General features: G+C 69.7%; 53 protein-coding genes and 1 other RNA gene (1 of these 54 only partly in view). 24 read left to right on the top strand and 30 right to left on the bottom strand.

The window, feature by feature from the left end:
* The 4 genes from FKV25_RS11435 to FKV25_RS11420 all read right to left on the bottom strand — a co-directional run.
* Positions 1–716: the 5' portion of an HD domain-containing phosphohydrolase gene (locus FKV25_RS11435; RefSeq protein WP_281286228.1), read on the bottom strand. 382 nt of this gene lie to the left of the window's left edge; only the first 716 of its 1,098 coding nucleotides appear in the window; the start codon lies at positions 714–716; its stop codon lies off the left edge, out of view.
* A gap of 102 nt (positions 717–818) precedes the next feature.
* Positions 819–2,339, bottom strand: a complete 1,521-nt coding sequence (gene lysS, locus FKV25_RS11430; RefSeq protein ID WP_141518932.1) for a lysine--tRNA ligase — start codon at positions 2,337–2,339, stop codon at positions 819–821.
* Positions 2,340–2,412: 73 nt separating this feature from the next.
* Positions 2,413–3,541, bottom strand: a protein-coding gene (gene prfB, locus FKV25_RS11425; RefSeq protein ID WP_141518931.1) for a peptide chain release factor 2 whose coding sequence is annotated in 2 segments (ribosomal slippage) — positions 2,413–3,465 and positions 3,467–3,541 — 1,128 coding nt in all. Because the reading frame shifts where the segments join, the coding sequence is not laid out codon by codon here.
* Between the two features lie 74 nt (positions 3,542–3,615).
* Positions 3,616–4,494, bottom strand: a complete 879-nt coding sequence (locus FKV25_RS11420) for a LytTR family DNA-binding domain-containing protein (RefSeq protein WP_141518930.1) — start codon at positions 4,492–4,494, stop codon at positions 3,616–3,618.
* Positions 4,495–4,646: 152 nt separating this feature from the next.
* On the opposite strand from FKV25_RS11420, the gene FKV25_RS11415 reads away from it, so the two are divergent.
* Positions 4,647–5,849 carry an acyltransferase family protein gene (locus FKV25_RS11415; RefSeq protein ID WP_141518929.1) on the top strand — a complete coding sequence of 401 codons (1,203 nt, stop codon included), beginning with the start codon at positions 4,647–4,649 and terminating at the stop codon, positions 5,847–5,849.
* Position 5,850: 1 nt separating this feature from the next.
* Here the strand turns inward: FKV25_RS11415 and recJ are convergent, their stop codons facing one another.
* From recJ to hrcA, 10 genes are all read right to left on the bottom strand, one after another.
* Complete coding sequence (gene recJ, locus FKV25_RS11410; protein WP_141518928.1) at positions 5,851–7,563, bottom strand: single-stranded-DNA-specific exonuclease RecJ; 1,713 nt, start codon at positions 7,561–7,563, stop codon at positions 5,851–5,853.
* Positions 7,560–8,501, bottom strand: a complete 942-nt coding sequence (locus FKV25_RS11405) for a phosphoglycerate mutase (protein ID WP_141518927.1) — start codon at positions 8,499–8,501, stop codon at positions 7,560–7,562. The genes recJ and FKV25_RS11405 overlap by 4 nt, the downstream gene beginning before the upstream one ends.
* Positions 8,502–8,504: 3 nt before the next feature.
* Positions 8,505–8,981, bottom strand: a complete 477-nt coding sequence (gene greA / locus FKV25_RS11400; protein ID WP_141518926.1) for a transcription elongation factor GreA — start codon at positions 8,979–8,981, stop codon at positions 8,505–8,507.
* Between the two features lie 167 nt (positions 8,982–9,148).
* Positions 9,149–12,400 carry a carbamoyl-phosphate synthase large subunit gene (carB, locus tag FKV25_RS11395; protein ID WP_141518925.1) on the bottom strand — a complete coding sequence of 1,084 codons (3,252 nt, stop codon included), beginning with the start codon at positions 12,398–12,400 and terminating at the stop codon, positions 9,149–9,151.
* Between the two features lies 1 nt (position 12,401).
* Positions 12,402–13,541: a glutamine-hydrolyzing carbamoyl-phosphate synthase small subunit gene (gene carA / locus FKV25_RS11390; protein WP_141518924.1), complete on the bottom strand. Its 1,140-nt coding sequence runs from the start codon at positions 13,539–13,541 to the stop codon at positions 12,402–12,404.
* Positions 13,542–13,851: 310 nt separating this feature from the next.
* Complete coding sequence (dapB, locus tag FKV25_RS11385; RefSeq protein ID WP_141518923.1) at positions 13,852–14,574, bottom strand: 4-hydroxy-tetrahydrodipicolinate reductase; 723 nt, start codon at positions 14,572–14,574, stop codon at positions 13,852–13,854.
* Positions 14,575–14,623: 49 nt separating this feature from the next.
* Positions 14,624–15,754, bottom strand: coding sequence for a molecular chaperone DnaJ (dnaJ, locus tag FKV25_RS11380; protein WP_141518922.1), 1,131 nt, complete (start codon positions 15,752–15,754; stop codon positions 14,624–14,626).
* Between the two features lie 127 nt (positions 15,755–15,881).
* Positions 15,882–17,795: a molecular chaperone DnaK gene (gene dnaK / locus FKV25_RS11375; RefSeq protein ID WP_141518921.1), complete on the bottom strand. Its 1,914-nt coding sequence runs from the start codon at positions 17,793–17,795 to the stop codon at positions 15,882–15,884.
* 148 nt (positions 17,796–17,943) lie between these two features.
* A complete protein-coding gene (gene grpE / locus FKV25_RS11370; RefSeq protein WP_141518920.1) occupies positions 17,944–18,453 on the bottom strand; it encodes a nucleotide exchange factor GrpE in 510 nt (169 codons plus the stop codon).
* 148 nt (positions 18,454–18,601) lie between these two features.
* Positions 18,602–19,687, bottom strand: coding sequence for a heat-inducible transcriptional repressor HrcA (hrcA, locus tag FKV25_RS11365; protein WP_141518919.1), 1,086 nt, complete (start codon positions 19,685–19,687; stop codon positions 18,602–18,604).
* Between the two features lie 159 nt (positions 19,688–19,846).
* Between hrcA and recN the strand changes: the two genes are divergently transcribed.
* On the top strand, positions 19,847–21,514 hold the full coding sequence (recN, locus tag FKV25_RS11360) for a DNA repair protein RecN (RefSeq protein WP_141518918.1): 1,668 nt from the start codon (positions 19,847–19,849) through the stop codon (positions 21,512–21,514).
* A 26-nt stretch (positions 21,515–21,540) separates the two neighbouring features.
* Here the strand turns inward: recN and fur are convergent, their stop codons facing one another.
* Positions 21,541–21,942 (bottom strand): ferric iron uptake transcriptional regulator, encoded by a 402-nt coding sequence (gene fur, locus FKV25_RS11355; protein ID WP_141518917.1) that lies wholly within the window; start codon positions 21,940–21,942, stop codon positions 21,541–21,543.
* A gap of 190 nt (positions 21,943–22,132) precedes the next feature.
* Between fur and FKV25_RS11350 the strand changes: the two genes are divergently transcribed.
* Positions 22,133–22,528 carry an outer membrane protein assembly factor BamE gene (locus tag FKV25_RS11350; protein WP_141518916.1) on the top strand — a complete coding sequence of 132 codons (396 nt, stop codon included), beginning with the start codon at positions 22,133–22,135 and terminating at the stop codon, positions 22,526–22,528.
* Between the two features lie 13 nt (positions 22,529–22,541).
* Here FKV25_RS11350 and FKV25_RS11345 read toward each other — a convergent pair whose 3' ends face one another.
* Together FKV25_RS11345 and FKV25_RS11340 are read right to left on the bottom strand one after the other, a co-directional pair.
* Positions 22,542–22,820 (bottom strand): RnfH family protein, encoded by a 279-nt coding sequence (locus FKV25_RS11345; protein ID WP_141518915.1) that lies wholly within the window; start codon positions 22,818–22,820, stop codon positions 22,542–22,544.
* 10 nt (positions 22,821–22,830) lie between these two features.
* On the bottom strand, positions 22,831–23,265 hold the full coding sequence (locus FKV25_RS11340) for a type II toxin-antitoxin system RatA family toxin (RefSeq protein WP_141518914.1): 435 nt from the start codon (positions 23,263–23,265) through the stop codon (positions 22,831–22,833).
* 57 nt (positions 23,266–23,322) lie between these two features.
* Here FKV25_RS11340 and smpB point away from each other — a divergent pair, with 57 nt between their 5' ends.
* On the top strand, positions 23,323–23,835 hold the full coding sequence (gene smpB, locus FKV25_RS11335) for an SsrA-binding protein SmpB (RefSeq protein WP_141518913.1): 513 nt from the start codon (positions 23,323–23,325) through the stop codon (positions 23,833–23,835).
* 22 nt (positions 23,836–23,857) lie between these two features.
* On the opposite strand, the gene FKV25_RS11330 is transcribed toward smpB, so the two are convergent.
* Positions 23,858–26,020 (bottom strand): CHASE domain-containing protein, encoded by a 2,163-nt coding sequence (locus FKV25_RS11330; protein ID WP_170218621.1) that lies wholly within the window; start codon positions 26,018–26,020, stop codon positions 23,858–23,860.
* A gap of 157 nt (positions 26,021–26,177) precedes the next feature.
* Here FKV25_RS11330 and ssrA point away from each other — a divergent pair.
* Positions 26,178–26,532: a transfer-messenger RNA gene (ssrA, locus tag FKV25_RS11325) on the top strand.
* Between the two features lie 74 nt (positions 26,533–26,606).
* Here ssrA and FKV25_RS11320 read toward each other — a convergent pair.
* Positions 26,607–27,644: a glucokinase gene (locus FKV25_RS11320; RefSeq protein WP_246072062.1), complete on the bottom strand. Its 1,038-nt coding sequence runs from the start codon at positions 27,642–27,644 to the stop codon at positions 26,607–26,609.
* A gap of 254 nt (positions 27,645–27,898) precedes the next feature.
* On the opposite strand from FKV25_RS11320, the gene FKV25_RS11315 reads away from it, so the two are divergent.
* Positions 27,899–28,342 (top strand): MgtC/SapB family protein, encoded by a 444-nt coding sequence (locus FKV25_RS11315; protein WP_141518911.1) that lies wholly within the window; start codon positions 27,899–27,901, stop codon positions 28,340–28,342.
* Between the two features lie 241 nt (positions 28,343–28,583).
* Here the strand turns inward: FKV25_RS11315 and FKV25_RS11310 are convergent, their stop codons facing one another.
* The 9 genes from FKV25_RS11310 to FKV25_RS11270 form a co-directional block, all read right to left on the bottom strand.
* On the bottom strand, positions 28,584–29,297 hold the full coding sequence (locus FKV25_RS11310; RefSeq protein ID WP_141518910.1) for a YiaD family glycine zipper/OmpA-like lipoprotein: 714 nt from the start codon (positions 29,295–29,297) through the stop codon (positions 28,584–28,586).
* A gap of 109 nt (positions 29,298–29,406) precedes the next feature.
* Entirely contained in the window at positions 29,407–30,855 is a 1,449-nt protein-coding gene (locus FKV25_RS11305) for a cryptochrome/photolyase family protein (RefSeq protein WP_141518909.1), read from the bottom strand.
* Entirely contained in the window at positions 30,852–32,045 is a 1,194-nt protein-coding gene (gene alr, locus FKV25_RS11300) for an alanine racemase (protein WP_170218620.1), read from the bottom strand. Before alr ends, FKV25_RS11305 begins: the two co-directional genes overlap by 4 nt.
* 35 nt (positions 32,046–32,080) lie before the next feature.
* Positions 32,081–33,505, bottom strand: coding sequence for a replicative DNA helicase (locus tag FKV25_RS11295; protein WP_141518907.1), 1,425 nt, complete (start codon positions 33,503–33,505; stop codon positions 32,081–32,083).
* A gap of 284 nt (positions 33,506–33,789) precedes the next feature.
* Positions 33,790–34,242 (bottom strand): 50S ribosomal protein L9, encoded by a 453-nt coding sequence (rplI, locus tag FKV25_RS11290; protein WP_141518906.1) that lies wholly within the window; start codon positions 34,240–34,242, stop codon positions 33,790–33,792.
* Positions 34,243–34,345: 103 nt separating this feature from the next.
* A complete protein-coding gene (gene rpsR / locus FKV25_RS11285; RefSeq protein ID WP_031372470.1) occupies positions 34,346–34,576 on the bottom strand; it encodes a 30S ribosomal protein S18 in 231 nt (76 codons plus the stop codon).
* An 11-nt stretch (positions 34,577–34,587) separates the two neighbouring features.
* Complete coding sequence (gene rpsF, locus FKV25_RS11280; RefSeq protein ID WP_141518905.1) at positions 34,588–35,037, bottom strand: 30S ribosomal protein S6; 450 nt, start codon at positions 35,035–35,037, stop codon at positions 34,588–34,590.
* Positions 35,038–35,221: 184 nt separating this feature from the next.
* Positions 35,222–37,027, bottom strand: coding sequence for a DUF885 domain-containing protein (locus FKV25_RS11275; protein ID WP_211345422.1), 1,806 nt, complete (start codon positions 37,025–37,027; stop codon positions 35,222–35,224).
* Between the two features lie 70 nt (positions 37,028–37,097).
* Entirely contained in the window at positions 37,098–37,445 is a 348-nt protein-coding gene (locus FKV25_RS11270; protein WP_141518904.1) for a HesB/IscA family protein, read from the bottom strand.
* 194 nt (positions 37,446–37,639) lie between these two features.
* On the opposite strand from FKV25_RS11270, the gene asnS reads away from it, so the two are divergent.
* The 18 genes from asnS (at position 37,640) to FKV25_RS11180 (ending at position 53,405) form a co-directional block, all read left to right on the top strand.
* Positions 37,640–39,040 carry an asparagine--tRNA ligase gene (asnS, locus tag FKV25_RS11265; RefSeq protein WP_141518903.1) on the top strand — a complete coding sequence of 467 codons (1,401 nt, stop codon included), beginning with the start codon at positions 37,640–37,642 and terminating at the stop codon, positions 39,038–39,040.
* A 34-nt stretch (positions 39,041–39,074) separates the two neighbouring features.
* Positions 39,075–39,380 carry a hypothetical protein gene (locus FKV25_RS11260; RefSeq protein WP_141518902.1) on the top strand — a complete coding sequence of 102 codons (306 nt, stop codon included), beginning with the start codon at positions 39,075–39,077 and terminating at the stop codon, positions 39,378–39,380.
* Positions 39,377–39,700, top strand: coding sequence for a hypothetical protein (locus FKV25_RS11255; RefSeq protein ID WP_141518901.1), 324 nt, complete (start codon positions 39,377–39,379; stop codon positions 39,698–39,700). The genes FKV25_RS11260 and FKV25_RS11255 overlap by 4 nt, the downstream gene beginning before the upstream one ends.
* 7 nt (positions 39,701–39,707) lie before the next feature.
* The gene (locus FKV25_RS11250; protein ID WP_141518900.1) at positions 39,708–40,355 is read left to right on the top strand and encodes an FMN-binding negative transcriptional regulator; all 648 of its coding nucleotides are present in this window, start codon (positions 39,708–39,710) and stop codon (positions 40,353–40,355) included.
* 2 nt (positions 40,356–40,357) lie between these two features.
* A complete protein-coding gene (locus FKV25_RS11245) occupies positions 40,358–41,146 on the top strand; it encodes an SDR family oxidoreductase (RefSeq protein WP_141518899.1) in 789 nt (262 codons plus the stop codon).
* A gap of 15 nt (positions 41,147–41,161) precedes the next feature.
* Positions 41,162–41,470, top strand: coding sequence for a PilZ domain-containing protein (locus FKV25_RS11240; protein ID WP_141518898.1), 309 nt, complete (start codon positions 41,162–41,164; stop codon positions 41,468–41,470).
* A 37-nt stretch (positions 41,471–41,507) separates the two neighbouring features.
* Entirely contained in the window at positions 41,508–42,944 is a 1,437-nt protein-coding gene (locus FKV25_RS11235) for an aldehyde dehydrogenase (RefSeq protein WP_141518897.1), read from the top strand.
* Positions 42,941–43,606, top strand: coding sequence for a carbonate dehydratase (gene can / locus FKV25_RS11230; protein ID WP_141518896.1), 666 nt, complete (start codon positions 42,941–42,943; stop codon positions 43,604–43,606). Before FKV25_RS11235 ends, can begins: the two co-directional genes overlap by 4 nt.
* Positions 43,603–44,043: a RidA family protein gene (locus tag FKV25_RS11225; protein ID WP_141518895.1), complete on the top strand. Its 441-nt coding sequence runs from the start codon at positions 43,603–43,605 to the stop codon at positions 44,041–44,043. Before can ends, FKV25_RS11225 begins: the two co-directional genes overlap by 4 nt.
* The gene (locus tag FKV25_RS11220) at positions 44,043–44,588 is read left to right on the top strand and encodes a 3-hydroxyanthranilate 3,4-dioxygenase (protein ID WP_141518894.1); all 546 of its coding nucleotides are present in this window, start codon (positions 44,043–44,045) and stop codon (positions 44,586–44,588) included. The genes FKV25_RS11225 and FKV25_RS11220 overlap by 1 nt, the downstream gene beginning before the upstream one ends.
* A 7-nt stretch (positions 44,589–44,595) precedes the next feature.
* The gene (locus FKV25_RS11215; protein WP_141518893.1) at positions 44,596–45,606 is read left to right on the top strand and encodes an amidohydrolase family protein; all 1,011 of its coding nucleotides are present in this window, start codon (positions 44,596–44,598) and stop codon (positions 45,604–45,606) included.
* A gap of 48 nt (positions 45,607–45,654) precedes the next feature.
* Positions 45,655–46,929, top strand: coding sequence for a kynureninase (gene kynU, locus FKV25_RS11210; protein ID WP_141518892.1), 1,275 nt, complete (start codon positions 45,655–45,657; stop codon positions 46,927–46,929).
* The gene (locus tag FKV25_RS11205; RefSeq protein ID WP_141518891.1) at positions 46,919–48,340 is read left to right on the top strand and encodes an FAD-dependent oxidoreductase; all 1,422 of its coding nucleotides are present in this window, start codon (positions 46,919–46,921) and stop codon (positions 48,338–48,340) included. The genes kynU and FKV25_RS11205 overlap by 11 nt, the downstream gene beginning before the upstream one ends.
* On the top strand, positions 48,340–49,791 hold the full coding sequence (gene sbcB / locus FKV25_RS11200; protein WP_141518890.1) for an exodeoxyribonuclease I: 1,452 nt from the start codon (positions 48,340–48,342) through the stop codon (positions 49,789–49,791). Before FKV25_RS11205 ends, sbcB begins: the two co-directional genes overlap by 1 nt.
* Positions 49,788–50,474, top strand: a complete 687-nt coding sequence (locus FKV25_RS11195) for a DUF2461 domain-containing protein (protein WP_141518889.1) — start codon at positions 49,788–49,790, stop codon at positions 50,472–50,474. The genes sbcB and FKV25_RS11195 overlap by 4 nt, the downstream gene beginning before the upstream one ends.
* Before the next feature lie 216 nt (positions 50,475–50,690).
* Positions 50,691–51,542, top strand: coding sequence for a Fes1 domain-containing protein (locus tag FKV25_RS11190; RefSeq protein WP_141518951.1), 852 nt, complete (start codon positions 50,691–50,693; stop codon positions 51,540–51,542).
* Between the two features lie 17 nt (positions 51,543–51,559).
* Positions 51,560–52,738, top strand: a complete 1,179-nt coding sequence (locus FKV25_RS11185; protein WP_170218619.1) for a DUF4785 domain-containing protein — start codon at positions 51,560–51,562, stop codon at positions 52,736–52,738.
* 106 nt (positions 52,739–52,844) lie between these two features.
* Entirely contained in the window at positions 52,845–53,405 is a 561-nt protein-coding gene (locus tag FKV25_RS11180) for a DUF2939 domain-containing protein (protein WP_141518887.1), read from the top strand.
* A gap of 48 nt (positions 53,406–53,453) precedes the next feature.
* Here FKV25_RS11180 and FKV25_RS11175 read toward each other — a convergent pair whose 3' ends face one another.
* Both FKV25_RS11175 and FKV25_RS11170 read right to left on the bottom strand, forming a co-directional pair.
* On the bottom strand, positions 53,454–54,365 hold the full coding sequence (locus FKV25_RS11175) for a 5'-nucleotidase (protein ID WP_141518886.1): 912 nt from the start codon (positions 54,363–54,365) through the stop codon (positions 53,454–53,456).
* A gap of 63 nt (positions 54,366–54,428) precedes the next feature.
* A complete protein-coding gene (locus FKV25_RS11170; RefSeq protein WP_141518885.1) occupies positions 54,429–55,202 on the bottom strand; it encodes an NAD kinase in 774 nt (257 codons plus the stop codon).
* Positions 55,203–55,266 lie beyond the last annotated feature (64 nt).

The following is a 55,266-nucleotide window of genomic DNA, read 5'->3' as shown; positions in this document are numbered from 1 at the left end:
TCGTCGGGCGTCAGCGGACCGGGCTTGAGCAGGACCGAGTCGGGGATCGCGATCTTGCCGATGTCGTGCAGCGGCGCGGCCATCTCGATCATCCGCACCTCGTCCTCGAACATGCCCAGCTGCTCGGCCACCAGGCCGGCGATGTGCGACATGCGCTCGAGGTAGACGCTGGTGCCGGTGTCGCGGTACTCGATGGCCCGGGCCAGGCGCTGCAGCGTCTCGCGCTCGCGCTCCTCGACCTCGTGCATGCTCGCCAGCAGGCGCTGCTCCAGCGACAGTGCGCGTTGCTTGACGGTCTCCGACTGCTGCCGCAGCTGCAGCAGGTTGCGGCAGCGGGCGCGCAGCTCGCGGGGCCGTACCGGCTTGACCAGGAAGTCGATGACCCCGGCGTCGAGTGCCGCCTGGCGGATCGGCTCGTCACCGACCACGGTGACCAGGATGATGGGGATGTCGCGATGCAGCGGCTGCCGCCGGAACCGGCGCGCGAACTCCAGGCCGTCGATCCCGGGCATCCGGTAGTCGAGCAGCAGCAGGTCCGGGTGGTTGGACTCGCACCAGGCCAGCCCGCCCTCGGCCTCACCGAAGTCATGCACCGTCAATTCGGGCGCGATGTCCTCGATGATGTGGCGCAGCATCGTGCGCGCCGAAGTCTGGTCGTCGACGATTACTACATTCACGCACAGTCCCGTATGCGACGCCGCGCTTGGCACGGCAATGAGCTGAGGATACCCCGCTGGCGCCCTTACCGCAGCACCCCGGCACCCCCGCCCCTGAACGCCAGGCGCGGGCCATCGTGAAGGTGAACGCGCTTCGCCGGGTCAGGCGGACGGGGACTGCCGCATGTACGGGAACAGGAGGACGTCGCGGATCGAGGCCGAGCCGGTCATCAGCATGACCAGGCGGTCGATCCCGATCCCCAGTCCGCCGGTCGGCGGCAGGCCCACTTCCAGGGCGCGGATGTAGTCGGCGTCGAAATGCATGGCCTCGTCGTCGCCCCCCTCCTTCTGCTCGACCTGGGCCTTGAAGCGCGCGGCCTGGTCCTCGGGGTCGTTCAGCTCGGAGAAGCCGTTGGCCAGCTCCTTGCCGTTCACGAACAGCTCGAAGCGATCGGTGATGCCCGGCTCGCTGTCGCTCTCGCGGGCGAGCGGCGAGACCTCGACCGGGTAATGGGTGATGAAGGTCGGCTGTTCCAGCTGGCCCTCGACCGTCTTCTCGAAGATCTCAAGCAGCAGCTTGCCCCAGCCCTGCCCGGGCTTGACCGGGATCTGCAATCGCGCGCAATGGCGGGCCAGGGCCTCGCGGTCGCGGCAATCCGCGACGCTGATGCCCGGGTTCTTCTCGCGCACCGCTTCGTCCAGGCGCCAGCGGCGGAAGGCCGGCCCGACGTCGATCCGCGCGCCGTCCCATTCCATGACGGTGGTGCCGAGCACCCGGCCGGCGACGTCGCGGATCAGGTTTTCGGTCAGGTCCATGATCTCGTTGTAGGTCGCGTACGCCTCGTACAGCTCGAGCATGGTGAACTCGGGGTTGTGCCGGGTCGACACGCCCTCGTTGCGGAAGTTGCGGTTGATCTCGTAGACGCGTTCCAGCCCGCCCACGACCAGGCGCTTGAGGTACAGCTCCGGGGCCACCCGCAGGAACAGCTCCAGGTCGAGCGCGTTGTGGTGGGTCACGAAGGGCTTGGCCGTCGCGCCGCCGGGGATGTAATGCATCATCGGCGTCTCCACTTCCAGGAAGCGGCGCGTGTCGAGCCATTCGCGGATCGCGCGGATGATCTGCGAGCGCTTGATGAACACGTCCCGCGCCTCGGGCGAAACGATCAGGTCGACGTAACGCTGGCGGTAGCGCTGCTCGACGTCGGCCAGGCCGTGGAACTTGTCCGGCAGCGGGCGCAGCGACTTGGTGAGCAGGCGGAGCGCGGAGGCCTTGACCGAAAGCTCGCCGGTCCGGGTCCGGGTCAGGCCGCCCTCGACGGCGACGATGTCGCCCACGTCCCAGGCCTTGAAGGCGGCATAGGTGTCGCCCAGCGCGTTGGCCTGCAGGAACAGCTGGATGCGGCCCGACTCGTCCTGGATCTGGACGAAGCTCGCCTTGCCCATCACCCGCTTGAGCATGATCCGCCCGGCCATCGCGACCTGACGGCCGCTGGCCTCGAGCGTCTCCGCGTCGAAACGCTCCGCGTCGGCGTACTCGGCCTGCAGGTCGCCGGCGAAGTCGCTGCGACGGAAGTCGTTGGGGAATGCCCCGCCCTGCTCGCGGAGGGCGGCGAGTTTGCCGCGACGCTCGGCGATCAGGAAGTTCTCGTCGGCGGGCATGGGCGCGGGGGTGGCTTCGGTCATGGTCGGCTGGGTTCGGTTCTTGGGGGGAGTCCGCCGCGCCCGGTCAGGGCGCGGCGCGGTCGTGGCGACGGGATCAGACGGCGTCGGCCCGTTTGGCGCCGACCTCGAGGCCGGCCTTCAGGCTGGCCTCGACGAACTCGTCGAGGTCGCCGTCGAGCACCTTCTGGGTATCGCTGCGCTCGATCCCGGTGCGCAGGTCCTTGATGCGGCTCTGGTCGAGCACGTAGTTGCGGATCTGGCTGCCCCAGCCGATGTCGGACTTGGTCGCCTCCACGGCGTCGCGCTCGGCGTTTCGCTTCTGCAGTTCCAGCTCGTACAGCTTGGCGGCCAGCATCTTCATCGCGGTGTCGCGGTTCTGGTGCTGGCTGCGGCCGTTCTGGCAGGCCACGACGATGCCGCTCGGCACGTGCGTGATGCGCACCGCGGACTCGGTTTTGTTGACGTGCTGGCCACCGGCGCCGGACGAGCGGTACACGTCGGTCTTCAGGTCGGCCGGGTTGATCTCGATGTCGATGTTGTCATCGACTTCGGGCGAGACGAACACCGAGGTGAAACTGGTGTGGCGGCGGTTGTCCGAATCGAACGGCGACTTGCGCACGAGGCGGTGGACGCCGGTCTCGGTCTTCAGCCAGCCATAGGCGAAATCGCCCTCCACGCGGAACGTGGCGGACTTGATGCCGGCCACTTCGCCACCAGAGACTTCCATCAGCTCGGCCTTCCAGCCGCGCGACTCCGCCCAGCGCAGGTACATGCGCAGCAGCATCTCCGCCCAGTCCTGTGCCTCGGTGCCGCCGGCACCGGCCTGGATGTCGACGAAGGCCGCGGCGCCGTCCATCTGCCCGCCGAACATGCGCTGGAACTCAAGCTGTTCGACGTCGCGCGCGTATGCATCGACGTCGGCGACGACCGCGGTGGCGGTGTCCTCGTCGTCCTCCATCTCGGCCAGCTCGAGCAGTTCGAGCGCGCCGCCGAGGCCTTCGTCCAGGCGGCGGCTGCCGAGCACGACCTTCTCAAGCGATGCGCGTTCGCGGCCCAGCGACTGGGCGCGCTCGGCATCGTTCCAGACGTCCGGGCTCTCGAGTTCCCGGCTTACTTCCTCGAGACGTTCGACCTTGCTGTCGAAGTCAAAGATACCCCCTCAGCGCATCCAGCCGACCCTGCAGGTCGGCGATGCGCTGGCGGACGGGATTCAGTTCGATCATGAACTCACCACCACCTGATAAAGACCGCAGATTCTAGCAGGCAATCGCCCTGCCCGGCCCGTAAAGAGCCCCGCTCAGGCTGGGACCAGGCGGCTGCGCAGGGCGTCCCGGTAACTGCGGCTGCACGGGAGCCGCGTGCCGTCGCGCAGCTGCAGGCGTGCGTCACCCGATTCCAGGGGCTCGATCTGCTCGAGCCGGTCGAGGTTGATGATGTAGCTGCGGTGCACCCGGGCGAAACGGTCCGGGTCCAGCTGCGCTTCGATGCCCGCCATCGTGCTGCGCAGCGGGTACTCGCGGCCACGGACGTTCAGGTTGACGTAGTTCCCCGCGGCCTGCAGCCAGTCGATGTCGTCGGCCGCGACGAGGAATTCGCGCCCGAGCTTGCGGACCAGGAAGCGCTCGGGACGCTCGGCCTGCCCCGGTGCCGGCGCCGGCTCGTCGTCGGCCCGATCGAGCAGGCGGGCTTCGCCCTGCAGGCGGCGCCGTATGAAACGGTAGGCCTCGATGGTCGCCACCATGCTCACGTAACTGCGCCAGTCCTTCAGGTATTCGTATACGAACTCGCGCAGCCACGGACTGAACTCGTAGGTTTCGCCCTGGGTGGCATAGACCGCCTTGCGTATGGCCACCATGCCCACCACGTGCAGCACCGAGAACACGACGCTGGCGAGCGCGTGCCATGGCAATTGCCGGCGCCAGGTGTCGAGGTGGAACGGGAACCGCCGGGTGAACCACAGCAGCGCCGGGACGAGGGCCAGGAACACGAGGCCGCTGGAAAACTCCCACAGCACCGGCTTCCAGGCCGCGTAGTCCAGGCCGGCCCGGCGGACCTCGATCATCACCGTGAGACTGTTGGCGATGCCATTGAGCAGGGTCGCTACGATCCAGAACGCCACCTCGAAGGTGCGGCGCAGTACGGCCGGGGACCGTGGGGGGAAGGGTTGGGGATCCATGCGCGCATTCTAGGCGTTGGCACCCGCCGATCCGCCACGGCTTGCCCCCGCGGACCCGCGGTTCGTCCCGCGGGGCCCGCGCCCCGGCCCCTGGTGCTTTCGCCGAGGGGCACGCGAGGCGACCCTGCCGGCACCGCAGAACGGACATCGCCATGGAACGCCGCCACGACCTCGACTGGGTACGCACCCTCGCCTTCGGCCTGCTGGTGCTCTACCACGTGGGCATGTACTACGTGACCTGGGACTGGCATGTCAAAAGTCCGGCGGCTGGCCCGGCGCTCGAACCGCTGATGCTGCTCAGCTCGCCCTGGCGGCTTTCGCTGTTGTTCCTGGTCTCGGGCGTCGCCACCGCCTCGATCCTCGAACACCGTCGCAAGGGGTTCGTGCGCATGCGTTCCCACCGCCTGCTGTGGCCGTTGCTGTTCGGGATGCTGGTCGTGGTGCCGCCCCAGGCCTACTACGAAGTGGTCGAGAAGCTGCCGGGCGGCTACCACGATGGCTACCTGGCCTTCTGGGGACGCTACCTGGCCGGCGACGGCAGCTTTTGCCGCGATGGCGACTGCCTCGACCTGCCGACCTGGAACCACCTGTGGTTCCTGGCCTACCTGTGGGCCTACAGCATGCTCCTGTGGGCGGCGCTGACGTTCGCCGCCGGCACGATGCGCCGTACGGCAGAACACCTGGGACGCTGGTTCGCCGGGCCCGCCGTGCTGGTGGTCCCCGCGCTGGTCCTGGGCCTGGTGCGCATGCTCCTGGTCGGCCGGTTCGAGTCCACCCACGCCCTGGTGGACGACTGGTACAACCATGCGCAGTACCTGCCGGTCTTCCTGCTCGGCTTCTGGCTGGCCCGGGCCACGGAGGCCTGGAACGCGATCGAACGCTGGCGGGGGTGGTCGCTGGGCGTGGCCCTGTGCAGCTATCTCGCCCTGGTGGCCTATTTCGGCCATTACGACGACGCCAATCCGCCGCCGGACTGGCTGCGCATGGCCCAGCGCCTGACCTGGGGCGCCAACCAATGGCTGAGCATCGCGGCGATCCTCGGCTTCGCGAGGCACTGGATCAAGGGCGACAGTCCCGCCCTGCGCTACCTCGCCCCGGCGGTCTATCCGGTCTACATCCTCCACCAGACGGTGATCGTGGTCCTGGCCCACAATGCGCAGCGACTGGCATTGAATCCGTGGATCGAAGGTCCGCTGCTGGTGGCATGCACGTTCGCGCTTTGCCTGGCCGGGTACGAACTGATCCGCCGGGTCCCGGTGTTGCGGCCGCTCTTCGGCCTGAAGCGGCGCACGGATCCCCGCGGTACCCCTGGGGTCGGTGGCGCGCAGGCGCACGCGGCCGATGCGCGCGGCTGACTCAAGCCATTTCGCGATGGACCACGACCAGTTGGATGGCATCGCCACCGCGGTAGTCGTCGGGCTCCAGCCGGTAGGCGATCCGCATGCGGGACGGCGGTTGCACGCCGTCCCAGCCTCCGAAGTGGATGGCGTTGAGGCGCGCGCCGTCGGTCCCGAGCTCGAGCTTGAGGTGCCGCTCGCCCACCACGCGCCAGCCCAGCACGTCGAACTCGCCGTCGAACTGGGGTTCGGGGAAGCCCTGCCCCCAGGGCCCGCCATCGCGCAGCGCCTCGGCGTTGGCGCGGACGAAGTCGCCCGCCTCGAGCGGGCCATCGCTCAGGACCTCGGCCCCGAGCAGCTCCGGCGGCAGGGTCGCGGCGACCACGGCCTGGAAGGCGTCGCGGAACGCGTCGAAGCGATCGGCCCGCAGCGACAGCCCGGCTGCCATGGCATGGCCACCGAAGCGCTCGACCAGGCCCGGGTGGCGGGCCGCGACGTCGGCGAGCGCGTCGCGGATGTGGAAGCCCGGGATGGAGCGGGCCGAGCCCCTCAGGCTGTCGCTGCCCGGCTCTGACGGTGCGAAGGCGATCACCGGGCGGTGCAGGCGCTCCTTGAGCTTGGAGGCGACCAGGCCGACCACGCCGGGATGCCAGTCCGGGTCGTGCAGGCACAGCCCCACGGGCACCGCCTCGCCCAGCGCGACGCACGCGACGGCGGCCTCGGCCTCGTCGGTCATCTGTTGCTGGACGGCACGCCGCTCGCTGTTGATCTCGTCCAGGGTCGTAGCGATCTCGCGCGCCTGGCGGGCGTCGTCGGTCAACAGGCATTCGATGCCGAGTGCCATGTCCTCCAGGCGGCCCGCGGCGTTGAGGCGGGGAGCGATCGCGTAGCCGATGTCGGCGGCGGTCAGCCGTCCGAGCCCACGCCGCGATACCTCCGCCAACGCATTCAGGCCGGCGCAGCCCTGTCCGGTGCGCAGGCGACGCAGGCCAGCGGCGACCAGCGCCCGGTTGTTCGCGTCCAGTGGGACGAGGTCGGCCACGGTACCGACGGCGACGAGGTCGAGCAGCACGCCCAGGTCGGGGATGGCCTCGGCGAACGCACCCTGCGCGCGCAGGTGTCGGCGCAGCGCGAGCAGGACGTAGAACATCACCCCGACGCCGGCGAGCACTTTGCTTGGGAAGCGGTCGCCGGGCTGGTTCGGATCGACGATGACGTCCGCGTCCGGCAGAACCTCGCCGGGCAGGTGGTGGTCGGTGACCAGTACCTGCCAGCCGCGTGCGCGGGCGGCGGCGACGCCGGCATTGCAGGCGATGCCATGGTCGACGGTGACCAGGAGGTCGGGTTCCAGCGCGGCCAGTGCCTCCACCAGCGAGGGCGAGAGGCCGTAGCCGTGGGTGACGCGGTTGGGGACCGCGTGCGAAACGCGACGGGCCCCCAGCAGTCGGAGGCCGCGCACGCCCAGCGCGCATGCGGTCGCGCCATCGCAGTCGAAATCGCCGACCACGACGATGTGGCGATCCGCGGCGATGGCCTCGGCCAGCAGGGCCGCCGCCGCATCCAGTCCGAGCATCCCGTCGGGCGGCAGCAGCTGCGCCAGGCGCGGGCGCGCCTGGGCCTCGTCGAGCGCGTCGCGCGCGGCGTACACCCGGCGCAGCAGTGGGGGTGTCGCCGCCGACCATTCGCCCGCTCTCGCGGCGATGCGGCGGCGCACCGACACGCGTGGCGTCATGCGCCGAACCCGTGGCGCGGCTTGCGCCACACCCGCCAGCGTTGGCGGGCCAACAGGAGATAGCCCTCCCCGCTCTCGCAATCGAGCGCGAGCTCGCGGAGCGCGCCAGCGCGCAAGGCTTCGAACAGGGGGGCCAGCCAATCGGCCTGCAGCCGCGCCAGGTCGCGCGCGTCGCGCAGGTCCACCAGCATGTCCTCGCCGGGCTCGGGGTAGCGCGCCGGCAACGCGGCTGCGCCGGCCCCGGCCAGGCGCGCGAACGCAAGCAGGGTGTCGTCCTCGCTCAGGACCTGGCGGTAGTCGCAGCGGACCGCGGTCGGCAGGCGACCCGCGCCCCAGAACCACAGCGAATTGATCGCCGGGCGGCCAGCCGCGATGCGCTCCAGGTTGCGCGGGTGGTTGTGCAGGACCACCTGCACCTCGCTCAGGAGCGAGCGCCATCGACGCGCTTCCGGACTACGACTCTCGCCGCCAGGCAGGTGTTCGATGAGCTCGGCGCCCAGCGCGGCGTCCGGCGGGCTGAATGCCGGCAGGACGGCGCCCTCGGGCAGTTGCAGGTACCAGCGCTCCGGCACTGGCGCGTCGAGCAGGTAGCCGGCATCGCCGAACAGGGGTTTGAGAGCGGGCAGGATCGCCGCGGCATCGCCGGCATCGCCCTGCATCGCGCGACCATGGGCCAGCAACCGCGCGCCGGTGATGTCGGGACGGACGTGGACCGGATCCGCGCGAAGCCAGGCATGGCCAGCAGCATCGCCGCGATCCGCCTGGCGGCTCACCGCCGCCGCGGGCCACCCCGCGGGCAGCACGTCGAAGCAGCGGGCCTGCTGCGGCCCGACCAGGCGCAGGGCATCGCCGCGGCCAAGCACGCGTGCCAAGGGGGCTTGCAGGCGCTGGCCGCCGAAACGGGCGGCGGCCGGCAGCAGCAGCCTGGCGCGCGCCATCGTTCAGGCCTTGTAGCTGACGGCGACGATCTCGTACTCGCGGGTGCCGCCGGGCGCCTCGATGGTGACGCTGTCGCCCTCGTTCTTGCCGATCAGCGCGCGCGCCACCGGCGACGAGATCGCGATCAGGCCCTTCTTGATGTCCGCCTCCAGGTCGCCGACGATCTGGTAGGTGGTGCTGGCATCGGTGTCGACGTCGGCCAGCTCGACGGTGGCGCCGAACACCACGCGGTCGCCGGGGTTGAGGGACGCGACGTCGATCACCTGCGCGTGCGACAGCTCGGCTTCGAGCTGCTTGATGCGGCCTTCGATGAAGCCCTGCTGCTCGCGCGCGGCATGGTACTCGGCGTTCTCCTTGAGGTCGCCGTGGGCACGTGCCTCGGCGATGGCATGGATGACCGCCGGTCGCTGGACCGACTTCAGTTCTTCAAGCTCGGCGCGCAGGCGTTGCGCGCCCTTCACCGTGATCGGTGCTCTCATGGGTAGATCCTTCGTTTCGTGAGGGCCGCCAGAAACAAACGAAGGCGGCGGACGCCAGGGACCAGCCCGAACGTCCCACCACCTGCTGGCGACCGTGCCTCCAAAGGCTATCAGGAATCTGCGGGGGTCAGGAAGCATCGCTTCCCGACCCCGCGTTCAGCCGTGGATCAGGCGCCGGCGCCGATTTCGGCGTGCAGCTCCTGCAGCGACCAGACCGGGCCCGTGCCGCGGAACTCGAGGGAGTTCACCAGGGCACGCGCGCCGGCGATCGTCGTCGAATAGGTCACCCGCTGCTGCAGGGCCTCGCGACGGATCGAGAACGAGTCGTTGATCGCCTGGCGACCTTCGGTCGTGTTGATGATGTAGGCGATCTCGCCGTTCTTGATCAGGTCGACGATGTGCGGGCGGCCCTCGATCACCTTGTTGACCGGCTCGCAGGCCAGGCCGTGGCCGGTGAGGAAGGCGTGCGTGCCGGAGGTGGCGACGAGCGCGTAGCCCCGCTTGGCCAGGTCCTGCGCCACCGACAGCACGCGCTGTTTGTCCGGGTCGCGCACCGAGATGAACACCTTTCCTTCGGCCGGGAGCGCGCGGATGCCGCCGGCTTCCTGCGCGCGCGCCATCGCCGCGCCGAAGCTGCGGCCCACGCCCATCACCTCGCCGGTGGAGCGCATCTCCGGCCCGAGGATCGGGTCGACGCCCTGGAACTTGGCGAACGGGAAGATCGCTTCCTTGACCGAGTAATAGTCGGGGACGATCTCCTTCGTCGCGCCCTGCTCGGCCAGGGTCTGGCCGACCATGCAGCGTGCGGCGATCTTGGCCAGCGGAAGGCCGGTGGCCTTGGACACGAAGGGCACGGTACGCGAGGCGCGCGGGTTGACCTCGATCAGGTACACCGTATCGGCACCGTGCTCGTCGAAGGTCACCGCGAACTGCGTGTTCATCAGGCCGACCACGTTGAGCGCCCGCGCCAGCGCCTTGACCTGCTCGCGCAGCTTCGCCTGCACGGCCGGGGTCAGCGAGTACGGCGGCAGCGAGCAGGATGAATCGCCGGAGTGCACGCCGGCCTCCTCGATGTGCTCCATCACGCCGCCGATCAGGACGTTGCCGTCCTTGTCGGCGATGACGTCGACGTCGACCTCGACCGCGTTGTCGAGGAAACGGTCCAGCAGCACCGGGGAGTCGTTGGACACCTTGACCGCGTCGCGGATGTAGCGCGTCAGGTCGGCGTCGCCGTAGACGATTTCCATGGCGCGGCCACCGAGCACGTAGCTCGGGCGCACCACCAGCGGATAGCCGATCTGCGAGGCCAGCAGCAGGGCTTCGTCGGGGTTGCGCGCGGTACGGTTGAGCGGCTGTGCCAGCTCCAGGCGCTGGACCAGTTGCTGGAAGCGCTCGCGGTCCTCGGCCAGGTCGATGCTGTCGGGGCTGGTGCCGATGATCGGCACGCCGGCCGCTTCGAGCGCACGCGCCAGCTTGAGCGGGGTCTGCCCGCCGTACTGGACGATCACGCCCTTTGGCTTCTCCAGCTCGGCGATCTCGAGCACGTCCTCGAGCGTCAGCGGCTCGAAGTACAGGCGGTCGGAGGTGTCGTAGTCGGTCGAGACGGTCTCCGGGTTGCAGTTGACCATGATGGTCTCGTAGCCGTCCTCGCGCAGGGCCAGGGCGGCATGCACGCAGCAGTAGTCGAACTCGATGCCCTGCCCGATGCGGTTCGGGCCGCCGCCCAGGACGATGATCTTGTCGCGATCGCTCGGCGCGGCCTCGCACTCGTCCTCGTAGGTGGAGTACATGTAGGCGGTTGTCGTGGCGAACTCGGCCGCGCACGAATCCACGCGCTTGTAGACCGGGCGCACGCCGAAGGCGTGGCGCAGGGTGCGCACGGCGGCCTCGTCGGTCCCCGTCAGCTCGGCCAGGCGGGCGTCGGAGAAGCCCATGCGCTTGAGCGCGCGCATGCGGCCCACGTCCAGCGCGGACAGGCCCGCGGCAGCCACGTCGGCCTCGGTCGCGATGATCTCCTCGATCTGGTCGAGGAACCACGGATCGACGAAGGACAGGGCATGCACGTCCTCCACGCTCATGCCGGCGCGGAAGGCATCGCCGATGTAGAACATGCGCTCCGGGCCCGGCTCCTTCACCTCGCGGCGCAGGGTCGCCAGGTCGGTCTCGCTGGACAGGTCCAGGCCGGTCGGGTCGAGCCCGACCTTGCCGGTCTCCAGGCCGCGCAGGGCCTTCTGCAGCGATTCCTGGAAGGTCCGGCCCATGGCCATGACCTCGCCCACCGACTTCATCTGCGTGGTCAGCCGGGCTTCGGCCTGCGGGAACTTCTCGAAGGCGAAGCGCGGGATCTTGGTGACCACGTAGTCGATGGTCGGCTCGAACGAAGCCGGCGTCGCACCGCCGGTGATCTCGTTGCGCAACTCGTCCAGGGTGTAGCCCACGGCAAGCTTGGCCGCGACCTTCGCGATCGGGAAGCCGGTGGCCTTGGAGGCGAGCGCCGAGGAGCGCGAGACGCGGGGGTTCATCTCGATCACGACGACGCGGCCGTTCGAAGCGTTGATGCCGAACTGGACGTTCGAGCCGCCGGTGTCGACGCCGATCTTGCGCAGCACCGCGATCGAGGCATCGCGCAGGCGCTGGTACTCCTTGTCGGTCAGGGTCTGCGCCGGGGCGACGGTGATCGAATCGCCGGTGTGCACGCCCATCGCGTCGAAGTTCTCGATCGAACAGACGATGATGCAGTTGTCCGCCTTGTCGCGGACCACTTCCATCTCGAACTCCTTCCAGCCCAGCACCGATTCCTCGATCAGCACTTCGGTGGTCGGCGACAGCTCGAGGCCGCGCTTGACGATGTCCTCGAACTCTTCCTTGTTGTAGGCGATGCCGCCACCGCTGCCGCCGAGGGTGAAGCTGGGACGGATGATGGTCGGGTAGCCAACGGTCGTCTGGATCTCCACCGCCTGCTCGAAGGTCCGGGCGACCGCCGCACGCGGGCATTCCAGGCCGATCTCGGCCATCGCCACGCGGAACAGTTCGCGATCCTCGGCCATGCGGATGGCCTCGCGAGATGCGCCGATCAGCTCGACGCCGTGCTTCTCGAGCACGCCGTTGTCGGCCAGGTCCAGCGCGCAGTTCAGCGCGGTCTGCCCGCCCATGGTCGGCAGCAGCGCATCGGGCTTCTCCTTGGCGATGATCTTCTCGACCGTCTGCCAGTTGATCGGCTCGATGTAGACGGCGTCGGCCATCTCCGGGTCGGTCATGATCGTCGCCGGGTTGCTGTTGACCAGCACGACGCGGTAGCCCTCGTCACGGAGCGCCTTGCACGCCTGCGCGCCGGAGTAGTCGAACTCGCAGGCCTGGCCGATCACGATCGGACCGGCGCCGATGATCATGACGGTCTTGATGTCGGTGCGCTTGGGCATGTCAGTTGGCCTCTGCTTGCTCGTCTTGCATAAGCGCAACGAAACGGTCGAAAAGGGGTGAGACGTCGTGCGGGCCCGGGCTGGCTTCCGGGTGGCCCTGGAAGCTGAAGGCCGGCGCATCGGTCAGTTCGATGCCCTGGTTGGAGCCGTCGAACAGGGAACGGTGGGTCACGCGGACGTTCGCCGGCAGGCTGGCCTCGTCGATCGCGAAGCCGTGGTTCTGCGAGGTGATCATCACCCGCTGGCTGTCGAGGTCCTGGACCGGGTGGTTGGCACCATGGTGGCCGAACTTCATCTTCATCGTGCGCGCGCCGGCGGCGAGGCCGAGCAGCTGGTGGCCCAGGCAGATGCCGAAGGTCGGCACCCGCGCGGCGACGAATTCACGGATCGCGGCGATCGCGTAGTCGCAGGGCTCCGGGTCGCCGGGGCCGTTGGAGAGGAAGACGCCATCGGGCTTGAGCGCCATGACCTCGGCGGCCGGCGTCTGCGCGGGCACGACGGTCAGTTCGCAGCCGCGTTCGGCGAGCATGCGCAGGATGTTGTGCTTGACGCCGAAATCGTAGGCCACGACCTTGAAGCGCGGCGCGGCGGCGACGAAGGCGTTGCGGTCCAGGTCCAGCTGGCCGTCGGTCCAGGCGTAGCGTTCGGCGGTGCTGACTTCCTTCGCCAGGTCCATGCCCTTCAGCCCCGGGAACTTGCGCGCCGCCTCCAGCGCCTTGTCGGCATCGATGCCCTCGCCCGCCATCAGCGCCCCGCCCTGTGCGCCGGTGTCGCGCAGCAGGCGGGTCAACTTGCGGGTGTCGATGCCGGCGATGCCGACGATGCCGCGCGCAGCGAGCCATTCAGGCAGCGCCACTTGGCTGCGCCAGTTGCTCGGCCGGCGCGGGACGTCCCGCACGATCAGGCCCGATGCCCAGGTCTGGCGGGCTTCGTCGTCCTGGTCGGTGCAGCCGGTGTTGCCGACGTGCGGATAGGTCAGGGTCACCAGTTGTCGCGCGTACGACGGGTCGGTGAGGATTTCCTGGTAGCCGGTGATCGCGGTGTTGAACACCACTTCGCCGACCGAAAGGCCGGGCGCGCCTACGGAAACGCCCTCGAAGAGGGTGCCGTCTTCGAGCGCGAGGATTGCGGGTTGGGTCACGGGGGTCGCCTTGAATGCCGGGGAATACTGACCGCCCCGCCTTCGCGCAGGCCTGCGAACGCAGGTTGCAGCAAAGCGCGGACGCGGCACGGGCCGGTCCGGTTGGGGAGGTTCAGGCGAGCGAGAATTCTAGCGGTCCGGGGCCACCAGCGCCAGCCTCATCGACCATCGTCGGCATGTCCGGGGCTGCGTGCATTCATCTAGGGCATGACCGGGGCGAATTGCAGCGCCCCGTCGCGGGCATCGTCGGACCCTCCCGGGCCCCGCTGTTGGCAACTGGCGCCCTGTCGGCAAGCGCCCTTGGTGCGCCTCAGTCCAGCAGGTCGCGGACGCGGTAGGCCCCCGGGGGCCGTCCCACCAGGCGCTGGGCGCAATGCAGGGCGCCGCGGGCGAAGATGTCGCGGTTGGTGGCGCGGTGCACCAGTTCCACCCGCTCGCCCAGGCCGGTGAACTGGACGCTGTGCTCGCCGATGATGTCGCCGGCCCGCAGTGAGGCATAACGCGGGGTCGCCCCGCCCTGCTCCGCGCATTCACCCAGCGTCAGCGCGGTGCCCGAGGGTGCGTCGAGCTTGTGCACGTGGTGCGACTCGACGATGTCGCAGTCCCAGCCCGGCAAGGCCGCGGCGGCCCGCTCGACGAGTTCGTTGAGGACGGCCACGCCCAGGCTGAAGTTGGTTGCCCAGGCCACGGCGATCGTCCCGGCGGCGGCCTCCAGTGCCGAGCGCTGCGTCGCGTCGATGCCGGTCGTCCCCGACACCAGCGGTCGGCCCCGCCGCACGCACAGCGCGAGCACATGGTCCAGGCCCGCCGGCAGGCTGAAATCGATCGCGACGTCGAACTCGGGCGCGGCGTCGAGTTCAGCAGCCGAGAAGTGCGGCACGCCGTCGACCACGCGCTGGCCGGGGGCGTCCTTCCCGACCGCCGCGACCACCTGCAGGTCGTCGCGTTCGGCGGCCAGGCGCAGCAGGGCCTGGCCCATGCGCCCGGAGGCGCCGTGGATGAGGAGTCGGAGGGGCGAGGTCTTTGCGTTCATGGGGGAAGGCTACGGGCCCACCCCTGCTTCCACAAGGCATTCCTGCCGATCAGGACGTCATGCGGTCCCAGAAGCCCTTGACGCCGTCGATGAAGGTCGACGAACGCGGCGAATGCTTGCGCGCGCCGTCGCCGACGAAGGTGGCTTCGAACTGTTCGAGCAGGTCGCGCTGTTCGGCGGTCAGGTTGACCGGGGTTTCGACCACGGCACGGCAGTACAGGTCGCCCTTGCGACGGCTCCGCACCGACTTGACGCCCTGGTCGCGCAGCCGGAAGACCTTGCTGGTCTGGGTTTCGGCGGGGATGCGCAGTTCGACCTCGCCGCCGAGGGTGGGCACGCGGATGGTGTCGCCCAGGGCCGCCTGCGAGATCCGGATCGGCACGTCGCAGTGCAGGTCGTCGCCGTCGCGCTGGAAGATCTCGTGTTCCTTGACCCGCACCTCGACATACAGGTCGCCGGGCGGTACCCCGGGGGGACCGGCCTCGCCCTCGCCCGTCAGGCGGATACGGTCGCCGGTGTCGACGCCGGCCGGGATCTTGACCTGCAGGGTCTTGTTGCGCTCCACGCGACCCTGCCCGTGGCAGTCGCCGCAGGGATTGGAGATGGTCTGGCCACGGCCGCCGCAATGCGGGCAGCCCTGCTGCATCGAGAAGATGCCGCGCTGGAAGCGCACCTGGCCTCGCCCGCCGCATGTCTCGCAGGTCTCGACCTTGCCGTCGGCCGAGCCGCTGCCGTCGCAGCTGTCGCAGGTCTCCAGGGTCGGGATCTCGATCTGGCGGTCGATGCCGCCCACGGCCTCCTCGAGGCTGAGCTCCATCACGTAGCCGACATCGGCCCCGCGCCGGGGGCCGCGCGCTCCGCCCGCGCCTCCGCCGAAGATGTTGCCGAAGATGTCGCCGAAGATATCGCCCATGTCGGCGTAACCCGGCCCGCCGCCACCGCCCCCCATGCCGTGCTCGAACGCCGCATGGCCGTGCTGGTCGTAGGCGCGCCGCTTGTTGCCGTCGGACAGGACCTCGTAGGCCTCCTTGCATTCCTTGAACGCGACCTCGGCCTCGGCATTGCCGGGGTTGCGGTCCGGGTGGTGCTTCATCGCGCAGCGGCGATAGGCCTTCTTCAGCTCCTCGTCGGAGGCGTGGCGGGCCACGCCCAGGACTTCGTAGTAATCGCGTTTGCTCATGGGGCCGTGATTCGTGATTCGCTATGTGTGATTCGCAAGGGTCGAAGCGCAACGGAGAGGGATCCAGAGAAGCGGAGGAGCGGAGCCATGGCCCCGCTCCTCCGGATCACGAATCACCCATCCCGAATCACGGCTTTTCGTCGTCCTTCACCTCGGTGAACTCGGCATCGACGACGTCGTCGCCGGCCGGGTTGCCGCCGGCACCGGCCTCGGCGCCGCCCGGCTGGCCCTGGGCCGCGGCGAACAGCGACTGGGCGACGGTCTCGAGCGCCTTCGACTTGGCCTCGATCTGGCCCTTGTCGTCGCCCTTCATCGCGGTCTCGAGTTCGGCGATCGCCGCCTCGGCCTGGCCGATGGCCTCGCCCGGCAGCTTCTCGCCGTGCTCCTTGATGGTGCTGCGGGTCGCGTGGATCAGGCCGTCGGCCTGGTTGCGGGCCTGCACCAGTTCCTGGAACTTCTTGTCCTCCTCGCGGTTGGCCTCGGCGTCGGCCACCATCTTCGCGATCTCGTCCTCGGACAGGCCCGAACCGGCCTTGATCTCGACCTTCTGTTCCTTGCCGGTCTTCTTGTCCTTGGCGGTCACGTGCACGATGCCGTTGGCGTCGATGTCGAAGGACACCTCCACCTGCGGCATGCCGCGCGGCGCCGGCTCGATGCCGGTCAGGTCGAAGCGGGCCAGCGACTTGTTGAAGCGGGCCTGGTCGCGCTCGCCCTGGAGGACATGCACGGTCACCGCGGACTGATTGTCCTCGGCGGTGGAGAAGGTCTGCGAGGCCTTGGTCGGGACGGTGGTGTTCTTCTCGATGATCTTGGTGAACACGCCGCCCAGGGTCTCGATGCCCAGGCTCAGCGGGGTCACGTCGAGCAGGAGCACGTCCTTCACGTCACCGGCAAGCACGCCGCCCTGGATCGCCGCGCCCAGCGCGACGGCCTCGTCGGGATTGACGTCCTTGCGCGGCTCCTTGCCGAAGAAGTCGGCCACGGCCTGCTGGACCTTCGGCATGCGCGTCTGGCCACCGACCAGGATGACCTCGGAGACGTCGCTGGCACGCAGGCCGGCGTCGTTGAGGGCGGTGCGGCACGGCTCGATGGTCTTCTTGACCAGGTCCTCGACCAGCGACTCCAGCTTGGCGCGCGTCAGCTTGATGTTGAGGTGCTTCGGGCCGGAGGCATCGGCGGTCACGTACGGCAGGTTGACCTCGGTCTGCTGCGCGCTGGACAGCTCGATCTTGGCGCGCTCGGCAGCGTCCTTCAGGCGCTGCAGGGCCAGCGGGTCCTTGCGCAGGTCGATGCCCTGGTCCTTCTGGAACTCCTCGACCAGGTAGTCGATGACGCGCTTGTCGAAGTCCTCGCCGCCCAGGAACGTGTCGCCGTTGGTGGCCAGCACCTCGACCTGCATCTCGCCGTCGACCGAGGCGATCTCGATGATCGACACGTCGAACGTGCCGCCGCCCAGGTCGTAAACGGCCACCTTGCGGTCGCCGCCCTTCTTGTCCATGCCATAGGCCAGCGCGGCCGCGGTGGGCTCGTTGATGATGCGCTTGACCTCGAGGCCGGCGATCTTGCCCGCATCCTTGGTGGCCTGGCGCTGGCTGTCGTTGAAGTACGCCGGCACGGTGATGACGGCCTCGGTGACGGTCTCGCCCAGGTAGGCCTCGGCGGTCTTCTTCATCTTGGCCAGCACTTCGGCGGAGATCTGCTGCGGCGCCATCTTGTTGCCAGCGACGGTCTCGACCCAGGCATCGCCGTTCTCGTGCTTGACGATGCCGTAGGGGACCAGGTCGATGTCCTTCTGGACTTCGGCGTCCTGGAACTTGCGGCCGATCAGGCGCTTGACCGCGTAGAAGGTGTTCTTGGGATTGGTGACCGCCTGGCGCTTGGCCGAGGCGCCGACCAGCACTTCGTTGTCCTTGGTGTAGGCGACGATGGACGGCGTGGTGCGATCGCCTTCCACGTTCTCGATGACCTTGGCGCTGCCGCCTTCCATGATCGCCACGCACGAGTTGGTCGTGCCCAGGTCGATACCGATGATTTTACCCATGGTGGTGTGTCCTCTCTGATGCTTGGAGCCGTTGCTTGTCTGGTGCCGGAGCGCCGGGGCGCTTCCGGGGCGGCCATGCCGCCGATGTCTGCTATCTGGGGGTGGCCGGCGGCGGTTCAAGGCCCGCCGGCGGCTGTCAAGTACCGGGTCAGTCAGCCTGGCGGACCACGACCAGCGCCGGGCGCAGGAGGCGGTCGTTGAGCAGCCAGCCCTTCTGGTAGACCTGCACCACGTGGTTGGGCGCGTGATCGGTGCTGTCGACCATGCTCATGGCCTGGTGGTGTTCCGGGTTGAACGGTTGCCCGACTGGGTCGATCGCGACCAGGCCGTTGTCGGCGCAGACCTTGAGCAGCTGTCGCAGGGTGAGTTCCATGCCCTCGCGGAGCGCGCCGGCATCCCCGGACGCCGCGCCGAGCCCGGCTTCCAGGCTGTCGATCACCGGCAGCAGCTCGCCCAGCAGGCGTTCGTTGGCGAAGCGGCGCGCGGTCTCGACCTCGCGGGCGGCGCGCTTGCGCTGGTTGTCGAGGTCGGCGCGCTCGCGCAGCGACTCCTCGCGCAACGCGGCCAGTTCGGCCTTGGTGGCTTCCAGCTCGACTTCCAGCGAAGTGGTGTCGGCGGCGTCCTGGACGTGTTCGTCCTGCATCGGGTCGTTGGTCATGTGGCGTGTGCTCGGTCCGTGCGCACGGGGCGCGTTTCGATGATGGGGGCGTGCGGCGAATCCCCGCGACAGGCCCAGCAATGGGGTCGCGCCCGCGGGTTTCAAGCCGCCGGCCGGCCCTTCGGACGACCGGGTCGCCCGCGCCTGCTCAGCCGGCGTCGCCGGCGAACGCCTCGCCAAGCACGTCGGCGGCGGCCTGGACCACCGGGATCACCCGGTCGTAGGCCATGCGGCTGGGCCCGATCACCCCCAGCACGCCCAGCACCTGCCCACCCATGCCGTAGGGCGCCGACACCAGCGACATGCCCTCCAGTGGCGCGAGCCCGGTTTCCTCGCCGATGAAGATGCGAACGCCTGGCGCCTGGATGGTGCGCTCGAGCAGCTGCAGGATCTCGCGCTTGCGGGCGAAGGCCTCGAACAGCTCGCGCAGGCGGTCCAGGTCGGACAGCTCCTGCACCCCCATCAGGCGCGTCTGGCCGGCCAGGACCATGTCGTCATGCCCGGGGGCGAGCACCTGCTCGGCCAGCTCCATGGACCGCGCCAGCCGGCCCTCCATCTCGCTGCGGTCCGAACGCAGCTCCTCGAGCAGCAACAGCCGGATGTCGGCCATCGAGCGCCCGGCGAAGCGGCTGTTCAGGTAGTTGGCAAGGCGTTCGAGCTCGCCCGCCTCGTACGGCCGGCGGGTCTGGATGATGCGGTTCTGCACCTCGTTGTCGGCGAACACCAGGATCGCCATCACCCGCTGGGTGTCGAGCGGCACGAAGTCGATCCGGCGGAACGCGAACTGCTCGCGCTTGGGCAGGCTGACCACGCCGACGAAGTGGGTCATGGCCGAGAGCAGCTCCGAGGTGCTGCCCAGCAGGGCCTGGGTACCGCTGCCGGGTGGCAACTCCCCGCGCAGGCGCGCCAGTTCGCCCTGCGGCAGGGGCTTGACCTGCAGCAGGGAGTCCACGAACAGGCGATAGCCCTGCGCGGTGGGGATGCGGCCGGCGGAGGTGTGGGGCGCGCTGAGCAGGCCGGCGTCCTCGAGGTCGCCGAGGATGTTGCGGATCGTCGCCGCGCTGATGTCCAGGCCCGCGTGGCGCGCCAGGGTCTGCGAGCCGACCGGCTCGCCATCGCGGATGTAGCGACCGATCAGGGTCCGCAGCAACTGCCGCGCACGCGGATCCTCGGCCAAGGCCTCGGCCGTGCCGGGGTGGCGTCCGGTATTGCGTCCCGCCTGCCTGTTGGACATGCGCCCTCCTCGTTCGGCGGCCCGGCCGCGGCGGCTCATCCACTGCGACCGGCGTGCCCTACCCTGTGGATATGACCGACCCGCGCCGTGGACAAGGGCTGCCGATGCCCGTGTCCGCGTATTGGCGCGGCCCGACCCTCATGCTAGCTTCCCCGCGCCATGCTCACACACCTCTCCATCAAGCAGTTTGCCGTCGTGGCGTCCGCCGAACTGGAGTTCGGGCCCGGCATGACGGTGATTTCCGGCGAAACCGGCGCGGGCAAGTCCCTGCTGGTGGACGCGCTCGGGCTGATTTCGGGCATGCGCGCCGACAGCGGCGCGGTCCGCCATGGCGCCGAGCGCGCCGAACTGGTCGCCGACTTCCGCATCGATGGCGTCGCGCCGGCGAGGGAATGGCTGCGCCTGAACGAGCTCGACGAGGACGAGGCCTGCCAGATCCGCCGCGTCATCCGGGCCGATGGCGGCTCGCGGGCGTGGATCAACGGGCGACCTGCCACGGTCGGACAACTGGCCGAGCTCTCCGGCCGACTGGTCGAGATCCATGGCCAGCACGAACACCAGGCGCTGCTGTCGCGCCCCAGCCAGCTGGCCCTGCTCGATGCCTTCGGCCGCACCGACGACGAACGCCAGGCCGTGGCCGCGGCCGCGCGGGCCTGGAGCGCGCTGCTGGACGAGCGCGAGGCCCTGTCGGCCCGTGGCGACGTTTCCGACCGCATCCAGTGGCTGGAGCACCAGCACGCCGAGCTCGAGCGCGAAACCCTGGAGCCGGAGGCGCTCGCCCAGCTCGACGCCGACCACCGGCGGCAGGCCCATGCCAGCGCGCTGATCGATGCCTGCGAGTCGGCCCTGCTGCAACTCTCCGGCGACGAGCAACCCTCCCTTTCGGGCAGCCTGCAGCGCGTGCGTGGCGACCTGCAGCGGGTCAGCGAGCACGAGCCGCGCCTGAACGAGGTCGATGGCATGCTCGATGCCGCCGCGATCCAGCTCGACGAGGCCCTCAGCCTGCTTGATCGCATCCGTAGCGATCTCGACATCGACCCCGATGCGTTCGAAGCCATCGAGCGCCGCCTCGGGCGGCTGCACGAACTGGCCCGCAAGCACCGCGTCGCGCCCGACCAGTTGCTGGCCCAGCGCGAGGCCATCGCCACCGAGCTGGACGCGCTGCAAGGCGCGGGCGAACGCCTGAAGACCCTGGACGGAGAAATCGGGAAGGCCAGCGAGGCGTGGCGCCGGGCTGCCGACGTCCTGGGGAACAAGCGTCGCGAGGCCGCCACCACCCTCGCCGACGACACCACCGCGCTGATCGGCGAACTGGGCATGGGTGGCGGCCGGTTCGAGATCGCCTTCGAGTCGACCCCGGCCGACCGGCCGGATCCACAGGGCGCGGAGCGGGTGGAGTTCCTCGTCGCCGCCAACCCCGGCCAGCCGGCCCGGCCCCTGCGCAAGGTGGCGTCCGGCGGCGAACTGTCGCGTATTTCGCTGGCGATCGAGGTCGCCGCACTGGGCCTGGACGCGGTGCCCAGCATGGTCTTCGACGAGGTCGACTCGGGCATCGGCGGCGCGGTCGCCGACATCGTGGGGCGCAAGCTGCGCGCACTCGGCGAGCGCCGGCAGGTGCTGTGCGTCACCCACTTGCCGCAGGTCGCGGCCCAGGGCCATGCCCATTACCGGGTCAGCAAGGCCTCGGCCGAAGGCCTCACCCAGAGCGCCGTGCTGCGCCTGGACGCCGGCCAGCGCGAAGAAGAGCTCGCACGCATGCTGGGCGGCGTGGAACTGACGCGCGAGGCCCGCGCCGCGGCGCGGCGCCTGCTCACCGACGTGGGTTGAACGCGCGGGGCCGGATGCCCCGTCGATCAGCGCTTCTTGCGCACGTAGAGCACCAGTGAGTGCTCTTCGATCTCGTAGCCGTGCTCGGCGGCGATCTTGTGCTGCAGGGCCTCGATCTCGTCGCTTTCGAACTCGATGATCTTGCCGCTCTCGATGTCGACCATGTGGTCGTGGTGCTGGCCGCGATCGAGTTCGTACACCGACTGCCCGGACTCAAAGTTGTGCTTGAGCACCAGGCCGGCCGCCTCGAACTGGGTCAGGACCCGGTAGACCGTGGCCAGGCCGATGTCCTCGCCCTTGTCGAGCAGGTGCCGGTAGATGTCCTCGGCGGTCATGTGCCGGGGCTTGGCGTGCTCGAGCAACTCCAGGATACGCATCCGGGGGTGGGTCACTTTCAGGCCGGCGTTGCGCAGCTCTTGGGATTCCATCGTGGCTCCTGGTTCATGGTCGTTCGTCGCGCGGAGGGTGCGCGCTTCCCGGGGGAGCCGCACCCGCGTCGCCTGCCCGCATGCCGCGGCGCCGACGGCCGGAACCGCAGATGAATGCCGGGCCGGCACCGCCTCGCGGCGGGGTCATCAGTGTATCATCGGGATGATATCCGCCAGTCGTGAATGCCCGATGCGCAAGCTTTTGCCCGTTCTCCTCGTCGCCCTGGTCACCACCGGCTGTGGCGTCATCTACCGCCAGCCGATCTACCAGGGCAACCTGCTCGAGTCCTCCGCCGTCGAACAGCTGCAGGCCGGCATGAACAAGCAGCAGGTGTTGGCGCTGCTGGGTACGCCGTCGATCATGGATCCCTACCAGACCGATCGCTGGGACTACACCAGCAGCCAGCGCATCGGCCGCCGCGCCAGGACCGAGACCAAGAACTTCACCCTGTGGTTCGAAGGCGACACCCTGGCCCGCTGGGACGGCGACTACTTCGCCGAGCAGGACGAGGAAATCGCCAACAACTCGGTTCGCCAGTTCGGCCGCAACCTGGCCAAGGAAAAGGACAAGAAGCCGGGGCGCTGAGCGCGGCCGGCTCCTAGGATTTCCCGCTCCGCTCGCCGGAACGCGCCGAGGCGCGCCGGCGGCGTGCTTCCTTGGGATCGAGTTCGAGCGCGCGCAGCAATTCCACCCGGTCGCCTGCCTCCAGTGGCGTCGACCCGTCGACGCGGCGACCGTGCAGGGCCAGCCCCGCGATCCCCCCTGCGTCCTGCCAGCCGGCCGCGGCCAGGGCGTCGGCGACGCGACTGCCCTCGGGCAGCTCGACCCAGCGCTGTTCGTGGCGCCGGGGCCAGGCCATCAGCAGTTCGATGCGCATCCGCTGCGCCTCACGCCGCGTCGCCGCGATCGGCGACGCGCACGAAATCATCGACCATGCGATCGGCCAGGCTCTGGAATCCCAGGGCGAACGCCGGGCCCAGCAGCTTCATCGAGGGCTCGAACTCCAGGGTCAGGCTGACCTTGCAGGCCGACTCGTCGAGTGCGTGGAACTCCCAGCGCCCTGCCAGCTTCCGGAACGGACCGTCGACCAGTCTGAGGTCGATGTGGTGCGGCGGCGAGAGCGTGTTCTCGGTGGTGAACCATGTCCGCAGGGCGCCGAGCCCCAGATCCAGCCGCGCGACCATGCGCGACTCGTCCTCGGCGATGACCTGGGCGGCCTCGCACCAGGCGAAGCGGCGGGGATAGGCGGCGACGTCATTGACCAGCGCGAACATGCGGCGCGCGGAATGCTCGACCAGGGCGGAGCGGCGGACGGTAGGCATGAATGGATGTTCGCGATGCCCCTGCACTAACGCACTGGATTCAGGGACAATGTCGCGATGGCAAATAAACCTGGCAACAAGAGCGGCAAGGATAAAGGAAAGGGCGGTGCCAGCGGCACCATCGCCCTGAACAAGCGCGCCCGCCACGAATACCACCTGGAGCAGCGCTTCGAGGCCGGGCTGTCCCTGCAGGGCTGGGAGCTCAAGTCGATCCGCGCCGGCCGCGCCAACATCGGCGAGAGCTACGCGGTCGTGCGCGCAGGCGAGATGTTCCTGTTCGGTGCGCAGATCACCCCGCTCATCTCGGCCTCGACCCACGTCATCACCGACGAGCGCCGCACGCGCAAGCTGCTCCTGCACCGCAACGAGATCGACACCCTGATCGGCAAGCTCGAGCGCGACGGCTATACCCTGGTCCCCACGGCGCTCTACTGGAAGGGCAACAAGGTCAAGGCCGAGCTTGCGCTGGCCAAGGGCAAGCAACAGCACGACAAGCGCGCCGCCAGCAAGGACCGCGACTGGGCCCGCGACAAGCAGCGCGTGATGCGCCAGCACAACCGCGACGCCTGACCCCGGGTCGCGCCCCCGGGGCTCAGGACGCCGGAGTTGAAGTGCCCTCGCCCGGCGGCAGGGCGAAATGGAACGACGCGCCCTCGCCCACCCGGCCTTCGGCGCGGATGCTGCCGCCATGGCGCTCGATGATGCGCTTGACCGACGCCAGCCCGATGCCATGGCCGGCGAACTCGTCCTGGCCGTGCAGGCGCTGGAAGGGCCTGAACAGCTTCTCGACGTGCTTCTGCGGGAAACCCGCGCCGTTGTCCTTGACGTGGAACTCGACGCGGCCGGTGGGCAGCCGGGTTGCGCGGAACTCGATGCGGGCCCCGGGCTTGCCGCGGGTGAACTTCCAGGCATTGCCGAGCAGGTTGGACAGCATGTTGCGCAGCAGGGCCGGATCGCCCCAGGCCGTCAAACCGGGCTCGACCACCCGCTCGGGCCGGTGTTCGGGATCGCCTGCAGCAAATTCTTCCAGCACCTCCTCGGCGAGGCGACTCATGTCGACCTCGCGCGGGCTGAGGGGCGTGCGGGTCACGCGCGACATCTTCAGCAGCGCGTCGATGAGCTCATCCATCCGGCCCGCGGCGGCGCGGACCCGGTCCAGGTACCCCTTGCCGGTGTCGTCCAGCGCGTCGCGGTACTTTTCGACCAGGATGCGGCTGAACCCGTCGATGGCCCGCAGGGGCGCGCGCAGGTCGTGCGAGATGCTGTAGGCGAACGACTCCAGCTCCTGGTTGGCCTGGCTCAGCTCGCGGGTGCGCGCGGCCACCCGCGCTTCCAGCGTGCGGTTGAGCGCATGCACCCGTGCCTCGGCCAGGATGCGCTCGGTGACATCCTCGGCCTGCACCAGGCCCCTGACGTCCTGCCCCACCCCACCGGGCACGCGGGCGTAGGTGAGCTGCGCGTGCCGGGCCATGTCGCCCGCGCGGTGCAGGCGGCGCGTGGCCCTCAGGACGGGCGCGGCCTCGTCGCCGGCGTCCTTGTTCAACCATTCGATCACGTCCAGGCCGTGATCCTCGAACAGCGACTCGAACTGGACACCCACCAGCGCGGCCGGGCGCAGGCCGACGATCTCTCCCATCGCCGGATTGACCTCGACGATGCAGCCGTCGCTGTCGAGCAGCGCCTTGCCGATCGCCGAATGCAGCATCGTGGTGCGGAAGCGCTCCTCGCTGCGCCGGTATTCCTCGGTCATCCGATAGGCCATCCTCATGGCCCGGTGCTCGGTACGCGCCATCGTGAAGACGATGGTGGCGAGCATCAGCGAGGCGACGATGCCGAACAGCAGCCAGCCGCGCATGACACCTGCGGGGATGGCGCTGCGGCTGACCGGTGTCTCGAACCGGAACAGCCAGCGCCGCCCGAACTGCTGCAGTTCGATCTCGTGCCGGTAGACCGCCGCGGCCTCGCGCGGCGAGGACATGTACAGCACCTGCGGGACGCGATCGGTCACGTCGGTGATGGTGAAGCGCAGGTCGCTGCGCCGGTCGTCCAGCGTCGAGGTCACGAAGGTGCCCACGCGGAACGGCATGTAGACCCAGCCGAGCATCGCTTCTTCGCGCGCGGCGACCGTGAGCGGTTGCGCGCCGTTGCGATAGACCGGCACGTACAGCAGCGCCGAGGTGGCGGGCACGCCACCGTCCTGCACCAGTTGCACGGTGCCCGACAGCCGCGGCTGGCCGGTGACCATGGCCGCCTCCATCGCCGCGTGCCTGACCGGTTCGGCGTACATGTCGAAGCCCAGCGCGGCGACGTTCTCCGGCGTCTTGGGTTCCAGCATCAGGATCGGCCCGTAGTGGCGCCTGTCGCCGTGCGGCACGATTTCGAGCAGGGTGTTCTGGCTTTCCTTCCATTCAAGCTGGAGGTCCGCCAGCCGCGCCTGCGGCACGTACGCCGCGTAGCCCAGCCCGACCATTGCGGGGAACTGCCGGCGCAGGTTCATGCCCTCGGCGTAGGATCGCCACTGCAGCGGGCTGGGGCGCTGGATGCTGGCGAACAGGGCCGCGCCGCCCTTGAGCAGGATCTCGTGGTTGCCCATGCGCTCGCGCAGCAGCGAGGTGATCTCCTCGGCCTGGGTGACGAACTCCGCCTGCGCCGAGGCCGTCTCGCGCTCGCTGGCGTATCGCCAGCCGATGAAGGTCAGCAGCAGCGAAAACACCAGCACGCCGACCGCGAGCACGAGGCCGCGTCGGTGGGGCACGGGGCCCAGGGTGGGGGTTCGTGTAGGGGCCGCGTCGCTCACCGCGCCAGCATACCGCCTGGCCCCGGTTTCGGGCAGGTGAACGCCCGCCGCGCCGGCCATTGTGTTCCCCCCGCCCGCCCCTATACTGGTCGGGCTGGTAGTTGAACGATTTCCCGGGGGTGCACTGGCTTCGACGGGGGTCGCGAAATCGCCTGGCGCATGTCGAGGGGGTAGCTTTCCTCGTAAATCCAGCTGCAAAACTCATAGTTGCCAACGACGACAACTACGCACTGGCCGCTTAAGGCCTAAGCCCCGAAACCGCTTGTGTCCGTGCTCGCGATGTAGGGTCATTATCACGGAATCGCCGGGAGTGGCTGCCTGTCAGCACTCGGTTAACCCAAAGCAGGCTGGTCTGTCGATGCGCTTTGTGCGCCGTGCTGTCGATGGATGAGATCTAACGGAGCACTAAACATGTAGTGCCGGGGATGGAGTGCCTTCGGACGGCGGTTCGATTCCGCCCACCTCCACCAACACAAGAACGCCCCAGTCGATCGGCTGGGGCGTTTTTCATTGGGCGGGGCGAGGATCGTCCGAGACGGGTCGCTCAGGCCATGGCGTCGGCGCGACGCTGCTCCAGGTACCAGGTGGCGGCGCCGAGCAGGCCGAGCTGGCCATGTTCGACCAGGTAGACCGGGACGCGGGCGAGGACTTCGCTCATCACGCCCTTGTCGACGAAGCGGCTGGCGAAGTCGCCGGCCAGCAGGAAGTCGGCGATCTGGGCCGGGATGCCGCCGGCCAGGTAGACGGACTTGGCGCCGAAGGTCAGGGCCAGGTCGCCGGCGACGCTGGCGAGGATGCTGCAGAACATCGACAGCGCCTCGGCCGCGAGCGGGTCGTCGCCGGTCTGCGCGGCGTGGGTGATCCGCGCGGGCGTGTCCAGGCGCGGCTCGATGCCCTCGATCTCGCACAAGGCCTCGTAGGCGTTCACCAGGCCCGGGCCGGAGAGCACGCGCTCGTTGCCGACGTGGCTCCAGCGCTTCATCAACACCGACAGCACCTGCAGCTCACGCGGGTCGCGCACCGACAGCGCGGCGTGGCCGGCCTCGGTCGCCACGACGACCGGCGGGTCACCGGGCACGCGCAGGGCGGCGCCGAAGCCGGTGCCCGGGCCGATCATCATCGCCGGCCCCGGCTGCACGGCGATCTCCGGACCGCAGATGCGCCGCGCCTGGCGCAGGTTGATGCTGGGCACCGCCCAGGCCATGGCTTCGAAATCGTTGATCAGGCGGAGCCCGGCAAGCTCCGCGTCGGCGGCCGTGCCGCTGACCGACACCGACCACGGCAGGTTCGCGTGCACCAGGGTGTCGCCCACGAGCAGGCCGGCAATCGCGATCGCGGCTTCCGGACGCGTCTCCAGGCCCTGTTCGGCGATGAAGTCCGAGAGGATCGCGGCGAGACTCGGATAGTCGGCGCAGCTATAGCGCCGATACCCGTGCAGCTCGACCTGTGGGGCGCCCCTGGAAGCGTCGACCAGGGCCAGCCGCGCATGCGTGCCGCCGACGTCGGCGGCGATCAGCGGGCACGACAGGGAGGCCGGCTTGCTGCGGGTGGACGCGGCCATCGGGATGTCGCCCCCGCTCATGCCCCGCGCCCCGCCCGTCGACGCTGCGATGTTCCCGGCGCCTCGACTGCCGGGGGATCCACTGCATGGGGGCGCGAAGCGCCCGGTCGGGAAACAGGGGGGCAAGGGGTCGTGCCGTATTGCATCAAGGACTGCCTGCGGGTTTCGGGTCTCCGGGCGTCCATCATAGCCTCCTTGCCCGCATTTCCCCGCCCCCGCATTTCCCCGCCCCCGCCTTGACCCGGCCGCCACCTGGCCTGCGGCATGCTCGGCCGATGGACTGGACGCATGAACTGTTGGTGGTGGCCCACGCGGGCCTGGCGATGCTGCTGGGCGGCGCCGTGGGTTACGAACGCGAACTCAAGGACCGCCCCGCCGGTTTCCGCACCCACATGCTGGTGGCCGGGGCCGCGGCCCTGCTCATTGGCCTGGGCAAGCTGGCGCTCACGCTGCCCGGCATCCTGCCTGGCACCGGCGTGCTGCAGATCGACCCGCTTCGCCTGATCGAGGCGGTCGTCGCCGGCGTGGCGTTCATCGGCGCCGGCACGATCTTCGCGCGCCGGCGCGATGGCGCCGTCGCCGGGATCACGACGGCTGCCTCGCTGCTGATGGTGGCGGTGATCGGGGTGGCCGCCGGGCTGGCGTTGTACCTCGTGGCGGTCGCGGCGACGGTACTGACCCTGCTGGTGCTTACGCTGCTGCGCGTCGTCGAGCGCTAGCGCATCGACAGCGGGCGTCGGGCACGTGCCCGACCCGCCCGTAAGACCTCCGGATGCGTTCCTCCGTCGCAGGAGGCATCCGGCCCCAGGTCGACCCAGGCGCCGAAGGGGCCCAACAGCGCGGACATCCCGCGACGCACGGGCTCCGCCGCCACAACAACGGGCCGCGTTGCCGCGACCCGTTGTCGTCACCGTAGCCTGCCACAGGCGGGCCGGGGTGATGCTTCCTGGCGTCGTCCGCTCAGGAGCGGATCGGCACCAGGGTGATCTCCACGCGCCGGTTCTGCGCACGGCCGGCGTCGGTGTCGTTGCTGGCGATCGGACGGGACTCGCCCGCGCCGACCAGGATGAAGCGGTCGCGCACCAGCCCCTTGCCCATCAGGTAGCTGCCGACGCTCGATGCACGGCGCTCCGACAGTTGCTGGTTGTAGGCATCGGCACCGACGCTGTCGGTGTGGCCGGCGACCTCCACGATCGTCTGGTCGTACTCGCGCAGGGTGTTGGCGACCTGGTCGAGCACCGGATAGAACGCCGGTTTGAGGTCGGACTTGTCGAAATCGAAGGTGATGTTGCTCGGCATGTTCAGGGTGATGTTGTCGCCCTGGCGGACCACGTCGACACCGGTGCCCTGCATGCTGTCGCGCAGGGCCCGCTCCTGGCGGTCCTGGTAGTTGCCGATGGCACCGCCGGCGAGACCGCCGACGCCGAGGCCCACGAGGGCGCGCTGGCGACGCTCGGTGGCGTCGTCGCCGCTGAGCAGGCCCGCTGCGACACCGGCGAGCGCGCCGATCAGGGCGCCCTTCTGGGTGCGGCTCATGCCACTGGATTCGCTATAGCCCTGCTGTCCCTGCTGAGGCTGGCCGTACGGATCGTTGTAGCCGCTGGTGGTCGCACAACCGGCGAGCATGGCAGTGGAGATGGCCGCGGTGATCGCGAGACGGATCGGGGTTTTCATGCTTTCAACCTCATGGATGGCCAGATGGACGCCGCCAAAATAATCACATCGGCGTCTGTGGTGAGTGACGGGGCCGCGCCCCGTTCAGGTTGGGGACGGGAAAGCCCGCTCAGCCACGGATCGCCGCGTAGGCGTCCAGCGCGGCCTGTCGCCCCTCGGCGATGCCGACCATCGGTTGCGCCGGGTAGTCGCCGGCGGGCCGGCCGCTTCGCCCCTTCGCTTCCCACGGCGCGAAGCGCGCGGGCAACGGTACCCTGGAAAGCTCGGGCACCCAGCGGGCGATGTAGCGGCCGTCCGGATCGAAGCGCTTGGCCTGTGTCACCGGATTGAACACGCGGAAGTAAGGCGCCGCGTCCGCGCCGGTCCCGGCCACCCACTGCCAGCCCAGGGTGTTGTTGGCCAGGTCGGCATCGACCAGCGTGTCCCAGAACCACTCCGCGCCATGGCGCCAGTGCCAGCGCAGGTGCTTGGTGAGGTAGCTACCGACGATCATCCGCACGCGATTGTGCATCCAGCCGGTGTGCCACAGCTCGCGCAGGCCGGCATCCACGATCGGCACGCCGGTGCGCCCGGCGCGGACGCGATCGAGCTCGCGCGAGGACGGGTCGGCCCATTCGAAGCCGGCGAACTTCGGATTGAAGTCCTCGTCGACGCTCTTCGGGAAGTGGTGCAGCAAGTGATGGGCGAACTCGCGCCAGCCCAGCTCGCGGACGTAGGCGTCGATGTCGCCGTCGAGCGCGGCGTTGCGCTCGGCCTCCAGCGCCGCGACGATGCGCCACGGCGCGATCTCGCCGAAATGCAGGTGCGGCGACAGGCGCGACGTGCCCACCTGGTCGGGCCGGTCGCGACCGTCGCCGTAACCGCGAAGGGCGCCGTCGACGAAGACCTGAAGGGCCTCGCGCGCACCCGCCTCGCCGGGCGTCCAGGCGTCCCAGAAGCCCGCATCCCAGTCCAGCGCGGGCGCCAGGCCCAGCGACGCCACCGGCACGCCCCTGGGACCGCTGCCGGTGCCCTTGAGCGCGTCGGGTGCCGTCCAGGCCGACGGGGGCCGCCATTGCGCGAAGGCGGTGCGCCAGTACGGCGTGAACACCCGGTAGGGGCCGCCTTCGCGGGTCTCCACCGTCCAGGGTTCGGCCATCAACGCGCCATTGAAGCTCTCCGCGCGCAGGCCGTCGCGCTTGAGCGCCTGCTTGATGCCGGTGTCGCGCTTCTCGATCGCCGGCTCGTAACGCCGGTTCCAGAACACGGCCTGCGCGCCCGTCGCGGCGATGATCGCCTGCAGGGTGGCCAGGCTCGGGCCCTTGAAGCAACGCAGCGGCGCGCCTCGCGTTTGCAGCGAGGCGGCAAGCGCCTGCAGGGAGCGCGCGCGCCAGGCATCGGAGGCTGCGCCGGGACGCCAGCGCCCCCCCTCGCCCGGCGCGTGGATGTACACCGGCAGGATCGCGTAGCCCCCCTCGACCGCCGCCTCCAGCGCGGGGTTGTCGTCCAGGCGCAGGTCGTTGCGGAACCAGAGGATCGCGATCGGCGCGTCGTCGCCGCTGGCGCGGGCGGCGCTCATGCCGCGACCGGGGCCAGCGAGGCCCCGCCCAGGTAATCGCGCGGGATGCGTTCGTTGAGCCCGACGAGGATCTCGTAGGGCACCGTGCCGGCCTGCAGCGCCACGGCCTCGACGGGGATCGCCTCCCCTTCCTGCGTGCCGACCAGCACCACCTCGTCTTCGTTCCAGGCCGAACCGTCGCCGATGTCGACCATGAACTGGTCCATGCAGATGCGGCCCACGATCGGGTGGCGGCGGCCGCGCACCAGGACCTCCCCCCGCGAGGAAAGCGCGCGCGGATAGCCGTCGCCATAGCCGATCGGCACCGTCACCACGCGCGTGTCGCGCGTCGCCGTCCAGGTGCCGCCATAGCTGACCGCATGCCCGGCCTTGACGACCTTGAAGTAGACCACCTGCGAGACCAGGGACATCGCCGGCTGGACCGCCACCGTTGGCCGTGACGCCGGGTCGGGCAGGACGCCGTACAACAGGATGCCGGGGCGCACCATGTCCAGCCAGGTGTCCGGGAAGTGCAGCACGCCGCCGGAGTTGGCCAGGTGGCGCAGCGGCATCGGCGCGCCGATGCGGGTGAAGTGTTCGCAGGCCTCGGCGAAGCGCGCGACCTGGGCCGCGGTCGCCGGCGAAGCCGGGTCGTCGGCGCAGGCCAGGTGCGAGTAGACGCCCTTGACCTCGCACCAGGGCGAGGCCACGGCGGCTTCGATGAAGGGACCGGCGGAATAGCTGTGGACGCCGATGCGCTCCATCCCGGTGTCGATCTTCAGGTGCACGACCGCCCGCCGCCCCATGGCCTCGGCGGCGGCCTCGACCTGTCGCAGCTTGTCGAGCGAGGACACGGTGATCTCGAGGTCGTGGCTGATGAAACGACCGATCTGGTGGCCGAAGATGCCGCCGAGCACGAGGATCGGGGCGCGGATGCCCGCGCGGCGCAGGGCGATGCCCTCCTCCACGAAGGCCACCCCCAGCTGGTCCACCCCGGCGGCCTGCAGGTGGCGGGCGACCGGCACCAGGCCATGGCCATAGGCATTGGCCTTGACGATGCCCATGACGGGGACGCCGACATGGGCGCGGATCGCCCGGAGGTTGCCGGCGATGCGCTCGAGGTCGACCCGGATCCGGGTCGGACGCTCGTCGATGGGACGGGCGGCCTCGCGGTCGTCCGGTTCGGGGCTGGCGTGGGGCTGGGTCGACATGGCGCCCATGCTAATGCAGGGCCGTGGGGACCGCGTTACTCGAAGCTGCCGGCCGAGTCGTGCGCGAGGTTGTCGAAGCGGGTGTACTCGCCGAAGAACTTCAGCTTCACCGAACCGGTCGGGCCGCTTCGCTGCTTGCCGATGATCACCTCGGCCAGGCCCTTGTCGGGCGAGTTTTCCTTGTTGTAGTAGTCGTCGCGGTAGATGAAGACGATCATGTCGGCGTCCTGCTCGATGGCGCCCGACTCGCGCAGGTCGGCCATGACGGGGCGCTTGTCGGTGCGGGTTTCCAGCGAGCGGTTGAGCTGCGACAGCGCGATGACCGGCACTTCCAGCTCCTTGGCCAGGCCCTTGAGCGAGCGCGAGATCTCCGAGATCTCGGTGGCGCGGTTCTCGTTGTTGCCCGGCACCGACATCAGCTGCAGGTAGTCGATGACGATCAGGCCCAGGCCGTGCTCGCGCTTGAGGCGTCGCGCCTTGGCGGCGAGCTTGGTCGGCGACAGGCCGGGTTCGTCGTCGATGAAGATCTTGACCTCGCGCAGCTGGCGGATCGCGCTGGTGACGCGGCTCCAGTCCTCGTCCTCGAGCTGGCCGGTGCGCAGGCGCTGCGCATTGACCCGCCCGACCGAGGAGATCAGGCGCATCGCCAGCTGGCTGGCCGACATTTCCATCGAGAACACCGCCACCGGCAGCTTGCTGCGGAACGCGGCGTACTCGGCCATGTTCAGCGCCAGCGTGGTCTTGCCCATGGCCGGGCGCGCGGCCAGGATGATCAGGTCGGTCTTCTGCAGGCCGGCGGTCAGCTCGTCGAACTCGTTGTAGCCGGTCGGCAGCCCGGTGATGGCGCCGCCGTTGGCGTAGCGCGTCTGCAGTTCGTCGAAGGCGGTGGTGAGGGCCTGGTGGACGCTGGTGAAGTCGTTCTTGCCGTTGTTGCTGGCCTGTGCGATCGCCAGCACCTGGCGCTCGGCTTCGTCGAGGATCTCGCTGCTGTCGCGACCGTCGGGCTGGTAGCCGTCGTTGACGATGTCGGTGCCGACGTCGATCAGCTGGCGCAGGATGGCCTTGTCGCGGACGATCTCGGCATAGGCGCGGATATTGGCCGCCGACGGGGTCGTGCTGGCCAGTTCGATCAGGTAGGCGCCGCCGGCGACCTGCTCGCCCAGGCCCATCGATTCGAACCACTCGCCCAGGGTCACCGCATCGTAGGGCCTTGCCTTTTGCGCGAGCTCGTTGATCGCGCGGAAGATCAGCTGGTGGTCGCGGCGGTAGAAGTCGGACTCGCTGAGCTGGTCGACGATGCGATCGTAGGCCTCGGGGGCCAGCATCAGGCCGCCCAGCACCGCCTGTTCGGCCTCGATGGACTGCGGCGGCAGGCGCAGCTGGTCCAGGCGCTGTTCGGCCCGCGTATCGAAACGTTTGTCGCCGCGCGGTTCGTTACGGAAGCCGGGTCGTGCATTCATGGACGCTGGGAGCTCCTGGACGGGATGCCGCCCCGGCAGCGCCGGGGCAAGGACGGAACGCGGGTTGGGCATCCTAGCCCCGGGGGCACGCACAAGGTTGCAGACAGGTCTGTGGCCAAGCTGTGGATAAGCCGGTATCAACCGGTGGACAGCCTGCGCGGGCGGGCCCTCGACATGCTTTAGCGCATTGCCGTCTCACCAGTGGAGACGGGCCGGATCGCGGGGGCGCGAAACGACGGCGGGCGCCCTGGGGCGCCCGCCGGGTGGAGCCGTTGGCGCCGGGATCAGGCGGCTTCGGCTTCCACGACCACCTTGACGGTGACGTCGATGTCGGCGTGCAGGTGCACCACGACGTCGTACTCGCCGACGTGGCGGATGGCGCCCTCGCCCATGATGACCTCGGACTTCTCGACCGGCAGGCCGTTCTTGGTCAGCGCGTCGGCGATGTCGCGCGTGGTCACCGAACCGTACAGCTTGCCTTCGGTCGCGGCGTTGGCGTAGATCGTGACGCTGGCGCCTTCCAGCTTGGCCTGGCGGGACACGGCCTCGTCATGGATGGCCTGGGCCTTGGCTTCGTACTCGGCGCGGCGCGCCTCGAACTCTTCCAGGTTGCTGGCGGTGGCCGGCACGGCCTTGCCCTGCGGGACCAGGAAGTTGCGGCCGTAACCCGGCTTGACGTCGACCTTGTCGCCGAGCTTGCCGAGGTTCTGCACGTTCTGCAGGAGGATCAGTTGCATGGTATTGCTCCGTATTCGTTAGCGGGGCACGCGGCCCCGCAGCGGCTGCTGTCCGAATGGTGGGACGCGCGGCGGTGCCATCGGGCACCCGCCGCGGTCGGCATCAGGCGTTGTGGTTGTCGGTGTACGGGATCAGGGCCAGGAAACGGGCGCGCTTGACGGCCGTGGCCAGCTGGCGCTGGTACTTCGACTTGGTACCGGTCACGCGGCTCGGCACGATCTTGCCGGTCTCGGTGAGGTACTGGCGCAGGGTGTTGAGATCCTTGTAGTCGATCTCCTTGACACCCTCGGCGGTGAACTTGCAGAACTTGCGGCGGCGGAAGAACTTGGACATGTGGGCGATCCTCAGGCGGCTTCGGCGTTGTCGTCGGAATCGGCGTCGTTGGAATCGCCGTCGTTGTTGCTGTCGTTGCTGTCGGCGTTGTCGTCGTCACGGCGACGACGCTCCGAACGCTCCGGCTTGTCGCTCTTCTCGTCCTTGAACTTCATGATCAGGGACTGCTCGGTGTCGGCCTCGTCGCGCTTCATGACCAGGTGGCGCAGCACCGCGTCGTTGAAGCGGAAACCGTCGACCAGCTCGTTCAGCGCGGCCTGGTCGCACTCGATGTTGAGCAGGACGTAGTGGGCCTTGACCAGGTTCTGGATCGGATAGGCCAGCTGGCGGCGGCCCCAGTCCTCCAGGCGGTGGATCTTGCCCTCGCCGGCTTCGATCAGGCCCTTGTAGCGCTCGATCATGGCCGGGACCTGCTCGCTCTGGTCGGGATGGACCAGGAACACGACTTCGTAGTGACGCATCGGTTTTTCCTCTCGGATGATGGCCAGCGCGGCGCTGGCCGGATCAGCCCCCCGGCGCCCGGGATGGGCGCGGTGGAGCAAGGTCCCCCGCCTCTTCGGCGAGGGAGCCGGCAATTATCGCAGCATCAATGACTTGAGGGCAACTCCGGGCGCCCGGCGGCGCCGGCTACCGCCCCTGCCCCGTTCAGCTGGCCGCCCCCTGCGGCCGTCGTGCGTCGATCCAGGCATCGATGTGGCGCTCCAGCGTGTCCAGCGGCACCGAACCGGTCTCCAGCACGGCGTCGTTGAAATCGCGCAGGTCGAAGCGCTCGCCCAAGGCATCCCGGGCCCGCTCGCGCAGCGCCGAGATCCTCATCTGCCCGATCTTGTAGGCCAGCGCCTGGCCCGGCCAGGCGATGTAGCGGTCGATCTCGTTGGTGACGTCCTGCAGGGTCTTGGGCGAGTTGGCCATGAAGTAGTCGATCGCCTGCTGGCGGCTCCAGCCCTTGCTGTGCATGCCGGTGTCGACCACCAGGCGTACCGCGCGCCACATGTCGTAGGCGAGCTGGCCCATGCGGTCGTAGGGGTCCTCGTACAGGCCCATGTCGTAGCCCAGGCGCTCGGCGTACAGGCCCCAGCCCTCGCCGTAGGCCACGAAATAGGCCACGCGACGGAACATCGGCACGTCGGGCATCTCCATGCCCAGGGCGAACTGGAAGTGGTGCCCCGGCACGGCCTCGTGCAGGCTCAGGGCCATCATTTCCCACTTCGGCCGGACCTCGGGGCGGTAGAGGTTGACGTAGTAGTAGCCCGCGCGGCTGCCATCGACCGCACCGGGCTGGTAATAGGCCGTGGTGGTGTCCGGGGCGATGTTGTCGGGGATCGGGCGCACGCCATAGGGCAGTCGCGGCAAGGTCCGGAACACCTTCACCAGTTCCGGGTCGATGCGCTTGGACACGTCCCGGTAGCCGGCCAGCAGGGCCTCGGGACTGTCGTGGAAGAACTCCGGCGCCGTCCGCAGGTGGGTGAAGAACTCGGCCAGGCTGCCTTCGAACCCCACCTCCGCGCGCACCTGCTCCATCTCGGCACGGATGCGTGCGACCTCGCGCAGGCCGATGCGGTGGATCTCGTCGGCCGACAGCCCGGTGGTGGTGTAGTACCCGGCGACGAAGTCGTAGTAGGCGCGCCCGTCGGGCAGGTCGGCGGCGGCGATGCCACTGCGGGTGCCCGGCAGGTACTCGTCGTTGAAGAAGGCCGCGAAACGCCGGTAGGCCGGCACCACCGCGTCGGCGATCACGTCCCGCGCGCGGGCCTGGAGGTCCGCGCGCGTCGCGGCCGGAAGGGTATCGGGCATCCGCTCGAAGGGGCCGTAGAACGGGCTCATGGCGGGGTCGTCGACGAGCTGCGCGTCGATCTGCGCAGGCACCCGCTCCATCAGCACGCGCGGCGGCGTGTTGCCCGCGGCCAGGCCTTCGCGCATCAGCACCGTGGTCTGCGCGACCAGGGTGGGGATGCCCGCCAGCCGCGCGAGCCAGTCCTCGTAGTCCCTGGCGGTCTTGAACGGCAACACCTGGGCGATGCCTTCGGCGTTCTGGATGCCGCCGCGCTGGCTCACCGGGCGCTGCCACTCGCGGAACGCCTGGCGCTCGACCGCCCGCTCCTGCTGCCAGAGGAAGACGTCGTAGTTCAGGCGCTCGGCCTCGTCCAGCGCCCCCCGATCGAACTGCCTGAGCCGGGCCAGCACCTCGCGATCGTGGGCCTCGCGCGCGGCGATGGCCTCCAGGCTCTCGTCGGTCCAGCGGTCGTTGTAGCGCGCGTCGCCGTTGTAGCTCGCCGATTCGGGCGAGTCGCGCAGGCCGCGCTCCCATTCGGCGGCATAGAGCGCGTGTAGCGCTTCCACGGCCGGATCGCGCACGGTCGCGGCTTGCCCGCTCGGGGCAGCATGCGCGGGCGACGGCAGGCCGGCCAGGCCGGCGGCGATCGCCAGGCCAAGGATCAGGGATCGTGACACGTGCGTTCTCCGGGGATTCGAACCATCCCGGAGTCTAGCGGCATGGCGCCTCGCGGGCGCGTGGCCCCGGTCAGCGGCCGAGTTCGGGCAAGGCCTCGGTGGTGAAGCTCTCGCCACAGCCGCAGGCGTCGGCCACGTTCGGGTTGTGGAACACGAACTGTTCGCCCAGGCGCTGGTTGACCACGTCGATGCGGGTGCCGTCGACCAGCGGCAGGCTGGTGGCGTCGACGTAGATGCGCACGCCTTCGTGCTCGAAAACGGTGTCGCCGGGCTTTTCCTCGCGGGCCAGGTCGGCGACGTGCTGCCAGCCCGAGCACCCGGTCCGGGTCACGCCGAAGCGCAGGCCCATCGCCGACGCGTCGGCGTCGAGGAAGCGCTGGACTCGGGCAAGGGCGGCGGGGGCGAGCGTGACGGCCATGGGGCACTCCATCGGGATGGGTCGATTATAGGGCCTGCGCGCCGCCGGGACGGGCACGCGGGTCGTACGTTGTGTTGCAGTCATGCGGCGGCCGGCGCGGCACCCTCGCCTGTGCACCCGCACACCCGTTAGACTTGACGGCTCCCATATCGGCCCGGAACGGCAAGGATTCAAGGCATGGCGGTGCTCAGCCCATGACGATCATCAGCGTTGAACACGCGCTCGCAGGCAAGCTGCCGGTCGGCGGCGAGGTCACGGTGCGCGGCTGGGTCCGCACCCGGCGCGATTCCAAGGCCGGCCTGAGCTTCGTCAATGTCAGCGACGGTTCCTGCTTCGCGCCGATCCAGGTCGTCGCGCCTGCATCGCTCGACAACTACGAGTCCGAGGTCAAGCACCTCACCGCGGGCTGTTCGGTCATCGCCACCGGCGAGCTGGTCCAGTCGCAGGGCAAGGGCCAGGGCTTCGAGATCCAGGCCCGCGCCATCGAGGTGGTGGGCTGGGTCGACGACCCGGAGACCTACCCCATCCAGCCCAAGCCGCATTCGCTGGAGTTCCTGCGCGAAGTCGCGCACCTGCGCCCGCGCACCAACCTGTTCGGCGCGGTCACCCGCATCCGCCATTGCCTGGCGCAGGCGGTGCACCGCTTCTTCCACGAGAACGGCTACTACTGGATCAGCACGCCCATCGTGACCACTTCCGACGCCGAGGGCGCCGGGCAGATGTTCCGGGTGTCGACGCTGGACCTGGCCAACCTGCCGCGCGACAAGGCGGGCAACGTCGACTTCAGCCGCGACTTCTTCGGCAAGGAGGCCTTCCTGACCGTGTCCGGCCAGCTCAACGTCGAGGGCTACTGCCTGGCCCTGAGCAAGGTCTACACCTTCGGGCCGACCTTCCGCGCCGAGAACAGCCACACGACCCGGCACCTGGCCGAGTTCTGGATGGTCGAGCCGGAGATCGCCTTCGCCGACCTGATGGAGAACGCCCGCGTCGCCGAGCAGTTCCTGAAGTACCTGTTCCGCGCGGTCCTGGACGAGCGCGGCGACGACATGGGCTTCATCGCCGAACGCGTGCAGAAGGACGCGGTGACCCGCCTGGAGGCCTTCGTCAACGCGCCCTTCGAGCGCATCGACTACACCGATGCGGTGGGCCTGCTGCAGAAGTCGGGCCACAAGTTCGAGTTCCCGGTGGAATGGGGCCTGGACCTGCAGACCGAGCACGAGCGCTGGCTGACCGAGCAGCACGTGGGCCGCCCCGTGGTGGTGACCAACTACCCCGAGCACATCAAGGCCTTCTACATGCGCCTGAACGACGACGGCAAGACCGTCGCCGCCATGGACGTGCTGGCGCCGGGCATCGGCGAGATCATCGGCGGCGCCCAGCGCGAGGAGCGCCTGGACGTGCTCGACGCGCGGATGGCGCAGTTCGGTCTCGATGGCGAGCACTACGGCTGGTATCGCGACTTCCGCCGTTACGGCAGCGTGCCGCACGCGGGTTTCGGCCTCGGCTTCGAGCGCCTGGTGGTGTATGTCTGCGGCCTGGCCAACATCCGCGACGCCATCCCCTACCCGCGCGCGCCCGGCCAGGCCGAGTTCTGAGCATGCGCCGCCCCAACCCGCCACGCCCGACACGATGATCCTGTTCCTCGCCCTGCTGTTCGTCGCCATCGCCATCGCCGGTTTCACGGCGCTGCTGATCTTCTGGCCGCTTGCACTGGTGCACATCCGCGACCGCCATCCACGGATCCAGGAGACGCTCGGGCCGGGGGCCTTCTTCAAGCCGGCCGCGCTGGGCTGGTTGCTGCGCCGGGGCTACGCATCGGCCGGTGACCGCAACCTCGACGGGCTGGCGACGCCCGCGCGCTGGTCCTTGATCACCATCCTCGGCGGCCTGGCCATGGCCGGGGTGCTGTGGCTGCTCTCGGAGCTGGTCGCATGAGCGACACGCACGCCCCCTCCCCCGTGCAGGGCCAATGGTGGCTGGCGACGCTCGGGCGGACCGTGGTCTGGGCGCGCCTGCGCGTGCGCGAGGCCGGCACCGCCGAAGTCTTCGACAGCGACGGCAATACCCTGGCCTACGACAGCGAGGACAGTGCCCGCGCCGCCCTGCTCGATGCCGAGTTCGTCGAGCGCGAAGGCCTGGACGAGGAAGACGCCGAGGCCCGCGGCTTCCTGCTCGAGGAACTGGAGCCGCCGCAGGCCGAGGACGACGAACGCCTGCGTGCGCACATGGTCAGCCAGCTGCCCTCCCGCCACTGACCCGCACGTGTACACACCGCCCGCCTTCGCGATCGACGACCTGGACGCGCTCGACCGGCTGGTCGGTGCGGATGCCTTCGTCACCCTGGTGACGGTCGCCGACGGCGCGCCCTGCGCCAGCCACCTGCCGGTGCTGTACCGGCGCGACGGCCGCCGCGTCCGCCTGTCCGGGCACTGGGCGCGTCCGAACCCCCAGGCCCGGCACGAGGGCCGCGCGTTGGCGATCGTGCATGGCCCGCATGCCTATGTGTCGCCGGGCGTGTATCCCGACAAGGAGACGGCGGCGCGGGTGCCGACCTGGAACTACGCCGTCGCCCACCTGGGCGGCCGCCTGCGGACCTTCGAGGACGAGGCCGGCCTGGGCGCGCTTGTCGCGGCGCTCAGCCACGCCCAGGAGACCCGGATCGGCCGCGACTGGACGTTCGAACCCGATCGAGAGGACCATCGCCGCCAGTTGCGCGGCATCGTCGGGTTCCACCTGGACGTGGACACGATCGAGGTCAAGTTCAAGCTCGGCCAGAACCACCCGGTCGCCAACATCGCCGCGGTCGCCGCCGACCTGGACGCGCGCCCCGAACCGCGGGAACGCGCGGTCGCCGCACTGATGCGCGAACACGCGCTGCCCGCAGTCACCGCCCCCATGCAAGGAGACTGACCATGGAACCCGTTCTGGCCGGCAAACACGCCCTGGTCTGCGGCGCCAGCCAGGGCATCGGCCTGGCCAGCGCCGAGGCCCTGGCCGCGATGGGCGCCGAGGTGACCCTGCTGGCCCGGCGCGCGGACGTCCTGCAGGCGCTCGCCAGGGAGCTCCCGGTGGTGGTCGCCGGGCAGTCGCATGCCTGGATCGCGGTCGACGCCGCCGATACCGCGGCGCTGCGCGACAAGGTCGCATCGCTCGTGTCCGCGCGCCCGGTGCACATCCTGGTCAACAACAGCGGCGGCCCCCCGCCCGGACCCGTGCACGGTGCCGACGTCGCGGCCTTCGAGGCGGCCTACCGGCAGCACCTCATCGCCAACCATGTGCTGGCCGAAGCAGTGATCCCCGGAATGGAGCGCGATGGCTACGGTCGCATCGTCAACGTCATCTCGACCTCGGTGAAGGAACCGCTGGCCGGACTGGGCGTGTCCAACGCGACGCGCTGGGCGGTCGCGAGCTGGGCCAAGACCCTGGCCACCGAGCTCGCCCCGAGGGGCATCACCGTCAACAATGTGCTGCCCGGGTCCACGCAGACGCCGCGCATCGAGCAGATCATCGATACGACCGTTGCCAGGACCGGCCGCAGCCGGGCCGAGGTCTATGCCGACATGGTCGCCGCGATCCCCATGCGCCGCTTCGCGCGGCCCGAGGAAACGGCGGCGGCGGTCGCCTTCCTGTGTTCGCCGGCCGCGGCCTACATCACCGGCGTCAACCTGCCGGTCGACGGCGGCCGTACCCGATCGCTCTGACCGGTGGAGACCCCGATGGACGACGCCACGAACGACGACGAGCGCAGGATCGGCGACCGCACGCCCTTCCACGACCGTGTGATGGTGGTACGGGCCGAACAGGCCTGGTTCGCCGAACTGATGGACCTGTCCGAGGGCGGCTGCGGCATCGCCGTCCCGCCCGACAGCGCGCTGGAGGAGGAGCAGGTGGTGCGGCTGTTCTTCTACGAGGCCGAGGACAAGCCCGCGGTGATCGTCCCGGCCCGGGTGGCGCGGGTGACCGCTGCGCGCATCGGGTTCGAGTACCACGAGCCGCAGGCGGTCCCGCCCAAGCGCCGCGCATGATGCGCCGCGCCTCGTGCCGGCGCGGTAAGCTCCCCGCATGCGCCTGAAGCACTGGATCAATGGCGAACCCCGCGAGGCGGCCTCCGGCCGTTGGCGCGAGGTGTTCGACCCGGCCACGGGGCAGGCCTTCGCCGAACTCGCCGACGGGGGCCCGGATGACGTCGAGCGCGCGGTCGCGGCCGCCCGCGCCGCGTTCCCGTCCTGGTCGGCCCTGCCCAACAGTGAACGCGCGCATTGGCTCGAGCGCCTGGCCGCGGCGCTCGAATCCCGCATCGACGACTTCTCGCGCGCGGAATCGCGCGATGCCGGCAAGCCGATCCGGCTCGCGCGCGACATCGAAGTCCCGCGCGCGGTGCAGAACCTGCGCTTCTTCGCGCACGCCGCGACCCAGTTCGCCAGCGAATCGCACCACGGCGAGGCCGGCCTGAACTACACCCTGCGCCCACCGCTGGGCGTGGTGGCGACGATCTCGCCCTGGAACCTGCCGCTCTACCTGTTGAGCTGGAAGATCGCGCCGGCCCTGGCCGCCGGCAATACCGTGGTCGCCAAGCCTTCCGAGATCACCCCGCTCACGGCCACCCTGCTGGGCGAGCTGGCCGCCGAGGTGGGCCTGCCCGCGGGCGTGCTCAACATCGTCCATGGCACCGGCAGCGAGGTGGGCGAGCCCCTGGTCGCGCATGCCGGTACGCGTGCGGTCTCGTTCACCGGCAGCACGGCGGTCGGGCGACGCATCGCCGGCATCGCCGCCCCGCTACTGAAGAAGGTCTCGCTGGAACTGGGCGGCAAGAATCCCACCCTCGTGTTCGCCGACAGCCGCTGGCAGGACCGCCTCGATACCCTGGTGCGCTCGGTGTTCCAGAACAGCGGGCAGATCTGCCTGTGCGGCTCGCGGATCCTGGTCGAACGCAGCATCTACCATGGCTTCCGCGACGCCCTCGTCGAGCATGCCCTCGCGCTGCAGGTCGGCGATCCGGTCGACGGCGACACGCAGATGGGTCCGCTGGCGTCGCGGGCCCATTTCGACAAGGTCGTCGCCGCCCTTCAACGCGCCCGCGACGAAGGCGGCCGCGTGCTCTGCGGTGGCCACGCGCTCGACCGCCCGGGCTGGTTCATCGCCCCCACCCTGATCGACGGCCTGGGTCCCGACTGCGCAAGCAACCGCGAGGAGATCTTCGGTCCCGTCGCCACGCTCCAGCCGTTCGACGACGAAGCCGGTGCGCTCGCCCTCGCCAACGCCAGCGAGTACGGGCTGGTGGCGTCGGTATGGACGCGCGACCTCGACCGCGCCCACCGCCTCGCCGCCGGCCTTCGGACCGGCATGGTCTGGATCAACACCTGGATGATGCGCGACCTGCGCACGCCCTTCGGCGGCAGTGGGGCCTCCGGCCTCGGCCGCGAGGGTGGGCTCGAGGCCATGCGCTTTTTCACCGAACCCCGCAATATCGGCCTACAACTGGAAGCCTACGCCCCATGAAGACCCTGCATGACCTGCTCGACCGCAACCGCGACTGGTCCGACCGCATCAATGCCGAGGACCCCGGCTTCTTCGAGCGCCTGTCCACCCAGCAGGCGCCCCAGTTCCTGTGGATCGGCTGCTCGGATTCGCGCGTGCCGGCCAACCAGATCGTCGACCTGGCGCCGGGCGAGGTGTTCGTCCACCGCAACATCGCCAACGTCGTCGTCCACACCGACCTCAACTGCCTGTCGGTCATCCAGTTCGCCGTCGACGTGCTGAAGGTCCAGCACGTGCTCGTCGTCGGCCACTACGGCTGCGGCGGCGTGCACGCCGCGCTGCACGGCAACCGGGTGGGCCTGGCCGACAACTGGATCCGCCACGTCGCCGACGTCGCCGAGAAGCATGCGGATTGCCTGCACCAGGCGGCCGAAGACGAGCGCCACGATCGCCTGTGCGAACTGAACGTCATCGACCAGGTGCGCAACGTCTGCCAGACCAACATCGTCCGTGATGCCTGGTCGCGCGGCCAGGCCCTCACCGTGCACGGCTGGGTCTACAGCCTGAAGAACGGCCGGGTGAACGACCTCGGCGTCGACGTGGATGCCTACGAGGCCCTGGCCGAGACCCATGCCGCCGCGATCGAGCGGGTGCATCGCGCCGGCGGCGATTCGCCGCGATGAGCCGCGCGGGCATCCAGGCCCCCGGCGCGCCGCGTCCCGTGGGACGTTACCCGCATGCGCGCCGCGTCGGCGAGCTGCTGTTCCTGTCGGGGATCGGCCCGCGCGACCCGGCCAGCGATCGCGTGCCGGGCAACCGCCACGATGCCGAAGGCCGCGTCGTCGGCCATGACATCGTGCTGCAGACGCATGCGGTGATGGCGAACGTGCGCGCCGTGCTCGAGGACGCGGGCGCCCGCTGGGAGGACCTGGTCGACGTCACCGTCTTCCTGACCGACATGGCCGGCGACTTCACGGCCTACAACGCGGTCTGGGCGGAGTATTTCCCCGACCCGGCGTCGGCGCCGTGCCGCACCACGCTCGGCATCGACGCATTGCCCACGCCGATCGCCATCGAACTCAAGTGCGTGGCCCGCGCCACCTCCGACGGAGATGCCTGATGCTGCCCAATCCGATCAACTTCCAGGCCTGGATCGAGGCGAACCGCGAACTGCTCAAGCCCCCGGTGGGCAACAAGTGCATCTACGACGGCGATTTCATCGTCATGGTCGTGGGCGGGCCGAACCAGCGCACCGACTACCACTGGGACGAGGGCCCGGAGTGGTTCTACCAGGTCGAGGGCGAGATGGTCCTGCGCATCCAGGAGGACGGCGCCGTGCGCGACATCCCCATCCGCGCCGGCGAGATCTTCCTGCTGCCGCCGCGCGTGCCGCATTCGCCGCAACGCATGGCGGGGTCCGTGGGCCTGGTGGTCGAACGCCGGCGGCTGCCGCACGAGGACGACGGCCTGCTGTGGTACTGCGAACGCTGCAACCACCTGCTGTTCGAGGAGTACTTCCACCTGCGCGACATCGAGCAGGACTTCCCGCCTGTGTTCGAACGCTTCTACCGCTCGCTCGAACATCGCAGCTGCGAGGCCTGCGGCCACGTGAACCCGCGTCCGGCGCGTTACGACGAGCCCGACACGCTGGCCGACATCACCTGAGCACGCCATGCTCAAGGTCGACACCCATGCCCATTACCTGCCGCGCGACTGGCCGGACCTGGTGCGCAAGTACGGCGACAACCGCTTCCCGGTGATCCACCACACCGACGACGGTCGGCATCGGATCTACAAGGACGGCAAGTTCTTCCGCGAGATCTGGTCCAAGACCTGGGACGCGCAGGAACGCGTCGAGGATTACGCGCGCTTCGGCGTGCAGGTGCAGGTCCTGAGCACGGTACCGGTGATGTTCAGCTACTGGGCCAAGCCCCACCATGCGCTCGAGCTGCACCAGTCGCTCAACGACCACATGGCGCGCACCTGCCACGACCATCCTCGCCACTACGCCGGCATCGGCACGGTCCCGATGCAGTCCCCGCGCCTGGCCGTCCAGGAGCTCGAGCGCTGCATGGACCAGCTGGGCCTCCAGGGCGTGCAGATCGGCAGCCATGTCGGCGACTGGAACCTCGACGCGCCCGAGCTGTTTCCCTTCTTCGAGGCCGCCAGCGAGCTGGGCGCGGCGATCCTCGTCCACCCCTGGGACATGATGGGCACGCCGTCCATGCCCAAGTACTGGCTGCCCTGGCTGGTGGGCATGCCGGCGGAGCAGTCGCGCGCGGCCTGCTGCCTGGTCTTTGGCGGCGTGCTCGAGCGCCTGCCCGCGCTCAAGGTGTGCCTGGCGCACGGCGGCGGGGCCTTTCCCTACACCATCGGCCGCATCGAGCACGGCTTCAACATGCGCCCCGACCTGGTGGCCACCGACAACCCGCGCAATCCACGCGATTATCTCTCGCAGCTCTACTTCGACTCCTGGGTGGCCGATCCGCGCGCCCTGCAGTACCTGCTCGATACCTGCGGCGTGTCGCAGGTGATGCTCGGGACCGACTACCCCTTCCCGCTTGGCGAACAGTCGCCGGGGGCCGGCATTGCATCGCTGGACCTGGACGAAACCCAGCAGGCCCGCCTGTACCATGGCACCGCGCTGGAGTGGCTGGGCCTGCCCGAAGCCCGCTTCCGCTGATCCACCGGGCGCCGCGGCGCCCCCGACCCGCATTCAAGACGACCGACAATGACCGACCTGTTCGATCCCCGCCACGCCGCCCACCTCGACGAGGTCGATGCCCTGCCCACCCGGCGCGACCAGTTCCTGATCCCGCGGCATGGCGACGGCGAACAGGCGTATTTCGTCGGCAACTCGCTGGGCCTGCAGCCACGCGGCGCGCGCGCGCACGTCGAGGAAGTGCTCGATGCCTGGGCCACGCGCGCGGTGGAAGGCCACTTCACCGGCGAGGCGCAGTGGATGACCTACCACACCCTGGTGCGCGAGCAGCTGGGTCGGCTGGTCGGGGCCCGGCCGTCGGAGGTGGTGGCGATGAACACGCTGACCACCAACCTGCACCTGATGATGGTGAGCTTCTACCGGCCCACCGCCGAACGCCCCGCGATCATGATCGAAGCCGGGGCCTTCCCCTCCGACCGCCACGCGGTCGAGTCGCAGATCCGCTTCCACGGCTTCGACCCGGACACCGACCTGATCGAGGTCGCGCCCGATGAGCCCAATGGCACGCTCTCGATGTCGGCGATCGAAGCGGCGATCCGCGAACACGGCCACCGGCTTGCGCTCGTGCTGTGGCCGGGCATCCAGTACCGGACCGGCCAGTTCTTCGACCTGCCCGCGATCGTGCGGCTCGCCCATGCCCACGGCGCCCGCTGCGGCTTCGACCTTGCCCATGCCGTCGGCAACCGCGAACTGGCCCTGCACGACAGCGGCGTCGACTTCGCCGTCTGGTGCCACTACAAGTACCTCAACAGCGGCCCGGGCGCGGTGGCCGGTTGCTTCGTCCACGAGAAGCATGCCGACGCCGACCTGCCGCGCTTCGCCGGATGGTGGGGCCACGAGCCGGCCACGCGCTTCCTGATGGCGCCGGAGTTCAAGCCCACGCCCGGCGCGGAGGGCTGGCAGCTCAGCAATCCACCGATCCTCGGGCTGGCGCCGCTGCGCGCCTCGCTCGAACTGTTCGACGAGGTCGGCATGGACGCGCTGCGGGCCAAGTCGCTGCGCCTGACTGGCTACCTGGAAGCCCTGATCCACGAGCGCCTGGCCGACGTGCTGCAGGTGGTGACCCCGGCCGAGCCGGAACGCCGCGGCTGCCAGCTGTCGCTGCGGGTCGCGGGCGGCCGCGACCGGGGCCGCGCCCTGTTCGAGTACCTGGCCGCCCACGGCGTGCTCGGCGACTGGCGCGAGCCCGACGTGATCCGCATCTCGCCCGCGCCCCTCTACAACACCCATGCCGACGTGCTGCGGTTCGCGCGCACGGTGGAGGCCTGGCGCGATGCCGCTTGACGACCTCGCCCACGTCGAACGCCGCATCACCGTCGTCGGCGCGGGCCTGGCCGGGGCGCTGTTCGCCACCCTGCTGGCGCGCCGCGGCTGGCAGGTCGACGTCCACGAGAAGCGCGGCGACCCGCGGCTCAAAGGCTACGAAGGCGGGCGCTCGATCAACCTCGCCCTCGCCGAGCGCGGCCGCCACGCGCTGCGCCTGGCCGGCGCCGATCCGGCGGTGATGTCGCACGCGGTGATGATGCGCGGGCGCATGGTCCATTTCGCCGACGGCCGCACCGCGCTGCAGCGCTACGGCAAGGACGACAGCGAGGTCATCTGGTCGGTCCACCGCGGCGAGCTGAACCTCTCCCTGCTCGACATCGCCGAATGCGCCGGGGTCAATTTCCATTTCCACCGCACCCTGCAGGGCGTGGACTTCGAGGCGCGGCGCGCGCGATTCGTCGACGAACGCAACGGCGATCTGCACGAGCTCGGGTTCGAGACCCTGGTGGGTGCCGACGGCGCCGGCTCCGCCCTGCGCGCGGCGATGGGCGCCGAGATCGAACTGGGCGAACGCAGCGAATTCCTGGACCACGCCTACAAGGAGCTGGAGATCCCGCCGGGCGCGGACGGCGGCTTCCGCATGGAACCCAACGCGCTGCACATCTGGCCCCGCGGCCGCTACATGTGCATCGCCCTGCCCAACGACGAGCGCACCTTCACGGTAACGCTGTTCCTGCCCAACCAGGATGTCGTCGACGTCGCCGGTGGGCCGCCCCGGGGCCCGAGCTTCGCCAGCGTCACCGACGGCGCGGCGGCGCGCGAGCTGTTCGCGCGCGAGTTCCCCGATGCATTGCCGCTGGTCCCCCGGCTGGAGCACGATTTCGAGGCCAATCCCACCGGTGTGCTGGGCACGCTCTACCTCGATACCTGGCAGCTCGACGACCGCGCCGTCCTGCTCGGCGACGCCGCCCACGCCATGGTGCCTTTCCACGGCCAGGGCATGAACTGCGCCTTCGAGGACTGCGTGGCACTGGCCGAACACCTCGACGGCACCGCCGACCGCGCCGCGGCATTCGCTGCGTTCCAGGCCGAACGCCTCCCCAATGCACGCGCGATCCAGGCCATGGCGCTGGAGAACTACCTGGAGATGCGCGACCGGGTCGACGACGACGACTACCTGCTCCAGCGCGAACTGGAACAGGCGCTTGCGCTGCGCCATCCCGAGCGCTTCATGCCACGCTATTCGATGGTCAGCTTCCATCGCTTCCCCTACGCCATGGCCTATGAGCGCGGGCGGGTGCAACGCGAGCTGCTCGTCGAACTCACCCGCGGCCACGACACGCTCGATACGCTGGACTGGGACGTGGCCGACGCGCTCGTCCTCGCGCGCCTGCCCCCCCTGCCGGCGCACGAACGGGGCGGTGCCTGATGGCCGGCAGTTTCCTGTTCTACGACCTGGAAACCTTCGGCACCGATCCGCGCAGCAGCCGGATCGCCCAGTTCGCGGCGATCCGCACCGACCTCGACCTGCAACCCATCGAGGCCCCGATCAGCTTCTTCGTCAAGCCGGCGCACGACCTGCTGCCCTCCCCCGGCGCGACCCTGGTCACCGGCATCACCCCGCAGATGGCCGAGCGCGAGGGCGTGAACGAGGCCGAGGCCTTCTCGCGCATCCACGAGGAGATGGCCCGTCCGCAGACCTGTTCGCTGGGCTACAACTCGCTCAAGTTCGACGACGAGTTCGTCCGCCACGGCCTGTTCCGCAATTTCCACGACCCCTACGAGCGCGAGTGGCGCAGCGGCAACTCGCGCTGGGACCTGCTCGACGTGTTCCGGCTCTGGCACGCGCTTCGCCCGGAGGGCCTGGCGTGGCCGCGACGCGAGGACGGGGCGACCTTGTTCAAGCTCGAACACCTGGCCGAGGCCAATGGGGTCCGCGAGGGCGACGCCCATGAAGCGCTGTCGGACGTGCGTGCGCTCATCGCACTGGCCCGCCTGTTCCGCGCCGCCCAGCCGCGCCTGTGGGACTACGCCCTGCAGCTGCGCAACAAGCGCTTCGCGGCGGGCCTGCTGGACGTGGTCGCGATGGCACCCGTGCTGCACGTGTCGCAGCGGTTCCCCGCCAGTCGCATGTGCGCGGCGCCGGTGGTCCCGCTCGCACGCCATCCGCGCATCGACAACCGCATCATCGTCTTCGACCTGGACCAGTCGCCCGAGCGCCTGCTCGAACTCGAGGCCGGGGACATCGCCGACCGCCTCTACACCCCGGCCGCCGACCTGCCGGAGGGCGAAGCGCGCATCGCCCTGAAGGAAATCCACCTCAACCGCTGCCCCGCGCTGGTCGCCTGGCAGCACCTGCGTCCGGCCGATTTCGAGCGCCTGTGCATCGATCGCGCTGAAGTCGAGCGCCGCGCCGCGCTCCTGCGCGAAGCGGGACCGGCACTGGCCGACAAGCTCAGGCGGGTCTTCGACGACGGCCGCGAACACGCGCCCTCCGACGTCGATGGCGCCCTCTACGACGGTTTCATCGCCGACGGCGACAAGCGCCTGTTCGCCGAGGTGCGCAGCACGCCGCCGGCCGCGCTGGGGGAGCGGGTGTTCGGCTTCCGCGATGCCCGCCTGCCCGAACTGCTGTTCCGCTACCGGGCGCGCAACTGGCCCGACACCCTGTCGGCCAGCGAGTCGGCCCGCTGGGACGAGTACCGGCGGGCGCGCTGGCGCGACCCCGACACCGGCGTGGCCAGGCAGCGCGCCGAGATCGCGGCGCTGCGCGCCGAGCATGCCGGCGACGCCGACCGCCTCGCCCTGCTGGACCAGCTCGATGCATGGCGGCAGCACATCGGCGAGGGCCTGATGCCCGCATCGACGGAGGCCCCATGAGCCGTTACTTCAGCGACGCCAGCTTCGATTTCCTGCAGCAACTGGGACGGCACAACAGCCGCGAGTGGTTCCAGGCCCACAAGGACCGCTACGAGGCACACGTGCGCGAACCGTTCCGGCGCCTGCTGTCCGACCTGCAGCCCGCGCTGGCCGAGGTCAGCCTGCATTACCGCTCGGTGCCCAAGGGCGTGGCCGGATCGCTGTTCCGCATCCATCGCGACACCCGCTTCAGCAAGGACAAGTCGCCGTACAAGTCATGGCAGGGCGCGCGGTTGTTCCACGAGCGCAGCAAGAACCTCGACGCCCCCGGCTTCTACATCCACCTGCAACGCGGGCGCTGCTTCGTCGGCGCCGGCCTCTGGCATCCATCCCCGGACAGCCTGCGCCGCATCCGGCATTTCATCCTCGACAACCCCGAGGGCTGGCGCCGCGCCGCGCACGCGCCGGGCTTCGAACGCAGCTACCGGCTCGATGACAGCGAGATGCTGGTGCGCATGCCGCGCGGATTCCCGCCGGACTTCGAGCATGCCGAGGACCTGCGACGCAGGAATTTCGTCGTCAGCCGTGCCATCACCGACGCGACCATGACCGGACCGCGCCTGCGCCAGCGCCTGGAGACGGACCTGAAGGCCATGGCGCCCTTCGTCGACTACCTGTGCGCGTCGCTCGACCTGGAGTTCTGAGCGGGCGATCCCGACAGGCGGGCGCGGTCCCATTTCTGTGATGCACGTTCGCTGAATCGTCGCAGCGCCGCATGACATACCCGTACGTACGGGTATTTTCGATGGCGATGCGTCGAGGGGAACGCAGGAAAGCAGACTCTCCGCGGCCATGCCGTCGGCGTCGGCCGCATCGAACAAGGGAATGTGAACATGCTCAAGCTCGCTTGCGGCCCCGTCATGGGCTCGCTCTTCCTCGCCATGCTCGCGCCAGGCGCGAACGCCGCCGACGTCACCGGCGTCGCCTTCGTCCATGGCACCGGCCAACAGACCAACGCCTACCAGGACTACTGGAAGCCGCAGATGGTCGACTCGGTCCGCCAGGGCCTCTCCAACCCGGCCAACTACACGGTCATCAACTGCGATTTCGAGCAGTACATGTGGGACAGCCGGGCCGCCGGCTGCCTCGCCGGCCAGCTGACCAGCTTCATCAACCAGCGCGGGATCACCCGCCTTGTCGTGGTCACCCATTCCAATGGCGGCAACGTCATGCGCTGGATCATGTCGAACCCGACCTGGGACAGCCGCTACCCGTCGATCATCGACAAGCTCGTGCGCGTCAATGCCATCGCCCCGTCTTCGGCGGGCACGCCGCTGGCGGACGCAGTCATGAACGGCAACGTGTTCGAACAGTCGCTGGGCTGGCTGCTGGGCTACAAGTCGGACGCCGTGCGCATGCAGCAGGAAAGCTGGATGGCGGTCTACAACGGCCAATACCTGTACGGCACATCCGGTCGACCGGGGTTGCCGCGCACCTTCCGCAGCGTCGTCGGCAGCGATGTCGAATCGGCGATCTGGGATTCGGACAGCTACTGCGGCGGCTATGCCGAGAACGTGGGCCTGGAGACCACCCAGAACTGGCTCGACGACTGCTCGGACGGCTTCCTGGAATGCAGCAGCCAGTCGGCCGCCGGCAGCGTGTGGTTCGTGGACAAGAGCCGCACGCGCGACCGCGAGCCGCTGAGCCACAACCAGAGCCGCCGGGCCTGCTTCCGGCTCGACACCATTCTCCGCAGCGACATGCAACAGTGAGGGACCACGACATGAACATGCGCACCCAAGCCCGCGCCCTCAAGGCCGCGACCCTGCCGCTGTTGCTGGCGATGGCGACGACCGCCACCCACGCGGCGACGCCGCTGCTGCCGGCCTCCAACGGCGACCAGGTGCCCGGACGCCTCGTCGTGCTGCCGCCGCCGACCGGCGACCACGAGCGCCAGGCGGTCAGCTATGCCTGGAAGCTGGATCCCACCGCGCGCGTCGAGGCCGCCGCGCCCTTCGAGGCGGAAAGCCGCGAGTACTGGATGACGGTCGCAGGCGCCGAACTCGAACAGGGCGTCGACGTCAGCCTGACCGCTCCGGGCTCGCTGATCCGGGTCAACCCGGCGCGCGGCGCGCGCGCGATGGCACCCACGCAACTGCGGGTCAGCCAGGGCGGTCGGCGCGTGAAACTGCAGTCGCTCGCCGACAGCGCGCAACTGCAGGCCGCCGGCATGCCCATCACCGCCGGCACGTCCATCGTCAAGCTCGAGGCCGGCGCCGGTCGCTACCGGCTGCAGGCTGAGGGAGCGCGCGGCGACTACGTCGTCCATGTGTACGAGCCGCAAAGCGACGTCGTCCTGCGTGCCCGCCCCGATCGACAGCAGGTGCTGGCGGGTGGCCGCATGCAGGTTGCGGTCGACCTGGAGCGCGCTGGGCGCCCGGTGCCGGGCAAGGCCGAGGCCCTGCTCGTCGCGCCCGATGGCAGCAGCACCCCGGTCGCGGTGCGCGGCGGCCGCGATGGCCGCAACGTCGCCCGCTTCAAGCTGCCCGAGGCGACCGGCAACGCCCGCGGTTTGTGGGAGCTGCAGGTCTTCGCCAACGACGGCGAGGTCGCCCGCGACGCACGCACGGCGTTCGCGGTCGCCGCACCGACCGCGCGCCTGGCCGGCGATTTCGAGGTCGATCCCGCCCGCCTGCAGGTATCGCTGCCGGTGGAAGTGGCCTCGACGGGCCGCTTCGAAGTGCGCGGCACGCTCTATGCCACCGCCGCGGATGGCGCCATGGCGCCGGTGTCCCAGGCGCATGCCGCCAACTGGTTCGAAGCCGGCAAACGGCGCCTGACGCTCTCGTTCGATCGCTCGCACCTGCCCACAGGTTATGGACGCCCGTTCGAGCTGCGCCAGCTCGAGCTCCACGACCAGACGCGCATGTCGCCCATCGAGTCGCGCGAGTACGCGTTGAAGTTCTGACCCCGGACCAGGCCCTGGCGGGCCGTCGCCACGGTCCCCGCTGTCCCGCGCCCACGCGCGCGGGACAGCGGGTAAGCTTTGCCCAGGCTCCAACGACGGCATCGACATGAAGAAGTTCATCGCGGCAAGCATCGCCCTGGTCCTCCTGCTGGCGGCCCTGTGGGCGGCGGGCCCCTTCTGGGCGGTCAGGGGCATCCGCGCGGCCATCGAGGAGAACGACAGTGCCGCGCTGTCGCGCCATGTCGATTTCCCGGCGGTGCGCAGCAGCCTCAAGGCCCAGGCCGACGACTACATGGCCCGCCGCGCCGGCGAGAAGGTACGCGAGAGCGTGCTGGGCGCGTTCGCGCTGTCCGTCGCCAGCAATCTCAGCGGTGCCGCGATCGAGACCATGGCCACGCCGGTCGGCGTGGGCGCGCTGTTGCAGGGGCGCAGCCTGTGGCATCGCACCAGTCGCGACAGCGTGGCCCGCAATGACATCTACAAGGACGTGCCGGCACGCGACCCCTTCCAGGACGCGCGCTACCGCTTCGAGTCGCTCTCGCGCTTCAAGGCGACCCTGGTGGACGACGAGGGCGAGGAAATCGACGTGACCATGACCCGTCACGGACTGCGCTGGAAGATCAGCGACATCGACCTGCGCCTGGGCGAGGACGACGACGCGCCCTGAGCGGACCCGGAGCCGCTCGCCGTCACGGCCGACGCCGCCGGACGAGCCTCAAGCGCTGTTGGCGACGCCGTGCGGCACGTGCCCCGCGGCGACCAGGCCCCGGGCGGACTCGATGTTGTGGGCGGAGTCGTCGAAGAAGATGTCGGCGCCGAAGGCCTCCAGGAAGGGCCCCTTGGCGCGACCGCCCAGGAACAGCGCCTCGTCGAGCCGGATGCCCCACTCCCTCAGCGTCCGGATCACGCGTTCGTGCGCGGGAATCGAGCGTGCCGTCACCAGCGCGGTGCGGATCGGCGAATCCTGGCCCACCGGGAACGCCGCCTGCAGGCGATGGAGCGCGTCCAGGAAACCGCGGAACGGGCCGCCGGAGAGCGGTTCGCCGGCATTCGCGCGCTCGTGCTCGGTGAAGGCCGCCAGCCCGCCTTCGCGCGACACGCGCTCGCTTTCGTCGCCGAAGATCACCGCGTCGCCGTCGAAGGCGATGCGCAGCTGGCGCTCGTGGCGGTCCTGCGGCGCCTGCGCCGGCAACAGGGTCGCCGCCGCGACCCCGGCCATCAACGCGCTGCGCACGTCCTCGGCATGCGTGGACAGGAACAGGTCGGCGCCGAACGGCCGGATGTAGGGAAACGGTGGCGCGCCGTTGCTGAAGGCCGCGCGCTTGATCGACAGGCCATGGTGGGCGATCGAGTTGAAGATGCGCAGGCCGGTGTCAGCCGAATTGCGCGAGATCAGGATCACCTCCACGCGCGGCGCCTCTGGGGGCGCGCCCTCGTTGAGGCCGAGCAACTTGCGCACCAGCGGAAAGGCGATGCCGGGCGCGAGGAGGTCGTCCTCGTGCTCGCGCTGGAAGGCGGCATAGGCATCGATGCCCTCGGCCTCGAACAGCGCATGGCTGTCTTCGAGGTTGAACAGGGTGCGCGAGGAAATCGCGACGATCAGCGGGTCGGCATCACGGTCTGGCATGGCGCTATTGTGCCCTGCCCCGGTCTCGGGTGTTGAGACCGGCGACGCCGGGACGCGCGCGGTTCAGCCGCCGATGAACTGCTCGGCGAGCATGCGCTCCTCGAGGTTGTGCTCGGGATCGAACAGCAGGGTGACGGTGCGGTCGAGCGATTCGCGGATCGTCACCTCGAGCACGTCGCGGACCTCGTGCGAGTCGGCCGTGGCGCTCACCGGACGCTTGTACGGGTCCAGGACCCGGAAGCGCACCTCGGTGTCGGCCTTGAGCACGGCGCCGCGCCAGCGACGGGGACGGAACGGGGCGATCGGCGTCAGCGCGATGACCTTGCCGCCCAGGGGCAGGATGGGGCCGTGCGCCGAGAAGTTGTAGGCCGTGCTGCCAGCCGGGGTCGCGACCATGACGCCGTCGCTGATCAACTCCTCCAGGCGCGTCTGGCCGTTGAGCTCGATGCCCAGGTGGGCGGCCTGTCGCGTCTGGCGCAGCAGCGACACCTCGTTGTAGGCCAACGAGCCGACGGTCGCCCCGGACTCGGTGGTGGCGACCATCTCCAGCGGACGCAGCACCGAGGGCTCCGCCGCGTGCAGGCGCTCGACCAGGCCGTCGACGCGGTACTGGTTCATCATGAAGCCGACCGAACCGAGCTTCATGCCATACACCGGCTTGCCGAGCGAGCCGAAGCGGTGGAGGGTCTGCAGCATGAAGCCGTCGCCGCCCAGCGCCACCAGCACGTCGGCCTCGACCGGATCGAGTTGGCCGTGGCGCGCGGTCAGCGTTTCCAGTGCCTCGAGGGCGTCCTCGGCCGGGCTGGCGAGGAAGGCGATGCGGGGCGAGTCGGTCATGGTCGGCTCCTGGAGGGCGCCGCCAGCATAACCCGGGCCCCCCGCCCCACCGCGCAGGACGGCG

The sequence above is a fragment of the Marilutibacter aestuarii genome, assembly GCF_006546775.1.
In the GTDB taxonomy this organism is placed as follows: Bacteria; Pseudomonadota; Gammaproteobacteria; order Xanthomonadales; family Xanthomonadaceae; genus Marilutibacter; species Marilutibacter aestuarii.
This window is presented reverse-complemented; position numbering and strand designations above follow the sequence as displayed.

What these genes read in the sequence shown, in the direction of transcription:
- kynU (WP_141518892.1), top strand. Translation starts at nt 45,655, where the DNA reads ATGACCGACCTGTTCGATCCCCGCCACGCCGCCCACCTCGACGAGGTC.
- FKV25_RS11225 (WP_141518895.1), top strand. Translation starts at nt 43,603, where the DNA reads ATGAGCCGCGCGGGCATCCAGGCCCCCGGCGCGCCGCGTCCCGTGGGA.
- FKV25_RS11215 (WP_141518893.1), top strand. Translation starts at nt 44,596, where the DNA reads ATGCTCAAGGTCGACACCCATGCCCATTACCTGCCGCGCGACTGGCCG.
- FKV25_RS11270 (WP_141518904.1), bottom strand. Translation starts at nt 37,445, where the DNA reads ATGGCCGTCACGCTCGCCCCCGCCGCCCTTGCCCGAGTCCAGCGCTTC.
- rplI (WP_141518906.1), bottom strand. Translation starts at nt 34,242, where the DNA reads ATGCAACTGATCCTCCTGCAGAACGTGCAGAACCTCGGCAAGCTCGGC.
- FKV25_RS11340 (WP_141518914.1), bottom strand. Translation starts at nt 23,265, where the DNA reads ATGCCTACCGTCCGCCGCTCCGCCCTGGTCGAGCATTCCGCGCGCCGC.
- recJ (WP_141518928.1), bottom strand. Translation starts at nt 7,563, where the DNA reads ATGACGCCACGCGTGTCGGTGCGCCGCCGCATCGCCGCGAGAGCGGGC.
- FKV25_RS11220 (WP_141518894.1), top strand. Translation starts at nt 44,043, where the DNA reads ATGCTGCCCAATCCGATCAACTTCCAGGCCTGGATCGAGGCGAACCGC.
- greA (WP_141518926.1), bottom strand. Translation starts at nt 8,981, where the DNA reads ATGAGAGCACCGATCACGGTGAAGGGCGCGCAACGCCTGCGCGCCGAG.
- FKV25_RS11350 (WP_141518916.1), top strand. Translation starts at nt 22,133, where the DNA reads ATGCGCAAGCTTTTGCCCGTTCTCCTCGTCGCCCTGGTCACCACCGGC.
- FKV25_RS11185 (WP_170218619.1), top strand. Translation starts at nt 51,560, where the DNA reads ATGCGCACCCAAGCCCGCGCCCTCAAGGCCGCGACCCTGCCGCTGTTG.
- FKV25_RS11405 (WP_141518927.1), bottom strand. Translation starts at nt 8,501, where the DNA reads ATGGCGCGCGCCAGGCTGCTGCTGCCGGCCGCCGCCCGTTTCGGCGGC.
- alr (WP_170218620.1), bottom strand. Translation starts at nt 32,045, where the DNA reads ATGTCGACCCAGCCCCACGCCAGCCCCGAACCGGACGACCGCGAGGCC.
- can (WP_141518896.1), top strand. Translation starts at nt 42,941, where the DNA reads ATGAAGACCCTGCATGACCTGCTCGACCGCAACCGCGACTGGTCCGAC.
- recN (WP_141518918.1), top strand. Translation starts at nt 19,847, where the DNA reads ATGCTCACACACCTCTCCATCAAGCAGTTTGCCGTCGTGGCGTCCGCC.
- hrcA (WP_141518919.1), bottom strand. Translation starts at nt 19,687, where the DNA reads ATGTCCAACAGGCAGGCGGGACGCAATACCGGACGCCACCCCGGCACG.
- fur (WP_141518917.1), bottom strand. Translation starts at nt 21,942, where the DNA reads ATGGAATCCCAAGAGCTGCGCAACGCCGGCCTGAAAGTGACCCACCCC.
- FKV25_RS11195 (WP_141518889.1), top strand. Translation starts at nt 49,788, where the DNA reads ATGAGCCGTTACTTCAGCGACGCCAGCTTCGATTTCCTGCAGCAACTG.
- FKV25_RS11190 (WP_141518951.1), top strand. Translation starts at nt 50,691, where the DNA reads ATGGGCTCGCTCTTCCTCGCCATGCTCGCGCCAGGCGCGAACGCCGCC.
- lysS (WP_141518932.1), bottom strand. Translation starts at nt 2,339, where the DNA reads ATGACCGAAGCCACCCCCGCGCCCATGCCCGCCGACGAGAACTTCCTG.
- FKV25_RS11245 (WP_141518899.1), top strand. Translation starts at nt 40,358, where the DNA reads ATGGAACCCGTTCTGGCCGGCAAACACGCCCTGGTCTGCGGCGCCAGC.
- rpsF (WP_141518905.1), bottom strand. Translation starts at nt 35,037, where the DNA reads ATGCGTCACTACGAAGTCGTGTTCCTGGTCCATCCCGACCAGAGCGAG.
- FKV25_RS11305 (WP_141518909.1), bottom strand. Translation starts at nt 30,855, where the DNA reads ATGAGCGCCGCCCGCGCCAGCGGCGACGACGCGCCGATCGCGATCCTC.
- dnaJ (WP_141518922.1), bottom strand. Translation starts at nt 15,754, where the DNA reads ATGAGCAAACGCGATTACTACGAAGTCCTGGGCGTGGCCCGCCACGCC.
- FKV25_RS11175 (WP_141518886.1), bottom strand. Translation starts at nt 54,365, where the DNA reads ATGCCAGACCGTGATGCCGACCCGCTGATCGTCGCGATTTCCTCGCGC.
- carB (WP_141518925.1), bottom strand. Translation starts at nt 12,400, where the DNA reads ATGCCCAAGCGCACCGACATCAAGACCGTCATGATCATCGGCGCCGGT.
- FKV25_RS11295 (WP_141518907.1), bottom strand. Translation starts at nt 33,505, where the DNA reads ATGAATGCACGACCCGGCTTCCGTAACGAACCGCGCGGCGACAAACGT.
- FKV25_RS11205 (WP_141518891.1), top strand. Translation starts at nt 46,919, where the DNA reads ATGCCGCTTGACGACCTCGCCCACGTCGAACGCCGCATCACCGTCGTC.
- FKV25_RS11420 (WP_141518930.1), bottom strand. Translation starts at nt 4,494, where the DNA reads ATGGATCCCCAACCCTTCCCCCCACGGTCCCCGGCCGTACTGCGCCGC.
- dapB (WP_141518923.1), bottom strand. Translation starts at nt 14,574, where the DNA reads ATGAACGCAAAGACCTCGCCCCTCCGACTCCTCATCCACGGCGCCTCC.
- dnaK (WP_141518921.1), bottom strand. Translation starts at nt 17,795, where the DNA reads ATGGGTAAAATCATCGGTATCGACCTGGGCACGACCAACTCGTGCGTG.
- FKV25_RS11315 (WP_141518911.1), top strand. Translation starts at nt 27,899, where the DNA reads ATGGACTGGACGCATGAACTGTTGGTGGTGGCCCACGCGGGCCTGGCG.
- FKV25_RS11235 (WP_141518897.1), top strand. Translation starts at nt 41,508, where the DNA reads ATGCGCCTGAAGCACTGGATCAATGGCGAACCCCGCGAGGCGGCCTCC.
- sbcB (WP_141518890.1), top strand. Translation starts at nt 48,340, where the DNA reads ATGGCCGGCAGTTTCCTGTTCTACGACCTGGAAACCTTCGGCACCGAT.
- FKV25_RS11170 (WP_141518885.1), bottom strand. Translation starts at nt 55,202, where the DNA reads ATGACCGACTCGCCCCGCATCGCCTTCCTCGCCAGCCCGGCCGAGGAC.
- smpB (WP_141518913.1), top strand. Translation starts at nt 23,323, where the DNA reads ATGGCAAATAAACCTGGCAACAAGAGCGGCAAGGATAAAGGAAAGGGC.
- FKV25_RS11255 (WP_141518901.1), top strand. Translation starts at nt 39,377, where the DNA reads ATGAGCGACACGCACGCCCCCTCCCCCGTGCAGGGCCAATGGTGGCTG.
- FKV25_RS11310 (WP_141518910.1), bottom strand. Translation starts at nt 29,297, where the DNA reads ATGAAAACCCCGATCCGTCTCGCGATCACCGCGGCCATCTCCACTGCC.
- grpE (WP_141518920.1), bottom strand. Translation starts at nt 18,453, where the DNA reads ATGACCAACGACCCGATGCAGGACGAACACGTCCAGGACGCCGCCGAC.
- FKV25_RS11240 (WP_141518898.1), top strand. Translation starts at nt 41,162, where the DNA reads ATGGACGACGCCACGAACGACGACGAGCGCAGGATCGGCGACCGCACG.
- rpsR (WP_031372470.1), bottom strand. Translation starts at nt 34,576, where the DNA reads ATGTCCAAGTTCTTCCGCCGCCGCAAGTTCTGCAAGTTCACCGCCGAG.
- FKV25_RS11415 (WP_141518929.1), top strand. Translation starts at nt 4,647, where the DNA reads ATGGAACGCCGCCACGACCTCGACTGGGTACGCACCCTCGCCTTCGGC.
- asnS (WP_141518903.1), top strand. Translation starts at nt 37,640, where the DNA reads ATGACGATCATCAGCGTTGAACACGCGCTCGCAGGCAAGCTGCCGGTC.
- FKV25_RS11180 (WP_141518887.1), top strand. Translation starts at nt 52,845, where the DNA reads ATGAAGAAGTTCATCGCGGCAAGCATCGCCCTGGTCCTCCTGCTGGCG.
- FKV25_RS11345 (WP_141518915.1), bottom strand. Translation starts at nt 22,820, where the DNA reads ATGCGCATCGAACTGCTGATGGCCTGGCCCCGGCGCCACGAACAGCGC.
- FKV25_RS11320 (WP_246072062.1), bottom strand. Translation starts at nt 27,644, where the DNA reads ATGAGCGGGGGCGACATCCCGATGGCCGCGTCCACCCGCAGCAAGCCG.
- FKV25_RS11260 (WP_141518902.1), top strand. Translation starts at nt 39,075, where the DNA reads ATGATCCTGTTCCTCGCCCTGCTGTTCGTCGCCATCGCCATCGCCGGT.